The 57671-nt window shown below is 43.2% G+C and carries 51 protein-coding genes and 5 pseudogenes; 22 read left to right on the top strand and 34 right to left on the bottom strand.

What is annotated here, in order from left to right:
• Positions 1-94: 94 nt before the first annotated feature.
• Positions 95-3295: a carbamoyl-phosphate synthase large subunit gene (gene carB / locus HF974_12970; protein MBC2699215.1), complete on the bottom strand. Its 3201-nt coding sequence runs from the start codon at positions 3293-3295 to the stop codon at positions 95-97.
• Positions 3296-3386: 91 nt separating this feature from the next.
• Here carB and HF974_12965 point away from each other — a divergent pair, with 91 nt between their 5' ends.
• Complete coding sequence (locus HF974_12965) at positions 3387-3899, top strand: hypothetical protein (GenBank protein ID MBC2699214.1); 513 nt, start codon at positions 3387-3389, stop codon at positions 3897-3899.
• A 59-nt stretch (positions 3900-3958) separates the two neighbouring features.
• Here HF974_12965 and HF974_12960 read toward each other — a convergent pair whose 3' ends face one another.
• Positions 3959-5464, bottom strand: coding sequence for a hypothetical protein (locus tag HF974_12960; protein MBC2699213.1), 1506 nt, complete (start codon positions 5462-5464; stop codon positions 3959-3961).
• A gap of 148 nt (positions 5465-5612) precedes the next feature.
• On the opposite strand from HF974_12960, the gene HF974_12955 reads away from it, so the two are divergent.
• Entirely contained in the window at positions 5613-6524 is a 912-nt protein-coding gene (locus HF974_12955; protein ID MBC2699212.1) for a hypothetical protein, read from the top strand.
• Between the two features lie 297 nt (positions 6525-6821).
• Here HF974_12955 and HF974_12950 read toward each other — a convergent pair whose 3' ends face one another.
• Both HF974_12950 and HF974_12945 read right to left on the bottom strand, forming a co-directional pair.
• Positions 6822-7208 (bottom strand): DUF5402 family protein, encoded by a 387-nt coding sequence (locus HF974_12950; protein ID MBC2699211.1) that lies wholly within the window; start codon positions 7206-7208, stop codon positions 6822-6824.
• On the bottom strand, positions 7208-8260 hold the full coding sequence (locus HF974_12945) for a U32 family peptidase (protein MBC2699210.1): 1053 nt from the start codon (positions 8258-8260) through the stop codon (positions 7208-7210). Before HF974_12945 ends, HF974_12950 begins: the two co-directional genes overlap by 1 nt.
• 134 nt (positions 8261-8394) lie before the next feature.
• On the opposite strand from HF974_12945, the gene HF974_12940 reads away from it, so the two are divergent.
• From HF974_12940 to HF974_12900, 9 genes are all read left to right on the top strand, one after another.
• Positions 8395-9330: an asparagine synthase gene (locus HF974_12940; protein ID MBC2699209.1), complete on the top strand. Its 936-nt coding sequence runs from the start codon at positions 8395-8397 to the stop codon at positions 9328-9330.
• Positions 9327-9608, top strand: coding sequence for an Asp-tRNA(Asn)/Glu-tRNA(Gln) amidotransferase subunit GatC (gene gatC / locus HF974_12935; protein MBC2699208.1), 282 nt, complete (start codon positions 9327-9329; stop codon positions 9606-9608). The genes HF974_12940 and gatC overlap by 4 nt, the downstream gene beginning before the upstream one ends.
• A 9-nt stretch (positions 9609-9617) precedes the next feature.
• Positions 9618-11033 (top strand): Asp-tRNA(Asn)/Glu-tRNA(Gln) amidotransferase subunit GatA, encoded by a 1416-nt coding sequence (gene gatA, locus HF974_12930; protein MBC2699207.1) that lies wholly within the window; start codon positions 9618-9620, stop codon positions 11031-11033.
• Entirely contained in the window at positions 11034-12476 is a 1443-nt protein-coding gene (gene gatB / locus HF974_12925) for an Asp-tRNA(Asn)/Glu-tRNA(Gln) amidotransferase subunit GatB (protein MBC2699206.1), read from the top strand.
• A gap of 38 nt (positions 12477-12514) precedes the next feature.
• Entirely contained in the window at positions 12515-13405 is an 891-nt protein-coding gene (locus HF974_12920; protein MBC2699205.1) for a radical SAM protein, read from the top strand.
• A gap of 299 nt (positions 13406-13704) precedes the next feature.
• Positions 13705-14145 (top strand): hypothetical protein, encoded by a 441-nt coding sequence (locus HF974_12915; GenBank protein ID MBC2699204.1) that lies wholly within the window; start codon positions 13705-13707, stop codon positions 14143-14145.
• 93 nt (positions 14146-14238) lie between these two features.
• Entirely contained in the window at positions 14239-15321 is a 1083-nt protein-coding gene (locus HF974_12910; GenBank protein ID MBC2699203.1) for a hypothetical protein, read from the top strand.
• On the top strand, positions 15296-16150 hold the full coding sequence (locus HF974_12905; GenBank protein ID MBC2699202.1) for a hypothetical protein: 855 nt from the start codon (positions 15296-15298) through the stop codon (positions 16148-16150). Before HF974_12910 ends, HF974_12905 begins: the two co-directional genes overlap by 26 nt.
• A gap of 146 nt (positions 16151-16296) precedes the next feature.
• Positions 16297-17721 (top strand): ATP-binding protein, encoded by a 1425-nt coding sequence (locus HF974_12900; protein MBC2699201.1) that lies wholly within the window; start codon positions 16297-16299, stop codon positions 17719-17721.
• Positions 17722-17934: 213 nt separating this feature from the next.
• Here the strand turns inward: HF974_12900 and HF974_12895 are convergent, their stop codons facing one another.
• The 5 genes and pseudogenes from HF974_12895 to HF974_12875 form a co-directional block, all read right to left on the bottom strand.
• A complete protein-coding gene (locus tag HF974_12895; GenBank protein ID MBC2699200.1) occupies positions 17935-18495 on the bottom strand; it encodes a hypothetical protein in 561 nt (186 codons plus the stop codon).
• Positions 18496-18500: 5 nt separating this feature from the next.
• On the bottom strand, positions 18501-19889 hold the full coding sequence (locus tag HF974_12890; protein ID MBC2699199.1) for an AAA family ATPase: 1389 nt from the start codon (positions 19887-19889) through the stop codon (positions 18501-18503).
• Between the two features lie 498 nt (positions 19890-20387).
• Positions 20388-21674, bottom strand: coding sequence for an ATP-binding protein (locus tag HF974_12885; protein MBC2699198.1), 1287 nt, complete (start codon positions 21672-21674; stop codon positions 20388-20390).
• A gap of 122 nt (positions 21675-21796) precedes the next feature.
• A pseudogene (locus HF974_12880) lies at positions 21797-23107 on the bottom strand (transposase).
• 84 nt (positions 23108-23191) lie between these two features.
• Positions 23192-23440: a helix-turn-helix domain-containing protein gene (locus tag HF974_12875; GenBank protein MBC2699197.1), complete on the bottom strand. Its 249-nt coding sequence runs from the start codon at positions 23438-23440 to the stop codon at positions 23192-23194.
• Between the two features lie 305 nt (positions 23441-23745).
• Between HF974_12875 and HF974_12870 the strand changes: the two are divergent.
• Positions 23746-23871, top strand: a pseudogene (locus HF974_12870) (transposase).
• Positions 23872-24070: 199 nt separating this feature from the next.
• On the opposite strand, the gene amrS reads toward HF974_12870, so the two are convergent.
• Together amrS and HF974_12860 are read right to left on the bottom strand one after the other, a co-directional pair.
• A complete protein-coding gene (amrS, locus tag HF974_12865) occupies positions 24071-25084 on the bottom strand; it encodes an AmmeMemoRadiSam system radical SAM enzyme (GenBank protein MBC2699196.1) in 1014 nt (337 codons plus the stop codon).
• Positions 25085-25218: 134 nt separating this feature from the next.
• On the bottom strand, positions 25219-26490 hold the full coding sequence (locus HF974_12860; protein ID MBC2699195.1) for an adenylosuccinate synthase: 1272 nt from the start codon (positions 26488-26490) through the stop codon (positions 25219-25221).
• Positions 26491-26610: 120 nt separating this feature from the next.
• Between HF974_12860 and HF974_12855 the strand changes: the two genes are divergently transcribed.
• Both HF974_12855 and HF974_12850 read left to right on the top strand, forming a co-directional pair.
• Positions 26611-27570, top strand: a complete 960-nt coding sequence (locus tag HF974_12855) for an inositol phosphorylceramide synthase (protein MBC2699194.1) — start codon at positions 26611-26613, stop codon at positions 27568-27570.
• Complete coding sequence (locus tag HF974_12850) at positions 27571-28197, top strand: hypothetical protein (GenBank protein ID MBC2699193.1); 627 nt, start codon at positions 27571-27573, stop codon at positions 28195-28197. It abuts the gene before it with no gap.
• A gap of 106 nt (positions 28198-28303) precedes the next feature.
• On the opposite strand, the gene rsgA is transcribed toward HF974_12850, so the two are convergent.
• From rsgA to HF974_12835, 3 genes are all read right to left on the bottom strand, one after another.
• The gene (gene rsgA / locus HF974_12845) at positions 28304-29068 is read right to left on the bottom strand and encodes a GTPase RsgA (GenBank protein MBC2699192.1); all 765 of its coding nucleotides are present in this window, start codon (positions 29066-29068) and stop codon (positions 28304-28306) included.
• 471 nt (positions 29069-29539) lie between these two features.
• Positions 29540-30475 carry a group II intron reverse transcriptase/maturase gene (locus HF974_12840; GenBank protein ID MBC2699191.1) on the bottom strand — a complete coding sequence of 312 codons (936 nt, stop codon included), beginning with the start codon at positions 30473-30475 and terminating at the stop codon, positions 29540-29542.
• 72 nt (positions 30476-30547) lie between these two features.
• A complete protein-coding gene (locus HF974_12835; protein MBC2699190.1) occupies positions 30548-30907 on the bottom strand; it encodes a ferritin in 360 nt (119 codons plus the stop codon).
• Between the two features lie 113 nt (positions 30908-31020).
• On the opposite strand from HF974_12835, the gene HF974_12830 reads away from it, so the two are divergent.
• The 5 genes from HF974_12830 (at position 31021) to HF974_12810 (ending at position 34921) form a co-directional block, all read left to right on the top strand.
• A complete protein-coding gene (locus HF974_12830) occupies positions 31021-31182 on the top strand; it encodes a rubredoxin (GenBank protein MBC2699189.1) in 162 nt (53 codons plus the stop codon).
• 15 nt (positions 31183-31197) lie between these two features.
• Positions 31198-31854, top strand: a complete 657-nt coding sequence (locus tag HF974_12825) for a peroxiredoxin (protein ID MBC2699188.1) — start codon at positions 31198-31200, stop codon at positions 31852-31854.
• Positions 31855-31860: 6 nt separating this feature from the next.
• Entirely contained in the window at positions 31861-32622 is a 762-nt protein-coding gene (locus HF974_12820; protein ID MBC2699187.1) for an ABC transporter ATP-binding protein, read from the top strand.
• Entirely contained in the window at positions 32583-33761 is a 1179-nt protein-coding gene (locus HF974_12815) for a SufD family Fe-S cluster assembly protein (protein MBC2699186.1), read from the top strand. The genes HF974_12820 and HF974_12815 overlap by 40 nt, the downstream gene beginning before the upstream one ends.
• Positions 33762-33901: 140 nt before the next feature.
• The gene (locus HF974_12810) at positions 33902-34921 is read left to right on the top strand and encodes a hypothetical protein (protein ID MBC2699185.1); all 1020 of its coding nucleotides are present in this window, start codon (positions 33902-33904) and stop codon (positions 34919-34921) included.
• A 282-nt stretch (positions 34922-35203) separates the two neighbouring features.
• Here the strand turns inward: HF974_12810 and HF974_12805 are convergent.
• Positions 35204-35938: pseudogene (locus HF974_12805) on the bottom strand (IS630 family transposase).
• On the opposite strand from HF974_12805, the gene HF974_12800 reads away from it, so the two are divergent.
• On the top strand, positions 35866-36393 hold the full coding sequence (locus tag HF974_12800; GenBank protein ID MBC2699184.1) for a catalase: 528 nt from the start codon (positions 35866-35868) through the stop codon (positions 36391-36393). The pseudogene HF974_12805 and the gene HF974_12800 sit on opposite strands and share 73 nt — an antisense overlap.
• 77 nt (positions 36394-36470) lie before the next feature.
• Here the strand turns inward: HF974_12800 and afpA are convergent, their stop codons facing one another.
• The 7 genes and pseudogenes from afpA to HF974_12765 all read right to left on the bottom strand — a co-directional run bounded on the left by afpA (position 36471) and on the right by HF974_12765 (position 40170).
• Positions 36471-37034, bottom strand: coding sequence for an archaeoflavoprotein AfpA (afpA, locus tag HF974_12795; protein MBC2699183.1), 564 nt, complete (start codon positions 37032-37034; stop codon positions 36471-36473).
• Between the two features lie 4 nt (positions 37035-37038).
• Positions 37039-37443: pseudogene (locus tag HF974_12790) on the bottom strand (hypothetical protein).
• A 9-nt stretch (positions 37444-37452) separates the two neighbouring features.
• Positions 37453-37884 carry an FprA family A-type flavoprotein gene (locus HF974_12785; protein ID MBC2699182.1) on the bottom strand — a complete coding sequence of 144 codons (432 nt, stop codon included), beginning with the start codon at positions 37882-37884 and terminating at the stop codon, positions 37453-37455.
• Between the two features lie 23 nt (positions 37885-37907).
• A complete protein-coding gene (locus HF974_12780; protein ID MBC2699181.1) occupies positions 37908-38339 on the bottom strand; it encodes an FprA family A-type flavoprotein in 432 nt (143 codons plus the stop codon).
• A 10-nt stretch (positions 38340-38349) separates the two neighbouring features.
• Positions 38350-38844 carry a rubrerythrin family protein gene (locus HF974_12775; protein MBC2699180.1) on the bottom strand — a complete coding sequence of 165 codons (495 nt, stop codon included), beginning with the start codon at positions 38842-38844 and terminating at the stop codon, positions 38350-38352.
• A gap of 18 nt (positions 38845-38862) precedes the next feature.
• On the bottom strand, positions 38863-39210 hold the full coding sequence (locus tag HF974_12770; GenBank protein ID MBC2699179.1) for a desulfoferrodoxin: 348 nt from the start codon (positions 39208-39210) through the stop codon (positions 38863-38865).
• A 171-nt stretch (positions 39211-39381) separates the two neighbouring features.
• A complete protein-coding gene (locus HF974_12765; protein ID MBC2699178.1) occupies positions 39382-40170 on the bottom strand; it encodes a GNAT family N-acetyltransferase in 789 nt (262 codons plus the stop codon).
• 381 nt (positions 40171-40551) lie between these two features.
• Between HF974_12765 and HF974_12760 the strand changes: the two genes are divergently transcribed.
• On the top strand, positions 40552-42777 hold the full coding sequence (locus HF974_12760; protein MBC2699177.1) for a transposase: 2226 nt from the start codon (positions 40552-40554) through the stop codon (positions 42775-42777).
• Between the two features lies 1 nt (position 42778).
• On the opposite strand, the gene HF974_12755 is transcribed toward HF974_12760, so the two are convergent.
• From HF974_12755 to HF974_12700, 12 genes and pseudogenes are all read right to left on the bottom strand, one after another.
• Complete coding sequence (locus tag HF974_12755; GenBank protein ID MBC2699176.1) at positions 42779-44347, bottom strand: toll/interleukin-1 receptor domain-containing protein; 1569 nt, start codon at positions 44345-44347, stop codon at positions 42779-42781.
• A 231-nt stretch (positions 44348-44578) separates the two neighbouring features.
• Positions 44579-44857 carry a hypothetical protein gene (locus tag HF974_12750; protein MBC2699175.1) on the bottom strand — a complete coding sequence of 93 codons (279 nt, stop codon included), beginning with the start codon at positions 44855-44857 and terminating at the stop codon, positions 44579-44581.
• A 140-nt stretch (positions 44858-44997) separates the two neighbouring features.
• Entirely contained in the window at positions 44998-45189 is a 192-nt protein-coding gene (locus HF974_12745) for a hypothetical protein (GenBank protein MBC2699174.1), read from the bottom strand.
• The gene (locus HF974_12740; GenBank protein ID MBC2699173.1) at positions 45190-46644 is read right to left on the bottom strand and encodes a hypothetical protein; all 1455 of its coding nucleotides are present in this window, start codon (positions 46642-46644) and stop codon (positions 45190-45192) included.
• Positions 46641-47795: a 4Fe-4S binding protein gene (locus tag HF974_12735; protein MBC2699172.1), complete on the bottom strand. Its 1155-nt coding sequence runs from the start codon at positions 47793-47795 to the stop codon at positions 46641-46643. Before HF974_12735 ends, HF974_12740 begins: the two co-directional genes overlap by 4 nt.
• A gap of 1 nt (position 47796) precedes the next feature.
• Positions 47797-48225, bottom strand: a complete 429-nt coding sequence (locus HF974_12730) for a hydrogenase iron-sulfur subunit (protein MBC2699171.1) — start codon at positions 48223-48225, stop codon at positions 47797-47799.
• A 2-nt stretch (positions 48226-48227) separates the two neighbouring features.
• Positions 48228-50210, bottom strand: a complete 1983-nt coding sequence (locus tag HF974_12725; protein ID MBC2699170.1) for a CoB--CoM heterodisulfide reductase iron-sulfur subunit A family protein — start codon at positions 50208-50210, stop codon at positions 48228-48230.
• 1 nt (position 50211) lies between these two features.
• Positions 50212-50634: a hydrogenase iron-sulfur subunit gene (locus tag HF974_12720; protein ID MBC2699169.1), complete on the bottom strand. Its 423-nt coding sequence runs from the start codon at positions 50632-50634 to the stop codon at positions 50212-50214.
• Positions 50635-53664, bottom strand: a pseudogene (locus HF974_12715) (CoB--CoM heterodisulfide reductase iron-sulfur subunit A family protein).
• The gene (gene hdrB, locus HF974_12710) at positions 53657-54562 is read right to left on the bottom strand and encodes a CoB--CoM heterodisulfide reductase subunit B (protein MBC2699168.1); all 906 of its coding nucleotides are present in this window, start codon (positions 54560-54562) and stop codon (positions 53657-53659) included. Before hdrB ends, HF974_12715 begins: the two are co-directional and overlap by 8 nt.
• Positions 54559-55095 carry a CoB--CoM heterodisulfide reductase subunit C gene (hdrC, locus tag HF974_12705; GenBank protein MBC2699167.1) on the bottom strand — a complete coding sequence of 179 codons (537 nt, stop codon included), beginning with the start codon at positions 55093-55095 and terminating at the stop codon, positions 54559-54561. The genes hdrB and hdrC overlap by 4 nt, the downstream gene beginning before the upstream one ends.
• A gap of 1 nt (position 55096) precedes the next feature.
• Positions 55097-56149 carry a (Fe-S)-binding protein gene (locus tag HF974_12700; GenBank protein ID MBC2699166.1) on the bottom strand — a complete coding sequence of 351 codons (1053 nt, stop codon included), beginning with the start codon at positions 56147-56149 and terminating at the stop codon, positions 55097-55099.
• Positions 56150-56285: 136 nt separating this feature from the next.
• On the opposite strand from HF974_12700, the gene HF974_12695 reads away from it, so the two are divergent.
• On the top strand, positions 56286-57461 hold the full coding sequence (locus tag HF974_12695; GenBank protein ID MBC2699165.1) for a redox-regulated ATPase YchF: 1176 nt from the start codon (positions 56286-56288) through the stop codon (positions 57459-57461).
• The last annotated feature ends 210 nt before the right edge of the window (positions 57462-57671 follow it).

Raw genomic sequence — 57671 nt, 5'->3', positions numbered from 1 at the left:
TTGACAACGCTTCTTTACTATCTACTGGTTTATAGTACTATTGCTCAACCTTTTACTTTAGTACTATTGCCCAACATTGTAGAACCGCCAGACCTTAATCAACATCACGATGATAGGACTGTACCGACCTTACATCGATCAGGTTCTCCCGTGCCGCTCTAATACCCCTTGCAGCAGCCATGGCGGCAGCAGTGGTAGTATGGTACGGAATATTGTACTTAATAGCAGATTTTCGGATATAGCTGTCCTCGTAAACACCCTCCTTACCAATAGGGGTGTTCAGTACGAACTGTATTTCCTGGTTATGCATTGCATCAACAATATTTGGCCGCCCCTCATGCATTTTCTTGATAACTTCACATTCTATCCCGTTTTCCTTAAAGAAACCGGCTGTGCCTTTCGTGGCAAGTATCGTAAATCCCATTGAAAACAGTTCCCTGCCAACAAGAAGCGCACGCTGCCTGTCGCCTGCCGCTACTGTGATAAGTGCGGTACCTTCAAGAGGCAATGAAGACCCGGCAGCAACCTGGGACTTGAAAAAAGCAGTCTCAAATGAATCTGCCATGCCCAGCACCTCACCTGTAGAGCGCATCTCAGGCCCGAGCACGGGGTCAACCTCAGGGAACATATTGAACGGGAATACAGTCTCTTTGACACCGAAATGCGGGTAAGTACGCAGGTGGGTGTCCATATCTGACAGTTTTGCACCAAGCATGACCTGAGTCGCAATTTGTGCCATTGATACGCCTGTAACCTTTGACACTAATGGCACAGTACGTGAAGCCCTCGGGTTCGCTTCCAGGATATAAACAATATCATCCTTGATGGCATACTGGATATTCATAAGTCCCACAACCTTCAATTTAATGGCAATACGGCGCGTGTATTCTTTAAGGGTCTCCATTTGTTCCTCTGGGATACCTACGGGAGGCAATACACATGCACTATCACCCGAGTGGATTCCGGCAAGTTCGATGTGTTCCATGATCGATGGGATAAAAACATCAGTACCGTCAGATATCGCATCCACTTCACATTCCAGTGCATCCTCAAGGAACTTGTCTATAAGCATTGGTTTTTCTGGTGTTATCTCAATAGCTCCGGTAACGTATTTTTCAAGCATTTCATCGTCATATACGATCTCCATACCCCGCCCGCCAAGCACATACGAGGGACGAACGATCAGTGGATAGCCTATTCGCCCGGCAACATCCAGTGCTTCTTTTAGTGATCTGGCAGTACCGGGTTCCGGCATGGGTATCTTTAGATTCCTGATAATGTCTGCAAACCGCTCTCGGTCTTCTGCCAGGTCAATGCTCTTGACCGACGTTCCCAGGATGTTCACGCCTGCCACTTCAAGTTCTGCGGCAATGTTCAATGGTGTCTGGCCGCCGAACTGCACGATTGCCCCGATTGGTTTTTCCTTGTCATAGATGCTCAGCACATCTTCTACGGTAACAGGTTCAAAGTACAGTTTATCCGAAGTGTCGTAGTCGGTAGACACTGTTTCAGGATTGCAGTTGACCATGATAGACTCATAACCAAGTTCGCGCAGTGTGAAAGCGGCATGCACACAGGTATAGTCGAACTCGATACCCTGTCCTATTCGGTTGGGCCCGCCGCCGATAATCATGATCTTCTTCCTGTCAGATACTGGAACCTCATCGTCTGCATTGTAGGTAGAGTAGTAATAGGCTGCATCCTCTGCTCCACTCACAGGCACTATGTTCCATGACTGTTGCAGGCCAAGGGATAAGCGCTGCTCGCGTATCTGTTGTTCAGGTACACCCAGTATCTGGCCCAGGTACTTATCAGAAAAACCATCTTTCTTGGCATGGATAAGCAGGTCATCCGGCAGCTTGCTGCCTTTGTACTTCAGGACCATTTCTTCCAGTTCCACCAGTTCCTTCATTTGCTCTAAGAACCAGTGCTTGATATGCGTTATCCTGAACAATTCATCCACAGACATCCATTTTCGAAGTGCTTCGTAAATGATGAACTGACGTTCGGATGAAGGCTCTACCAGTAGTTTTTGCAACTCATCCAGTGATAGGTCGTTGAAGTTTTTGGCAAATCCCAGGCCGTAGCGCCCGGTCTCAAGGGAGCGGATGGCTTTCTGGAATGCTTCCTTGTAATTCTTGCCGATGCTCATGGCCTCGCCAACAGCACGCATTTGTGTACCAAGCTGGTCAATGGAGCCAGGGAATTTCTCAAAGGCCCAGCGTGCGAACTTTATAACCACATATTCACCGGACGGTGTGTACCTGTCCAGTGTGCCGTCGCGCCAGTATGGAATATCTTCCAGCAGCAAGCCGCCTGCCAGTTTTGCAGACACCAGTGCGATCGGGAACCCTGTGGCTTTGGAAGCCAGGGCAGATGAACGTGATGTACGTGGATTGATCTCGATCACGACTATGCGGCCGGTCTCGGGGTCGTGGGCGAACTGGACATTGGTGCCGCCTGTCACTCCGATTGCATCCACAATGCGGTACGAATAGTCCTGCAGCCGCTCCTGTAGTGCTTCATCGATGGTGAGCATGGGTGCAGAGCAGAAGCTGTCGCCTGTATGCACGCCCATGGCATCGATGTTCTCAATAAAACAGACAGTTATTTTGTTACCTTTTGCATCCCTTACTACTTCAAGTTCAAGTTCCTCCCAGCCCAGTACAGATTCTTCCACAAGTATCTGCCCGATGAGGCTGGCCGATATACCCCTGGCACCAATGGTGCGCAGTTCATCCACGTTATAGGCGAACCCCCCACCTGTCCCGCCCATGGTGTAAGCAGGCCGGATGACCACAGGATAGCCGATATCTTTCGCTATCTTTTCAGCTCCTTCTATGCTGAAGGTAGTCTCACTGCGAGCAGTCTCCACACCAACACTGTCCATGGTCTCCTTGAAAATGGTGCGGTCCTCGCCACGCCTGATGGCGTCGGCTTGTACCCCTATGATCTCTACGCCATATTTTTCAAGGATGCCTTCTTCATGAAGTTCAAAGGACAGGTTCAGCCCTTTCTGCCCGCCCAGGTTAGGTAGCAGGGCATCAGGGCGCTCCTTGTCTATGATCTTCTCCAGGGTTTCAATGTTCAGCGGCTCGATATAAGTAATATCAGCCATGCCGGGATCGGTCATGATAGTGGCAGGGTTAGAATTGACGAGCACGATCTCATAACCAAGCTGGCGCAGTGCTTTACAGGCCTGTGTGCCAGAATAGTCAAATTCAGCGGCCTGGCCGATAACGATCGGGCCGGACCCAATAATTAGTACTTTGTGGATGTCCTCTCTTTTGGGCATATCTTCACCTTCTCCAGAAGGGACATTATGGCTTAATACTCTTTTGTATTACACCGATATTCTTTTTATTTCAAAGGTTAGTATCTACACAATGAATATCCAGATAATAGGCGGGTTGGTCAATATTACAGACCTGGGTAGATTTCTCAAACAACTCTCAGACATCGAAAGCACTCAAAATGTAACGGTGCAGGCATTGAACGCTGAGTTGGTATCAGGTAGCAGGCACTTGATGTTCGCTGTAGGGAAGGCCATAAGGTCATTTGGATCGGGCAGGAATACTGCAAATAACCTTGGAATGGAGATAATGCTGTATGCTTCGGGTAACCTGCAGATTGGCCGGGCACTGGGCATGGGTGTAAAAACAGGGGATAACCGTGTAGCTGTGGTAGTGGCAGGTTACAACGGTGTGGATGATGCTATTAGTGCAGTAAATGAAGTGCTGGATACCGTTGACCCTGCAGTACTTAAATATTCAAAGGCCAAGCAGGACGGCTTACTGGAATTTTTCAATATAACTTACGATGAACTGGATGCTGTAGGTGAGAGCAAGATACCTGAACTGGTGCTGGAGAGGGTGGCCCTGGTTGATGTGATCAAATAGGGTAGGTATCGTTTTACAGCCTCTAGAGTTATAATTCTAATTATGATTACAATTATATTTTACAGGTCATACGATCTGCTGGAAGGCATAGTTAATTTTGTCTGGAGTACAATGTAGAACTCACAAAGATCATCTCCTCTCCCGATTGTCCTTTTGGATTTTATCACTGCATCGCCCTTGAATACGTAGTCAGTGGCACCTTTTAGTAAACCATGAGTAATATTACATAGGTGAATATTGAATTTTCCATGAGGGTGTACGAACTGACATTTGGTGACTACATAATGCATCACATTAGGGTCGATCAGTTCCAGGTCTGATTCACGGCCAAGTTTTAAATCAATATCAGAGAATGCCGTTTTAAACGTCTCCAGATTCCAGTCACTAATATTAAATTCCCTTTCATATTCCTTAATTATCTGTTCACCCATTCGTATTCCCAGTTTTTCAACTGTAGTATATATCTCCTTTTTATCCTTTATTCCGTCAAGGAAAATTAAAAAGGCCATCAGTTCATTGCTAAAACCGCCTCTTGAACTCATAAGGCTGTCTACCAGTTCAGAAATTCTTCCTTCAATCTCCCGCTTATGCTGCAGGACTATTAAACTTGAGACTTCAACAGGTTCATAATGATAACCATTCATCTTCAGTATGTTCACCAGTGTTTCGGTTATGGATTCGATGACCTCCTTATTTGAGTATGAATGGAATATCGTGAGCTGGTCCTGGTCAATATCGATCCTGTCAACAATCCGTGAGGTTTCAAATACGGATTTTATCATTGGCAGGAGTGCCTGCAGGTTAATGTCCCGCCTGGGCAGTCCAGTATAGATCAAGAACAGGTCAGTATCATCAGTCGCCTGGCCGGACATCATCTTCTCGTAATTCTTCCTGTGGATCGTTACCATCTGGTAGTTAGTATTAATGTGAGTGCCGACAAGGGTTTTCCAGAATTCTTGTTTTGTTCGGATCTCTTGGATGGTTGTGCCCAGGTCACCAAGATGTACCAGACAGTCCCTGTAAGCCTCACTTGCGTTGTTTCTTTCAATGAACCTGATGCTGGTCTCAGAATACCGGTTGGAAATATGTTCAATACCGATATTATAATCTGCTATGAACAGGCAGATCAATTTCAAGATGAGCGCTCGCTGCCCCTCGCTCCCACCTGAAAGGATATATGTTGAAGATGGCTCGAACCTTGTTTTAGTCCTCCATCCCATCCTGATACACAACTCATTGACCTGCTCCACGAGATTATCAATATATGGGTAAGGTACTGGCTCAAAAAGCCCCTTAACAACGCCTTTTTCCGGAAGAATGCCCTGGCTGTTACCAAGTAACCACTGCCAGATAAGTTTGTCAACTAAAACCCGCTGGTTCTCTATCTTTTCACTTGATACTGCATCATCTATGGCGTTCTCAAGGCTGCCATGGCTTTTGATCATCATGTCCGCGAACTCGATAATCTCCCTGATGCTTGCACTTATGTTCCCCTCGTTCTTTTCAAGGAGTGAAGATAGAATATCCAGATGCTTTTTTTCAAGTGTAATATTGCGTCGTTCCATTTCTACCAGAATAACTTATATGAGCTTCTTCTTTATTAATGCTACGAATGTAAACATCAATGTTCACTCGGGTTTTTTATAATGACATTAGATTAATTTATCTTAATGTATTATTATTAGTGATAAATTCCAGATAGGTGAAAGTGATATGAATAGTGAAAAAACCGCATCAGAGATTGCAGAGGCTGTAATAGATGGAAGTTCGGCTAATGCCCCTGGTTACCTGAATGGCAATCCAAGGCGAAAAGAAGCTGAAAAAGAGCGTCAGGAACTAAAAAAGAAAAAATTAGAGCATGAGGCAGCATTTTTCGATGACCTCATTGACAATTTGCTAATCCCAAAAGGATTTGTGACTGAAAAGGAGAAAAGTTTCATATTCATACAAGAAAATGCTGCCGCTTCAAAAAAGTTCTGGGAAGTATGGCTTGCAAACTATAACAAGTTGCAAGACATGGATGGTAAAATCCCATTAAAATCATATATAGATTATGAATTTGATGTGAAACCATCAAGTCTATTAAATGAAAAGATGTGCACTGTACCTGATAATATCTTTGAAATGGATTTTTACTTTGAACGGCTTGCACGGTTTGCTGCTGATTTCCAGACCGAATGGAAAACACCTCATTTCTATCTGAAAAAGAATCAGTCAGGGGCAAATGTCCTGAAAGAAGAATACGAAACCCCGAGAAATATTGAAGCTGAACAGATCGTCTTAAAGATCTGGGATTTGATAAATGACTTCGACACTGTTAACACTTTGGTTATGGATTATTATAGTAAGGTGCTTAATGAATTGCCTGGAAAAACCATTGATGCAGAAAATTCCAAACAAATATATATGGATATTTTCGGGAATGCCAGACAGGCAAAAGTATTTGAACAAAATAGGTTCGGGTTGTTGAAAGAATATGGCAAGGTACTATTCCTGGTAAAGGATAACTGGGAAAAGCGACTGGAAAGGAAGTACGACAATTTCACTTGTATCGAAGACGTTAGCGATACTATTGATACAATTCTGAATAATAAACTGGAACAGATAGATACGATGTTTTCATAGGAAAACTACTTATCAGTAAAGCAATCCACAGGATTCGTATTTCGGGATGATCGCAAGATTAATCAGAGGTTGGTATGAATAACCTGCATGCATTTTCATTTTGGTCAATCCGGGGCCAAAATGAATAACCCGCATACACTTTCATAGGGGTCGATCCAGTAATGGATTTCACACATATCCTCAGCAGGATCGTAGCGTAAGCATTCCACACATTTGTATTCCATAAGCTCATCCATTATAATCACCAATGGCTAATCTATAATGAATAATACTTATATTATATTAGGTTTTCGAATGTTACTTCTTACGCTTGTTCATGCGCAGAATAAAAATATCCGGTCTCGGCCGTTTGCCTGATGTTGATGCAAAATCAGAATAGCAGCGCGGGCACAGGTTGCGCACATTCACAGAAGCAATTTCCTGCGTGCCTGGGATTATCCTGGCAAATATAAAATTTGAAGGAGAACCTACGGCTTCAGATGTACTTTCCAGCAGTTTCAGGATATGTTCTTCGAATACTTCAAGGTCGTCCACCTGGAATCCCCTCAAATTAGCAGTATATCCAAAACAACCGCACGGCAGGGCAAAAATGTCAAGTTCGATCACCATTACTGCGCGGCCAATTAGCCGCTTTATGCCGTCCTCCAGGTCGGCACGTGTCTTTAAAAGTTCTTCCGGTTTCATCAGGTCTCAATTCCTTTTTTTGTTATAGTGTTCCACTGTACCAGTTTCTCATCAGAAGTGCCTTTATGGTCATACACTTGCGCAATCTCTGATATCTTGCGCTGGCAGTACCCGCATGTATGGCAGACCGTGCTGTGCTTTTTCCATTGCTCGATGACCCCGTCCAGTGCTTTATTCGGGATATTGAACAGATCTACCAGGTCTTTGGGGCAGTCCATCAGGTCCATCAGGTTTCCGTCGTAGCTCTCAGCGGCATAAGCGTTGACACAGTTCAGTATCCAGTTAATGAAATGCGAGCGTCCGCCTATCTTGAATACATCTGTGATGTGGGCATATTCCTTTAGATCCTCTGGTCTGATGAAAGGTGATTTCAGGATCAGCGATGGGTCATTGATGCGCAGGGTCAGGCATTTGTGGTAATAATAGTCGTCCTGCACATTAGGTCGGGGTGGCGGGCCGTTGACATGGGAGAAGAAGTTGAAATGGGCATACCTAAACGGGCACCGGTACAGGCAGCCTTCGTTCACAAGGAGTTTTAGTTCACAGTCCACTGCATCCCTGATGGCTTCAAGCACATCGAAATGACGGTTCACGTTGGAGTCCACCACAATGGACGAGGCTCCCAGTTGCTCGAAGAATTCAGCCTTCTGTGGGCTGTCAACAAATGCCAGTACGCTGACCACCACAGGGATGTTGAACTCGCTGGCGATCATCTCTATCAGGTACGGATCTGCTACTACTACGGTATCCACACCTATGTTCTCAAGGTTTGCGATGTACCAGTGTATGAGGTTATATCCTTCTGTAGTAAGCTGCTGGCCGCCCATGCATGAACTGTTCAGAACCATCTCGATCTTTACATCTTTACTGTGGCAGTATTCGGTATGCCTGGCGACTTCTTCCAGTCCGGCATGGCCCAGGTTGACCCTGCCCGTGCCTATGTAGTCGGGCGAACCTGCCATATAGATGGAATAGATATCATCTGAGCTTTCCAGCATTTGCTTAAGGCCGTCGAAGTGTCCGGGGTGGGGAACATAGAGTTTTTTGTTCATGGTTGGTCAGAGGATTTATGTGGGGTGTGTGTGATAAAGGTTTTTGTCGGGTCATAGATTGATTCAAAGTTCAAAATGCTCAGATCATATCCTGCAAAAACATATTTTAATTACTCATGACATAGGAGGTTCCAATGCACACAAGGTCAGACATTACCAAAGACGATACCAATGACGATACCAATGACGATACCAATGACGATACCAACGACGAGACTGTAGTGCCGGAGATGATCATTACAACTTTGTCGAAGAGTGTAAAAAAATATCTTGCACCTGATTGTGCTGTATTATTTTCAGGAGGAGTGGATAGTTCACTGATAACAGCACTGGCTGTCAGGCATGTACCTGATATAACACTTATTACAGTTGGCTTTTCAGGGTCAAATGATGTGAAATGGGCATCCACTGCTGCACAATTATTGGGTCTAAAGAACAGTCTCATTCTTAAGATAATTGACCTTGATGATCTTGAATCGACAATTCCCTGTGTTATCGAAGCCCTGGAGACTGCAGATCCCATGGCTATCTCACTGGGTGTGCCACTGTACATTGCAAGCACAGAGGCAAAGAGTAGAAATATCAACATGCTGTTGACCGGGCAGGGGGCTGACGAACTGTTCGGAGGGTATCACAGGTATAAGGAGATTATTAAAAAGAGCACAGCTTCCCTGCATGAAGCCATTGTCGCAGATGTGGCACGACTGCCCCGGAGGGATATCCTGCGGGATAATACCGTGGCAGAGGCAGCGGGAATAAAACTGGCAGCCCCATTTCTTGACCCTGATGTGGTTGAGCTGGCCCTTTCCATTCCGGCTGTATTAAAGGTCAGGGAGTTTGATGGCGAACTGGTCGGCAAATACATCCTGCGCAGGGCTGCAGAAAGTGTAGTACCGGCCGAGATTGCATGGCGGGACAAAAAGGCCATGCAGTATGGCAGCGGGGTATGGGCAGGCCTTGGCAGACTTGCCAGACAGGCAGGGTTCAAAAAGCAAGACAAAGGCTATATAAGAAAATATCTTTATTCGGTTGCAGGGAAAAACAGGATTAAACTGGATGTAACATCATGATAACAACCAAGGACGTGGAACATATTGGCTGGCTTGCCAGGTTGAAAATGGAAGAGGAGCAGCTTGAGGGATATGCGGACCAGTTGAACTCCGTACTTGATTATTTCGGGCAGCTGGATGAGGTGGATACCAGGGACGTTGAGCCCACGTACCATGTACTGGAAATGAACAATGTTTTCAGGGATGACAAGGTAACTGATTGCCTCACCCAGGACGAGGCCATCGGCAATGCACCCAAAACACAGGACGGCTACTTCAAGGCCCCAAGGATACTCTGAGGTAATGTAATGATCACAGTATCACAAACCCTGGCAACAATACAGGATTCGTCAGCAGAAGAAGTTGTAAGCCAGTGCATTGACAGGATCGAGACCAGTAAGTTCAATACATTCATCACCGTGGCAAAGGAGTCTGCCCTTGAGGCGGCCAAGAAGGCGGAGGGACATACCGGACCGCTGGCAGGCGTACCAATTGCCATCAAGGATAATATTTCAACCAAAGGTATTCAGACCACATGCGCATCCAGGATCCTGGGTGGCTATATACCCCCCTATGATGCCCATGTAATTGAGCGCCTGAAAGAGGCGGGGGCTGTTATCGTTGGCAAGGTGAATATGGACGAATTCGCCATGGGGACATCCACAGAGACCAGTCATTACGGGCCTACACTTAATCCCTGGAACACAGAAACGGTGCCTGGCGGCTCATCAGGCGCCAGTGCGGCCACTGTAGCAGCAGGTGAAGTGCCGCTGGCCCTTGGTTCTGATACGGGCGGGTCTGTCAGGTGTCCGGCATCATTTTGTGGCGTGGTGGGGCTAAAACCCACTTATGGTGTGATATCCAGGTACGGCTTGATCTCATATGCCAACAGCCTGGAACAGATAGGACCCATTGCTTCTAATGTGGCAGATATGACACTGCTGTTCAATGTGATAGCCGGACATGACCCGCGGGATTCCACTTCCGTACCTGGTGAGAAGGAGTATACAAAAGCTCTGGTTGACGATGTGAAGGGACTTACCATTGGCGTACCAAAGGAATACTTTGGCGAGGGTATAGACCAGGCTGTGGAAAAGTCGGTCTGGGACGGCGTGCACAGGCTGGAAGACCTGGGAGCATCGTGGCAGGAAGTGGAGATGCCGCACACAAAGTATGCACTGGCTGCTTATTATGTCATTGCCATGAGCGAGGCATCTTCAAACCTGGCCCGGTTCGACGGTATGCGCTATGGGCTGCGCCTGGAAAAGGACCACGATTGGCATACTACATACAGCGAGATACGGGCACTAGGGTTTGGCGAGGAAGTGAAACGGCGCATACTCCTGGGTACATATGCGCTGTCGGCAGGGTATATGGACAAGTATTATCTGAAGGCCCTAAAGGTCAGAACACTTATCAAGCAGGACTTCGAGCGGGCGCTGAAAAGTACGGATGTACTTATCGCACCTACTATGCCCACACCCGCATTTAAACTGGGCGAGAAGATCAGCGACCCCTTAACCCTTTATATGGCAGACGTGAACACTGTGCCTGTGAACCTCTCAGGCGTGCCGTCAATCTCATTGCCGTGTGGTTTCTCAAACGGGCTGCCGATCGGGTTGCAGATAATGGGGAAGCATTTTGATGAGGAGACCATAATCAGGACCGCCTATACTTTTGAGCAGAACACTGAGCTTCACACAAAAGCACCGGAGGTGGTATAGATGCGGGAGGAAAGTCTGAAATTGCGTCCATACCTGGACGAGGTCGGTGTGATGATAGGACTTGAGATACATGTGCAGTTGAACAAGCTCAATACCAAGATATTCTGCGGCTGCCCACTTGACTACCACGACGACGGGCCCAACACACATACCTGTCCCGTATGCCTGGGACTGCCAGGGTCGCTGCCTGTAATAAACCGTAAGTCTGTGGAATATTCCATCAAGGTGGGGCTGGCACTGAACTGTTCCATTGAGGAGCATACCCAGTTCTACAGGAAGAACTACTACTATCCTGACCTGCCAAAGGGGTTCCAGATAACACAGTACGATTACCCGATTGCCTCAAGCGGCTACATAAATATCGAGGGAGAGGATGGCGAGGTCCGTGTCCGCATCAACCGGGCTCATATGGAAGAGGACCCGGGCCGGCTGGTGCATGAGGGCGGCAGTATCGAGCGCTCAAAGTACACACTTATCGATTATAACCGCAGTGGTGTGGCACTGCTTGAGATTGTGACCGAGCCCGACATAAGGAGCCCGAAAGAGGCGCGCCGGTTTTTGGATAAGCTGCGCAATATCCTGGAATACCTGGATGTGGTAGATACCACACTTGAAGGCTCTATGAGGGTGGATGCCAATATCTCACTGTCCGGCGGCAGCAGGTCAGAGGTGAAGAATATCAGCAGCCACAAGGGTGCGGAGCGGGCGCTGCTGTTCGAGATAGTGCGGCAGAAGAACCTGCTGCGCCGGGGCGGTAAGGTGGTGCAGGAGACCAGGCACTTTGATGAGGCCAGGGGTGTAACTGTTAGCCTGAGGACCAAGGAGGAGGCGCATGATTATCGCTATTTCCCTGAGGCTGACCTGGTGTCGTTGAGGGTGGCTGACTGGGCGCCCGGGATTGCTAAGACCCTGCCTGAACTGCCTGATGCCAGGCGGGAGAGGTTTGTGTCCCAATATGATATTACTGATGACCATGCAAAGAGCCTGACCTCTGAGAAGAAGGTGGCAGATTTCTATGAGCAAGTGGCGGCTGAGGTTGACTCGAAACTGGCTGCCGTGTGGATTGCTGATGTACTAAAGGGTGAACTCAATTACAGGGACCTTGGCATAGATGCATTTGCCAGCGCAAATATGGTGCAAATGGTGAAACTGCTGGCCGGGGATAAGATCACAGAGCAAAGTGGTGTGGAGGTTATCCGTACGATACTGGATGAGGGCGGCACTCCTGATGAGGTCGTGGCTGCAAAGGGACTGCTGAAGGCTGGTGGCGATCTTGTGACTGCGGCGGTGGAAGAGGTCATATCCGAGAATCCAGGCGCAGTGGCTGATTACCAGAATGGCAAGCAGGAAGCTGTTAATTTCCTGATGGGTCAGGTAATGAAGAAGACCAAAGGCCGTGCCGATGCCAAAGAAGTGCGCAAGATGATAATCCAGAGGGTTTAAGGTAAATCATTTCAATAAAAACCGACGAGGCTGAAAATATGAAAGAAGAACGCTGGGGCAATATAGGCTCCAAATATTCACACTTAACAAGCGTACATCCCTGTTACAATGAGAAGATGCACTTCAAGACCGCACGCATCCACCTGCCTGTGGCACCCAAATGCAATATCCAGTGCGGATACTGTGTCCGCTCCATTGATAAATGCGAGCACAGGCCTGGAGTAAGCAGTAGTATCATGACGCCCAAGGAGGCGCTGGAGCAGGTGGATAAGTATGTAAAGGAGATGGATAACCTGAAGGTGGTTGGTATTGCAGGCCCTGCCGAGTCCCTGGCCAATGATGCTACCTTTGAGACCCTGCGCATGGTGAATGAGAAACATCCTGACCTTATCAAGTGTATTGCATCCAACGGGCTGCTGCTCAGCGAGAAGATCGATGAGTTGAAGGCTGTGGGTCTTAATAGTGTGACAGTGACTGTGAACGCTGTCAATCCCGAGACTGCTGCTAAGATATACAAATGGGTGAGGTACCACGATAAGACCTACAAGGGCCTGGAAGCTGCCGAACTTTTGCTTGAGAAACAGTGGGAAGGTGTCAAGGCTGCTGTCGAGGCAGGGTTTGTGGTCAAGATCAATACGGTGCTGCTGCCTGATATTAATATGGATGAGATCGAAGATATTGCTAAAAAGGCTGCTGAGTACGGGGCTTATATTATGAACATTATCCCGCTGATACCTTTATATGATTTCGAGAACTCTGAGCCTCCGACCTGTGATGACCTGAAGCAGGTACGCGATGTGGCCGGGAAGTACCTGCCGCAGTTCAGGCTGTGCCAGCAGTGCCGGGCTGATGCTGTAGGTGTGCCTGGGGCTGAGCCTTGTGGGTCGCCTGTGCAGAAGCGGGCGCAGGGTGAGTATTTCCATGGGTGAGATGTCAGGGCAGTTTCACATTTTTTCACTTATTAGGTTAAATTTTTCTTTGCGCTCTTTGCGAACTTTGCGGTTTTAAAAATTGAAATGTAAAGTTTGAAACACAACAGCATGAGGATAGTCTTTAACAATAATTCACCGCAAAGATTCGGTTAAATCGTCTGGTTGTTTACTGCGGAAACTCAGTAAGTTTATTTAATGATTAAACCATAATTATGGTTTAAGTTTCTTGGTAATAAACAATATAGAAAATTTATTATCCGCATATTTTTATTACTTTCAAATAAGGTCTGATAAAAATGTCATCCGAATATACCGAACCTGACCCGGAATTCACAGTCCAGGAAGAACGGCTACAATTCCGCAGTGAGAAAAAGTGCCAGAAAGATACTGCCCGCCTTATCTGGGCATCTAAGCCGCGCCGTGAACCCTTGCCCAAAGACCTTGAGTTCCAGACTGCAGAGGAAGTGTATCCGAAGAAGGCGACCGGCAACCTGATAAGTTTCTTTGATTTTGGTGAGGATGAGATTTCCAGCCAACCAAACCGGCTGATATGGGGCGATAATCTGCTGGTGATGCAGGCGCTGCTTGCGCAGGGGTATGGGGGGCAGATTGATCTGATTTATATCGACCCGCCGTTCAATACGGGGGAGAATTTTAATTTCCCTAATAATGTGAAGATTTGGGATAAGAATTATGAACGAGAAGTGAAACATATATGTTATGTACAATATGCATGATGAAAGAAGAGAGAGCTCATGACACATAAAATCTTAAACATAAAGCATATTCATCTTTCAAATGTTATTTTAGTTTAATAGGTGGTCAAGAAGATGATAAAATCCAGGGGTGAACTTCATAAGCAAATGGAAAGGACCATTGACGCAAATCTCCGATCATTGGAAGAACATGAAGAATGTTCAGAGTATAATGTAAAAACTAATATTATTGAATCAAACTGCAACATTGACAAAATACCCCTAACATTCGATGGATATCATATAGAGATAAAACCAACTGACGATAAATTCTTATTTGGCCTAATTGTGCGCAACAACAGCCAAAGATTTGTCTTATATATAGACACGTTTTTTGATAGATTCTGGAAATTGTACAATATGGAGAACAGTGAAACGATTGATAAATTCATGGATAAATTCACAAACCTGCTTTTACTTGATAGTTTATGGATGCCTCATCAAATGCTAGATAACATTGAAAGTACGTTAGTCAATGTTGGTTTCTCAATAAAATTCAAACAAGAAATATTCAACGAAGATGAATTAGGGGAAGATGATATTTCCCAACTGACCATGAGATTGTGGTCAAGAGGAACAAAACCATCAAAAAATCTTTTTAAGTTATTACAAGAGAACAATTATCCTTTAACAAAAACTTCTACTAGAGTGCTTAATATAGATAATCACAAAGTAAAATTTTTAGATGAGGTTTTTTTCGATGGTAAAATCACGGTGAATAAAGGAACCGATATCGAAGAACATATTCGTTTTGTTGACAAAATCATAGATGATTATAGTACCAAAATGAAAGAGATTGAAAATAACAGGATGTCTTTAACAAAATCAGCATGTGGTCAAGTTGTGAGTGGAAGCCCATTTGAAATAAAATTCACTAAAAATTATGATATCCACCATCTCTCCGAAAAAATTATCAATTCGACGCACCCCTTCAAATTATGGGGTGTTATCCATGATCAGACTGATGATTTCTTAAGAATTGCTGGAGTGGACGTTCATACAGGTGATAAATTTAGCATGGATTTGATGCAAAAATATGGTCGGTTATATTTGCCAGAAAATGCTTGTGGAAATATGGTCTTTAGATTATATACAAATATTCAACATTATTTAGATCCAGGAGTGATGATTTTTGACGAACACGGATCAGTCTTTTGATCATCTTGATATTATAAATGCAGTATTAGGACTTGCTTACAATTTCGAATCATATCCAAACCATCTTTTTAAAGCAGGGTATAAACTTTCAAGAATCGAACCAATAATTGGTGTTCCTGACTCTATTAATCCAGATATTCTTTTCATGTCTGAGAATATGGGATTATTCGCAGAATGCAAAGGTGGAAAGTTTAAAATTGGGAGTAATTTAAGCAGGTATGACTCAATCCAAGTGCGTCACTTAATTGAGAAAGGTATAGATATTCCTTCAGAAAATTTAGAATTGGATGTTGGTATATTTGGACGAGATAATCTAATACATTTAAAAGAGAAATTGACTAGGAAGGGGATAGATTACCCACAAGTAATTTTGGATAAAACTGTTGAACAAATCCACGGGCGGTCGTTCAAAGACCCTAAATTAAATGATTTATTTTCAGAATCGGTTGAAATTAAATCTAAAGCTCCTTTGATACTAAAATTCACAGATAGCAGTCCAGTTAAAAGAATTGCTCCGTTTATTTTCACTACACTGATGTCACGTTCAATAACTGGAAGAAATAAATTTAAGGTTAGGAATTTGACGGAAGAAGTTATGGATGATATTTGGGATAATCTGGATAAGAATGTACAAAATACACTGGTTGAAAAAGTAAGAGCAATCCTTCGTCAATGTAAAAGAAAACAATTAAGTAATTATCTGAAAAATAGTGAAGATGTGTGGAGTATTTCCATTACTGACCATTGGAAAAGCCGTAAAAAATTCAGTGATGATTGCAATCGTTTTATCCATGAACTTGACCAAAAAGAATTATTTGATTTTATCTGAATCTTTACCTCATTTATCCCAACCAAGAACTGATAAAAATGTCATCTGAATATACCGAAACCTCCCTACCAACAACATTCGGATTACCATCATAAGAATTAACATCCGATAACTATATAATAATACGAAACTAAATCATAATAAACATGCTCCGTAAATTTATCAACCGCACAGAAGAACTCTCATCCTTAAACCGTGATTACCAAAACAAAGCCTTCTCATTCACAGTCATCTACGGCCGCCGCCGGGTCGGTAAGACCGAACTTATACACAATTTTCAGCAAGATAAGCCCCACATCTACTTTCTGGCAGACAGAAGGGGCACCAGGTCAAACCTCTACAGGTTCAGGAAAAAAGCCGCAGACTTTTTCGAGGACTTCGAACCCAGCCTGGAAACATTTGACGAAGTGTTCAATTACATAAAGACAAAATGGACCCGCAAAGAAAAACTTGTAATAATTATCGATGAATTTTCCTACCTGGTCCAGCAGGATGATTCAATCCCCTCAGTTTTCCAGTTGATAGTCGATGAAATCCTAAAAGACGGACCATTCCACCTCATACTGTGCGGTTCGTCAGTGTCCATGATTGAGAAAAGCACACTCGCATATTCAAGTCCGCTGTATGGCAGAAGGACAGGCCAGATAAAAGTACAGCCAATCCTGTTTCGGCATATCCACGAATTCTTCCCTGGATTATCCCAGGATGAACTGGTGAAAATATTCGGTGCCACCGGAGGCGTTCCGTTTTACCTGCAGTTCTTTGATCCGAATAACACATTCCTAGACAATCTCAAGCACAACCTGTTCGCAAAGGACACCGTACTCTATGCAGAGGGCGAATTCCTGCTGCGCGAAGAACTGCGGGAGCCTGCCACTTTTATGAACATCCTCTTTGCCATATCAAAGGGCGCAACCAGGCCCGGGGATATTGCTGCCAGGTCGTTCATGGAGGCAAAGGACCTGCCATATTATCTGGAAACCCTTATACGCCTGGGTTTTGTAAGAAAAGAGCATCCTGTTACAGAGAAAACCACAACAAAAAAGACCATCTATCGTATCCAGGACAATTTCCTGCGCTTCTGGTTCAGGTATGTGCTGCTGCATAAGGACTCATTGGAGCAGGGAGATTATATGCAGGCAATTGATGATGTTGGGAAAAATTACAACACCTTTCTTGGCGAAACATTTGAGCAAATAAGCATAGAGATGTTGACACATCTTAATTCAACTGGTGAAATGCCATTTAGTTTTCATAAGATTGGCAGGCAATGGGGAAAAATCCCGCTGGCAGCTAAGGGGCAGAATGACTATGAGATTGACATAGTGGCAGTGAACAACGATACATTGCAGATCCTGTGTTGTGAATGTAAATGGCAGGACAAGAAGGCCAGCATTGATGTTTACCATAAACTCAAGGAAAAAGCCGGTTATGTAAAGTGGCTACCAGGTCGAAAGGAGTATTTCTGCCTTATAAGTAAATCCGGATTTACTGAAAATCTGAAAAAGACAGCAAAAAAGGATGGGGTTTTACTGCTTACTCTTGACGATTATATGGGTGTGGATGTGTAATGTTGTGCCAGCAATACCGGGCCTATGTTGTGGGTCGCCTGTGCAGAAGCGGGCGCAGGGTGAGTATTACCATGGGTGATGAGTCTTTCTGTCTACCAGGCCATTGGCCACTGTCAAATGTTTGTTTATTAGTATTGGAAGCATACATAGGAACACAATCTTGTCCAGTCTGTTCGGTAGATGGGGATGTTTTCACACTTGGCTTGTAGGAATTCATGCTCCTACCAATCGGTTGAATTGTGGTTTATGTGGATAACTTAACTTCATCATATGTTCGGGAGTATCATTATCTTCCCATTTCTTCTCTGTTCGAGTCTTCCTTTTTGGAATGCTGCCTGTGCGGGTAATACTCACATATCGATGATTGAATTCGGATAAAAAATCGTTTTCATACCAGAATTGTTTTGCAATTTCTTTGCAATAACCAACGAAACAGACTGAACCTTTCAATTGTTTAATGATATTTTTCTCACTATCTTTAGTAGTCTTTATCTCAATGTGTAATATATTCTTTTTTCCATTCTTATTAGCTACGATGATATAATCAGCACGTTTACGCTGGCCTCTTGTTTCAGTTAGAATCGTATCTGGTGATTTGAATGCATCCACCCTTATCACAATGGCATTATGGGGCAAGCCAAAAATTACAACTTTGGAAGCAGGGGATTGTGGTTCTTTTAAAGTAACAGACGCCTTGTCTGAACCGCTTTTAGGTTCAATATCTACTTTTGCAGAATCCATTATCATATCGTTCAAAATATCTAAATCAGTCATAACCATCATTCATCTCCCCAGATAATTGCTTCCTGAATACGATTCATATCTTCAATTGTAGTGTCAAAACTGCGTGCTTCAATGCCAAGTTCTGGGTCGATGTCGGCAGCAACTAGTGTTTGAACTTGAGTTTTCCGTTTATTTTTATTCAGCATCAATAGAGATTTTTCTGCAATGTAAACCCGTATTTTATCCGCGGAGATCAGTTCTTCTTCTCTGTATCCTTCGTCCTTAGATATTTTCTTCAAATATGGTTTGTCCTGGTTGAGCATAATCAGAGTATTCAGTTCCTTTATAATATAATCGCTATGGGTAGTGAGAAATACTTTGATCCCAATATTGACCAGACGAGAAAACAACCTTGCTATACGGCGCTGATTTTCTGGATGGAGATTTAGCTCTGGTTCGTCAATCATAAGAATGTCGCCAGGTTGAGCAACATGACGTAGATAAAAACCAATATCTAGAAGTGAGCGCACTGAACTGGAGCTTTCATCCATTGTTAGTTTCAGACTTTGATTAGACCTGGGCGTGTAATAAAGCTCATCGTTTTTCGTTACAGCGTATTTGCCGCCAATGATATCGGAAAACTCTTCAAGCAACGCTGGATGGTCTTTTAAAATAAAACTCTCCTCTTTTGCTATCTCTTCAAGATGTCGTGTAAATTCAACGTTTTTATTTACTGGTAATGCGTAATCAGAGTATGCTTTATTGATATATTCAAATGGATTTACATCCTTTTCCATGCTACCCACCTGTTCCAATAGTCGATTTCTGGCAAAGTTAAGTTCCTTACGAAATATTGCAGCCCCTGTGCGTTCGGCACTTGCAATAAATGGGTTTGGAAAAAGATGACCAAAAATTATATCTTTCAATGCATCACTTATCACATGGTTGATGATTTCATTTGGAATACGTACATTCTCTTTTTCTACTAGTAAAGAAATTGTGATTTTGGACTGATTTTGTTTCTTGGATATAGAAAACAACTGAGATTTCGTTGCGCTAATTGTTCTTTCGAATTTTGAAATTGGCTGAATATCATTGGTATTAAGATGCGCCCGAAAATCACATTCGATAAATTTTTGCGGAGAAGATGCAAATATAGTTGGAAGTCGTTCCGTATAAGATTTACACCCCTTCTTTAGAATATTTTGAGCATCAATTACAAATTCCTGAATGTCTAATTCAGTTACACCTTCTGTAAGAAGCTGTTGAATATTATTTTTAGGTACGTGTATTGAAAAAACCTTTCTCCATTCAGAAAGAAAACCGAAAACGGCATAAGTGGCATATGTTTTACCTGTATTATTTTGTCCACAAATAATAGTCAGTTCGCCAAGTTCAAATTCAGCTTGTTTTAATGGGCCGAGATTTTTAATTGATAGTTTCATATTCAAGCTCCTGTCTATTTTAATACTTTCAAACTTTACCCAATTATGTCAACACAAAGTTAAGCAGAATTTCCTTCTACAATCCCACTGGTGTCATTATATTCAGAGACATTCTCATTTTTTTAAAAATACAATACAACATAAGTTTTTGTCTATCTTCTGTGAGTATCTTATTTATTGCCTTGTTCCATCTTTTTAATTTCAAACATTCTTATTAATTGATTATAGTATTTTCTTTTATAAATTTGAACTAATACTGTATTAGTCTTATATGAAATAATTGATTGATAAATAATGAATATAAACTTGTATTAAGACGTATTAAACTATTGGAATAATTTATCGTAAAATGTTTAGCTTTTCAGTCTATGTTATACCATCAGTGCCGGGCCGATGCTGTGGGTGTGCCTGGGGCTGAACCGTGTGGGTCGCCTGTGCAGAAGGCGGCGCAGGGTGAGTATTTCCATGGGTGATGGGTCTTTCTACCCATTTGAACAGCTAACCCAGCAGCCATTTCCACAAAGGCACAAACCTGATGCTCTTATCACCATACATCTCAACAGTCTCCACATCATCCGTGATTATCGTACCCTCGCTTAACTCGAATTCATCCATAGCTTCAAGCAGACCTGCAATCTCACGCTCCCTGTTTTGCTTAGTCAGGGAATAGCAGACCTGGAATGCCTGTGTAATGTTCTGTCCTCTCATTACCACAAAGTCGCATTCATGCCTGCCCTGATAATAATAAACCTCTTCCCCCATCCTGTACAGTTCCAGAAATACCGTATTTTCATAAAGTTTCCCCACATCTTCACTGAACTTGAAGCTCACAATATTGCGCAGTCCGGGGTCGATGGCATAGACCTTGCGCGGATTTATTTCCTGCTCCTTGAGTGAATATGAAAATTTTTTCACGAAAAAGATCAGGTAAGCATCACTGAGGTGGTAGGAATACCTCTCTACACTGTCCAGGCTTATACCAATAAAATTCGCAATCTTTCTGAAAGATGACGGAGCTCCGATGTTGGTCAAATAATATTTTGCAAGACTTCGTAACTTATCCACTTTGAGGACCCTGTACCGCTCAGCTATGTCCCGTAAAATAATATCGTTAAAATAATCACGCAGTATATCATTATTCCCGTCAAGCAGTACAACAAGGGGAAATCCACCGGATGAGAGATATTTCCGCATCATCTGCCTGATCTTCAATTTATTTGTTGCAATATCCAGCTTTGTCTCCAGCTTAAGATCGTTGAATTCCAGAAACCCCCTAAAGGTCAGCGGATATACATGGATATCAATATGCCTGCCTGTAAGTGCAGTACCAAGTTCTTTACTTAGTAACTTGGCAGATGAACCTGAAACAAAGATATTTGCACTCCTCTTTTCATGTAGTGCACGTACAAACCGCTCCCAGCCTTTAACATTCTGGATCTCATCAAGGAAAAGATCAGGGGTTGAAGTCGGCTGTACTATCTCCAGGTATGCATCAAATGCGTCAATTAAAAACTGGACTGACAATTCATCAATGAATTTTGGTTCTTCAAAATTAATGTGAAGGAAATTCCTTTTGTCGTCGCCTTTATCGATCATTTTCTTGATGTGCTGTTTCATCAAGGTGGATTTTCCAGAGCGCCGGACTCCGGTTATGAATACGACCTGTTGTGTTGCTTTCATGTTTTCAAATAGCTGGAGATATCCGTCCCGTAGAATTCCACAATCCGGAGTCTTTGACCAGAAATTCCATTCGTCCAGTATTTCGATTATTTTTTCTTTTTCCATATTGTGTATTATTATCCTATTGATTTAAAAATTCATCGGTCACTATTAACCAAAAGTGACCGATATAATCTTATACCATAATAATTAACATCATATAACAATACCTTCGCCATTAATCAGTACTAACCACTATTAATACTTCCAATTTTCGTTATTCGGCTAAATATCTGCTGAATTAAAATTCGGTCTGGTTTTTGTGGTAGTAATTTTAATGTTTCATTGACATATTTGCCACCTCTGAAGTATACTTTAAGGTCTTGGATGCCAAAGTGGGGATCATCCTTGTGAACATTGTGAATTAATGCCTGAGAAACATTCACCATGAAAAAAGCTAAGTTGGCAGTGTTAGTTACAGGAACCTCCTTGACATTCATAAAATCTTCCAGACCCCAATATTGTTTTGCATTTCGGAAGTTAAACTCAATCTGAAAACGTAGTTTGTAATAATCGACTAACTTGTCATAGGCCAACTTTAGATCACTGCTGAACAATATCACATGCCCCCGTGCATGTGTTTTGAGATTGGTTTTAACAATAATAACCACATTTAGCTTTTGAGCAAATCGCTTGTGCAGCATATCCATTTGATAAATCTCAATTTGAACTGACTTTTCAATAATGGTTTCTTTCAAATATTTGGATGGGATGCAGCTGTAGTCAATTTTATCACCATATTTTCTACGTGCACCACACCCATGATATGTGCCTTTATACGGGAAATAGAGTGCAGAATTATATTGTAATTTTGAAATAATGTGCAATTTGCATTGTCTGACCATTTGTAAAGCATTATTGTGCCCAAATGCACCATCAAGTGCAATATATGTGATAGGAATGGTGGAACCAATTAGCTTCAACATTCCCTTAAGAATACTCTGAATGATGTATAGATAAGATGATAGTTCGACATCTACTTTGTTTTTATTTTTACTGCCTTTTGGCCTACCTCTTTCTCTTTTTGTAGGGCAATCGCTTTTATTTTGCTTATTTTTACGATCTTCTGCAGTAATTGCGTTTTTTGTCGTTTTTTTTATCTTCAGAATGAGTCATCTGCTAGGTTATCAATGGGTAAGAGGTTCGCTGCTTTGTACTTATCAATTATAATGTGAAAAAATCTAAACCTGGCACCGTTTTTCCATAGATGGATGAAAAAAATCGATTGAGGCCATACGTCATCTTTCCGGCTTTTGTTACAACCGTTTCATCACCGACAAAGATAAATGGGTCATCGTCATCCAAAAAATATTGACGAATCAAGCACCAATGAATTTTTTCCCTCTGATCTTGGTATTGAAAAAACGTTGAATTGTGCGGTAACTGCCACCATCATCAGTCCAACGTGATATTCCAAGCATGGTTACTCGCCCGGCCATGGTTAACATGGTGGTTACGATTGTTGTCAATCGGTTCAATGTCGTTATTAAACATGGCATCCCCTTAACACAACATATTTAAATTATATTCCCAAATAATTTATTAGTATAGATCTCGTTAAAACTGATTATCCATTAAGCATATTATGGTACTTGCTTCAGCTTTACCACAATCCTCCCGGCGTGCATTTCAGAATGTTCAACACCAAATTGCTCTTTGATTAGCTTGCGAACTTCTTTTAATTTCCAGTCATCTTTGTGTTTAAGTAGGTTCTTTAATATCTCAATTTCCTCTTCGCTAAGTTTTGGTTTTGGACCTCCGTTGAAGTTTGGAACAAGTCCGTCATACCCTGCTTTATTCCACCGTTTGAGCCATTCATAAGCATTCGGCATGGTTATCCCAAGCTTTTCACTTGCTTCTTCTATGACGTATCCTTGATAAAGAAAACGTATGAAGTAAAGCCTGTTCAGTACTCGAAGTTCCTTTTCTTTTCCTTTGATTGTTTTTTCTAAATCACCAAACTTATTTTTTTGGCGACATAATATGCCCTATTCCGGCCCATAAAATACTGTATGCACACATATATTAAATAAGTTTGGTTATTAAATGGAAAAAAATCACTGGATTTTGGGTAGTGTTGGAATGACTATGTAACAAAAAATATATTGTATCACAACGAATGTGGCGAAGGTATTGATTAGAGGGAACTAATAGCGTGATACAGTTATTAAAAAGAAGTGCTCGTGGTTATCGAAATGTTCAGAATTTCATTACTGTGATCTACCTTCGATTGGGACAATTGAATTTCCAGTTAGTCACATGAATTAGCGAAGAGCCAACTTTCGCATCTCCAGTGTTTGTTCTGCTTTATCAGTATTTCTTCATATACCATTGTCCTATATTATAGTGTGTGAATAATATTCAATTTTTTCCCAATATATTATGAATATTTATTCATATATTCGCACTATATTATGAACAGCATAAACAATCACGCAAGCATCTTCAAATATTCCCCCGGATCAGTCCAATACCACGGCAATCCCATACCCGCAATCGGGACACTTCTTATCCCCTGTAATAACATTCTTCGCAATCTGAAAACCGCTCCTGTCTATCAGCAGCGTCCCGCACCCGGGACAGTACGTGTTCTCATACTTATGCCCAGCCACATTACCCACATACGGATACTCCATCCCCGCATCCTTTGCCATCTGCCACGCCCTCTCCAGTGTAGCCACAGGTGTAGGGCTGACATCCTTCATTTTATACATGGGATAGAACCTCGTGAAATGTACGGGCGTCTGAGATCCAAGGTTGTCATGCACCCATTCAATGAGATTCCGCGTCTCTTTTGGGTCATCGTTCTTGCCAGGTATGACCAGATTGATCACCTCGATATGCATGCCCAGTTCCCTTGCCACCACACTTGAATCCAGCACCGGCTGCAAGTGTGCCCGGCACGTATCCCTATAGAACTCATCCCCGAATGCCTTGATATCAACCCTGAAAGCGTCGAGGTACGGGGAAATATCCCGCAGTGCATCCTCTGTGATATAGCCGTTGGTCACATACACAGTTTTCAGCCCTGCTTCATGGGCCAGCCTGGCAGAGTCGTAAGTGAATTCGTGCCAAATAGTTGGCTCGTTATATGTCCAGGAGATGCTGGCACAATCAGAAGCCAATGCCTGGGCCACAGACTCTTCAGGCGTAATCTCCCTGATATGTGCCTGCTCAAGTTTAACCTGGGAAATGGTCCAGTTCTGGCAGTGACTGCACCTGAAATTACAGCCGATAGTGCCCTGGGAATAACTTAAAGTACCGGGGAGAAAATGGTACAGGGGTTTTTTCTCAATAGGGTCAACGGCTTCACTGGATACAGTATTGTAAATAAGAGTGAACAGTGTGCCGTTCCTGTTTACCCGTACACCGCAAATGCCTATTTTACCATTTGCTATTGTGCACTCATGGGCACACAAATGGCACTTGACCTTTCTTTTTTCCAGCTTTTCAAACAACGATGCTTCATGGATCATATATATCCCTCACACATCCCCGATTCACTCTCACACAATTATATTTTAACCACAGAGGACACAGAGAGCACAGAGCTTGCTTCTGATTTTACCCTCTGTGTCCTCTGTGCTCTCTGTGGTTTATTAATTATCAATTATTTTATGAATGTTTGTTCCCGTCCGGGTCCGACTGAGATATATTTGAAAGGAACACCTACAAGCGACTCAAGTCTGGATAAATATTCAATTGCACCATCCGGCAGGGCATCCATACTGCGAATACCTGTGAGGTCCCCGTCCCACCCTGGCAGGTCTTCAAGAACCGGCACACACCTGGCAAGGTCTGCGGTGGATTCTGGCGGGTAATCCAGTCTTACGCCATCCAGCTCATATGCCACACATACTTTCAACGGATGCATGTCTGACAGTACGTCCAGTTTGGTCAGTGCTATATGTGTATAACCGTTCAGTGCCACTGATTTCTTTACAAGGGGCAGGTCGAACCAGCCGCAGCGTCTGGGCCTGCCGGTAGTGGTGCCAAACTCGCCGCCCGCTTCCCTGATATGATCTCCTGTACTGTCTTTAAGTTCGGTAGGCAGCGGTCCTTCGCCCACACGGGTAATATAGGCTTTCAATATTCCCAACACCTCGTCCACCCTGGTAGGTCCCACTCCCAGGTTTGCACAGGCCGAACCTGCGATGCATGATGAAGATGTCACGAATTTCTGGGTGCCGTGTATCACGTCAAGGTGTGCTCCCTGTGCACCTTCTGCCAGTACCTTCTTGCCTTGGTCAAGGGCAGTGTTTATTTCATGAGAAACATCGGCAATGAAGGGAGCGAACCTTCGCCCCAGTTCAACATATGTCCTGATCCAGGTCTCATCTTCCATTATAGATGGGTCGCCGCCCATGCTCTGTATCTGGGCAGCCTTTATCGGAGTAAGCTCTTCAAGCCGTCTGCGCAGTTGCTGCTCATCTGCCAGGTCTGCCATCTGTACTTCGTCCCGGGCCACTTTGTCGATATATGCATAGCCGATGCCGCGTTTGGTTGTACCTATCTTAACGCTCCGCGCCGACTCCCCCAATCCGTCCAGTTCCACATGGTACGGCATGATAATGCTTGTCTTTGCATCTATTCCAAGCTTTTTTTCATCCACAACTGTACCGTCATCGGCCAGGGTGTCAAGTTCCCTTGCAAGAGTCTGTGGGTTCATCACAGTACCTGGACCGATAAGCAGCCTGACATCGAACAACACACCGGAAGGAGTAAGATGGAGTTTATACTTCTTGCCGTCAACAACAACGGTATGGCCTGCATTATCGCCACCCTGGAAACGGACGATAATGTCATATTCCCTGGCCATCAGATCAACAATCTTTCCCTTTCCTTCATCACCGAACTGAGTGCCTGTAATAATCGTAAACATAGTACCACATAGAATGAGATTATTGAATAATAAGATTTTGTTGGAATTTCGCATAAACCTTTATATTTACTGGATTTATTATACTCCACCCAGGTTAGTGGAATGACTTCGACATACTTAATGACAATAATTATGCTGCCCCTTCTTGCATTGATGACAGTGGTCGGTATTTATACCCTTATACCGGGAGAAGTTAAAGAACAGACGTATAATATATCCAGGCGCAGGTTCTTGATGGGGTTCTGGCCGTTTTTTGTATCTGCTTCTCTTGTTTATATGCTTGTACAGTCCCAGTCGTCCATTGTCAATATGCTGGGTATCAGTGTGAATGCTGATTATACCGGATATCTATTAATGATAGAAGGCGACCTTGTAAGTAATTTCCAGGGTTTTGCTACGCCCATGCTAACATACCTCAACGGATTCATCTACCTGATGATTTTCTCATTTTTGATGATATTCACATTCGTGATATTGATATACACCCACAACCTCAAAGCACTTGAAGAGTTCACCATAGCTTTTATCATCATCTACCTGGCGGCATTCCCGTTCTATATCTTCGTACCAGTTACGGTTACAGGATACGCCCTGCCCAATGTTTTACCTCTGCTGTATGAATTAAGTCCGATCATCGACCAGGGTGTGAGAGTGGTGGACCCGTTCCTGGATAATGATTTTCCCAGCCTGCATGCAGCACTGTCAGTATTGGCTTTAATGGTAGTGGTGTACAGGACAAATCTTTATCGATACAAAGTGTTTGCTGCGTTGTCCACTGCTGCGATCCTGTTTTCTACGGTGTACCTGGGCATACACTGGATCACTGACCTGGTTGCCGGGGCGGTACTGGCACTGGTTAGTTATTATTTTGCTATTAAGTACAGGGAAGTTATTTTCAGGAAAGTGCACAGGATATTGGTAGTGCTGGAGGTGCGGTTGGGGATAAGGGATCTGATCTATTGCGCAGGTTGTTCAAAAGAGATATCTGTAATTCCCCACATAGGTAGTGTGGAGTGCCCCTCTTGTGGGGAGAAAATGGATTATCATCCGTTGACATTTGTATTAAATGAAGGGGTTTGAATGAGGGAAGTAGTACTTAAAATCACAATGCCAGATAACTGGGTGAAGGATATTACTGCAAAATATCCTGTTCCAATCAAGTTCAAAGAATGTATGCCGCATGGAGACTCAGGTGGTCGCGGCCTTATTGAGATTGATAACACTCTTGGGATAACCGACGACATCATAAAAGAAATCGAGGAGCATGCTGAAGTATGCAGTGTCGATATAACCTCCCTTAGTGATGGTAGTGTTCTGGGTTCCGTCATCTCAGACAAATGCGCCGCATGCAGGGCATTAACAGGTTCGGAGTGTTTCCTGACATCGGCTTTGAGTCTTGGGGATGGAAGTGTGGAATGGAAACTGATAACAGGTGGTGAAGGTTCCCTGATCCACTTGATCGACAACCTTGAAGGGAATGGGTGCAAGGTTGAATTAAAGAGCACTATTAATTTAACTAAACCGAATATGCTTACTAAAAGACAGGAAGAGATCATCCATGCAGCTTTTCAAAAAGGATATTACGATTGTCCAAAGAGGATTACGATCAAAAAACTTGCAAAAATCTTTGATGTCTCCCAATCCACAATGGGTGAGATCCTCCAGAGGGGGGAGAGGAAAATAATTTCAGATCATTTTAGAAAATGAGCATGGTCATTACCCGTGAAACGATCCAAGAAGATATGTTGCCGTAAAAAAATGAGTTTTGTGGATTGCTGTGAAATTTGGTTTTGATGGGATTGTTGGACAGCTTCTAAACCATAAGCAGCCCTTTTTGCCAGTCATTGATTATCTTGACTGCCGCCCTTGTTTCATCCACCTCAGCTTTTTTCTTCAGGAAGTTGCTCTGTCTGCCAATGAGTTCAAGCACTTCATAGGAATCCTGTTCCTCTATTGCAACATTGTAGAAAGATTCCAGGGCTGTTTTGTTTTCAGCGCATATTTTCTCTATTATCGTCATGGCCACGCCAATGGTGTCCTGCAGGTGTGTTGAATCTTTCACTGCAAGCAGGCCCTGTATATGCTCATCGTTCTCGCCAAAGGGAATCACCCCTGGCGTATCAATGAACTTGATACGTGAACCTGCATTCACAAGTTGCACTCCTTTTGTGTAGCCTGATATTGAGGACGTTCGAGCTCTGTGTCTCCCGGTCACGGCATTGATAACTGATGATTTGCCTGTGTTGGGATAGCCAAGTGAACCGACCAGTATTTCGTGCCCTCTCATGTTTGCGATTTCAAGTATCTTGTGTCTTAGGATCGTGGTTCCGGACCGATCCTTACTGGACACAAAGACCGTGGGTGCAATTTTTGACAGGCGGGATTTTGTTCTCTCAAGATTTTCTTTTGATACAAGGTCGCATTTGTTGAGGACTATTATGAACGGCTTCTTTGCACGCGCTATATCTCGCTCTATCTCGCTGTTTCGTGTCTCATCGGGAAACCGGGCATCTATGACCTCAAGAAGGACATCGGCTTTTTTTATTACATCCTTTGTCATCCTCTTGTAACTTGCCATGCTGGGTGCTATGGTGTATGAGGATATAAGGATGTATTGTAAGTGGGGGAATTTTGTGATAGAATACCACGGCACCAGCTTTAATGCCTCGTTTTTCAAAACATGGTCTGTGACTTCATAAGACTAATATGATGGACGCAGAGGTCGGATTGGTCGTGTAGGTGCAATGGTTTTATTGGGTGGGTTGATAACTTAAATCCTCCTATTTAGCTCATCTTAATCTCTGCAAAAAACGTACATGAAATTCTTCGAATGACATGCTCAAAAAATGAAAGAACCCAAGGGTACTTTCATGCTAAATAGGGGCTGAAATAGCCCCAGTTATGTATCCACTTCAAATCTAAGGGTAATTTAAAAATTATTAGACAGGATCTACTAGATATACAGGATATACCGCAACGTCAACATCCTGTAAATCGTCGAGTAGAGCCCATAGCGCACCTCTTTTGTTGGGGTAATAGCCCCCGGTTACTATGGCCCCCCCTCAGAACCGGACATGAAGATTGTCCTCATCCGGCTCTTCAGAAGCACATCCTTTACGGTTTCAGGTTGTATAGCGAATGATATCTTCGGCTTCGGGAGTGGATTAAATAGGATGAAACGGAGAAACTGAGCCCAGTTATAGCTTTTCCTCTGACTACGCCTGTTTATCCATTTGAAAGCAAGTCTCACAGTCTGATAGTAAAAGTTCTGTAGCCACCGTATGTTACCGCTCATACCGTAATACCGGTAATGTCCAAGCAAATTTAGCCCCAGCACCTTCCACCATATTTTCAATTCAACAAGATTTCGGATACTCTTCAACCATATATTCATATCCTTCATCTTCTGTGTGAACTTCTTGCGTGACGTCTTCCGCCCAAGCTTGAATTTGCCTCTTCGGGTTTCATCGCAGAAGTGCGTAAAACCTAAAAAATCAAAGGTTTCACATTTCCAGCCATATTTCCTTTCTCTATGGCATGCGCATTGTCCGAACTCGATAATCTTACTCTTTTCTTCGGATATCGTAAGTCCGAACTTGCTCATTCGCTGCCTCAGCGCAACTCCAAATGCTCTGGCTTCTTCCTCTTTTTCGAAACAGACAACGAAGTCATCTGCATATCGAACTAGCTGGGCATAACCAGTTAGCTGTGGAATCACATCAGTCTCAAACCACAAGTCCAGCGCATAGTGGAGGTATACATTGGCGAGTACGGGGCTCAGTACACCACCCTGTAGCGTACCTTTATCCGTCTCACAGTAAACTCCCTCTTCCATTATGCCAGACTTTAGGAATCGAACAATCAGCTGCAATAAAGTCGGGTCTATGATTCTCTGCTTCAGACATTCCACCAGTCGCTTGTGATACACAGTGTCAAAGAACTTTGAGATGTCCACATCCACCACAAAGTTGACCGGACCGGTCATGATGATATTGTCTATTTAGCATGAAAGTACCCTTGGGTTCTTTCATTTTTTGAGCATGTCATTCGAAGAATTTCATGTACGTTTTCTTAAGAGCATCGTGGCAGCTCCGATTGGGACGAAAACCATAAGATCAACAAGATCATTGATGGATTTTGTGACAAATTGCTCATGTTTTAATGTCTTCTCAAACATATCAAGAGGCGATTCGAATTCAGTAGGTGGTTGGTTGATTGCAATAAGTTTTATCTGTTGGCCTTGACTGTAAAAGTAGTCATAGATCTTCATTGCATGGGTCATCTCCTCCTGATACTGAACCATGAACCAGTTGACAAAAACCTTAAGCCTGCTATATGAACTATAAGCAGACATGGACATGTATAGGTATACTGAATAGATCTCTTTGTTCAACTGATTATTCAGCGCATCCGTCATCTTCTAATTTAGGATAGTATTACTTCATTTGCATTTTAATTAATCACCCCAAGACTTTTTAATATCCTGCATCATATGACTTATTATCCAATGGAAATATAGGAGGATATATTATGCAGTCGTATGAATGCACAGCATGTGATTATATATATGATCCGGAAAAAGGAGATCCGGATAATGGAGTTGCTCCAGGAACAGCATTTGAGGATATACCAGATGACTGGGTTTGCCCATCCTGCGGCATGGACAAGGATTTCTTCGAACCAGTAGCTTAAAGTAGGTACATAAAAATGGATGGAGAAATTACAGTCGAACAGGCACGTCCTATGCTTCAATTGGGTGATAAAGCACCGGATTTCAAAGCAATAACAACTCATGGACCCATTAGTTTATCTGATTATAATGGACAGTGGCTCATACTTTTCTCACATCCGGCAGACTTCACACCTGTGTGTACCACTGAGTTCATTGGTTTTGCAAAGTTATACCCTGAACTCGAAAAGCGTGGTGTCAAACTGCTGGGTTTAAGCATTGATAGCGTTCATTCGCATATCGCATGGGTCCGCAACATTAAGGAGAAGATGGATGTCGATATACCGTTTCCTGTAATAGCAGACATCGGTATGAATGTTGGGAAACTATACAGTATGATCCATCCGGGACAGAGCGCTACTGCTGCAGTGCGGTGTGTCTTTGTGATCGATCCTGAACAGATCCTGCGGGCTATGATCTATTATCCGCTATCAACAGGACGGAATATGGATGAGATCCTAAGGCTCATTGATGCCTTGCAGGCTGCAGATACACACGGGATCGCAACGCCGGCAGACTGGAGACCGGGGGATGCAGCCATTGTACCGCCACCTGCAACACAACAAGAAGCCCAGGAACGCTTAAGCGAGGGTTATGACTGCAAGGACTGGTATTTCTGTAAAAAGAACATATAAGTGGACATGCTCGAAATAAGATCATTAGATTTAGAGGTCGATGGAAGACCTGTACTAAAAGACCTCAACCTTACGATCAAAGAAGGAGAATCCCACGTACTTCTCGGTCCGAATGGATCAGGAAAGACATCCCTCTTACTTGGCATACTTGGTTTTCCAAAATACAAGGTGACAGGCGGCAGTATTATATTTAAGGGTGATGACATCACCGGCCTTTCAACTGCTGAACGGGTAAAACTTGGAATGGGCATTGCATTCCAGCACCCACCTGTAATACGCGGCATCAAACTGGGCGAAATGGTAAATCTTTGCAAAGGTGATACATCCCAACAGATAACCCAGCAAACCCGATCTCTTGCAAAAAAGCTGCATTTCTCAGATGAATTCCTGGAAAGGGATGTGAATGCTGGTTTTTCAGGAGGCGAGATCAAACGGTCTGAAATAATGCAGTTAATGGCACAAGACCCGGATTTTGTAATGCTCGATGAACCTGATTCAGGAGTGGACATTGAAAATATGGAACTGATCGGAGATATGATCGGTGAACTGCTGCATAGACGGATCCGTCCGAGCAAACGAACCGCATCCGGGCTGATCATCACACATCTTGCAACCATCACTAACTATATAGAGGTTGACTGGGCGCATGTTATGCTCAATGGTATGATCGCGTGTTCCGGAAACCCGAACCGGATCATTAGCGATATTATGAAAGGAGGTTACAAGAAATGCGTAAGGGAATGTCAGAAGACAATGGACCGGATATAGGGAAATATACCCTGAAGGCAGAAAAACATAACGCAAAAGACCTACCTGAGATTGAAGATAAGTATAAACAAGCCTTTTTAGATGTTGGGTATGATCCGCAAGGGGAAGAACGCTCAGGGTCATTCCTGCAAGTTGATCATTCTGTTCTGTGCTCAAAGGTGATGCAGGAAGGTGTCGAGATCATGAGCACTACTGATGCCCTTGAGAAATATTCGTGGCTCTCAGATTACTGGTGGCATGCGGTTGCTCCTGATAAGGATGTCTATACGCAGCAGGTTGATAAAAAACAGACACAGGGATACTTCCTGCGAACACTTCCTGGTGTTAAAACCACTTATCCATTGCAGTCATGCCTGTTCATCGGACAGGAAGGATTATCGCAGAATGTGCACAACATCGTCATTGCCGAAGAGGGGTCTGAGCTGCATATCATCACTGGCTGCTCGGTTGCAGAAATGGTTCAATCTGCGCTGCACCTCGGTGTCTCTGAATTTTATGTAAAGAAAAATGCCAAGATCACATTCACTATGATCCATAACTGGGCGCCTGAGGTAGAGGTACGTCCGAGAAGCGGCATCATTGTTGAAGAGAATGGTGTGTTTATCGGCAATTATGTTTGCCTGGATCCGGTTAAGGATCTGCAGATGTATCCGGTCACATATTGTGGAAAAAATGCAAGAGCAACTTCCCAGAGTATTATCTATGCATCAAAAGATTCAAAGATCGACATTGGCTCAAAAATGGTGCTAAGTGGCGAGAACAGCAGGGCGGAGATCATTTCACGCACGGTTGCAACAGACCATGCTGATGTTACAGCCCGTGGTATTCTTAGCGGGTCTGCGCCAAATGTGAAGGCTCACCTTGAATGCATCGGCCTGATGCTCTCTGATAATGCACGGATCTATTCTGTGCCTGAACTTGAAGCGACCGTTAAGGATGCTGAACTCTCGCACGAAGCAGCGGTCGGGCGCATATCAGAGGAAGAGATTGCATACCTTACAGCACGGGGTCTGTCAGAAGAGGAAGCTGCGGGTGCGATCGTACGCGGATTCTTAAATGTGGATATTGAAGGATTACCGGCAGCTCTTGGTGCGCAGGTACGTCAGATGATCAGGATGAGCGCTGAGGCGCTGGAATGAGATCACTAATACACTTTACTTACATTTTATGAGACTTTTTAAATTCGTCTGAAAATGTGTATGATCACATATATATTCTGTGAAATACTTAAATTGTGTCCTGAAAATAATAAAAAGTCTCTCAATGAGGGGGGGAGTGCATGAATATCAACACCACACTTAGAAAATTTATTGAAAATAGTAATTATTTCAATAATAGATTGAATCGTGAAGTCATCGAGTTCATTGATGAATCAAATATTGATTGTAAATATAAAAAAGCTCAAAAACTAATCGAACAACTTGTTGAACCACATCGTAAGAATCAATTGTATAGGCATATTACTGAATTATATGAAGTTGAAGTAGCTACAATGAGTTTAACTGGAAAAAGAGACCATGTTCTTCATTCAGTAAACACATTTTTACTTGGGCTTTTTATTAATGATAAATATCTTGACAAAAAAGTGGATATGTTCCAGTGGAACATATCTGCCTTATTTCATGATATTGCATATCCATTAGAAATTTCTCAAAAAATTATCGAAAGATACTTTAACAAATTGAACTCAATAAAATGTGAATTAGATGTTGAAAATTTCACTCCAAATTTGAATATAGTTCCTAAAGATTTCGAAAAACTAACCAACAATAAAAATTCTTTTGAATATATACAAAAAAGAGTTTATAAATGGGGATTAGATATAAATGTTCAAAAAAGATATGCTGACATGATTTTTTCCAATCAAATTTGTCATGGCATTATAAGTGCCTTAACTGTTCTGTATTTGATTGATCTAATGTATCAGAGTAATAATCCAGAACGCAATAATAATAATAATAATCACAGTGGATGGGAACAGAGATATTTTGAAAATGATGTTGTTTCTGCATGTTCTGCAATTTTTTTACATAATCTGTCAGATGACGCGTTTAAAAATATTAAGAAAAATAAAGCACCATTGCCTTATTTATTAAAACTTTGTGATGAACTTCAGAATTGGGATAGACCAAAGACTGATATGCTTAATGGAGACTCTCCTGAAAATTATGATGTATTCATTCATGATAATAAACTTATTTACAAAGTCGGAAGTGAATCTATTAAATACGAGATTTTACACAAAATAGAATGTTTAAATGATAGAAATGTTGTAATTAAAAATGAAACTCAACAATAATGAGTCATTCAGGCTGTCCCAAAACAAAAAGCATGTGTACAAATCAAATAAAATCTATCTGATTTGGGATAATAAAATTAAATCATACTCAATGATTGCCCAATTATGATAAAATATAGTCGAATTGTATAATGTAAATTAGTTTTGGGACATCTTTCATTAATTGTGTTCAAGGATAAAAAATCTGACGAACATGGCATGATAATGAATGGTACTATTATGTTTCGGATATTGTCGCAATACTCACAGACAGCAAAGATGAACTTGCTTATTGGAGAAATCTCAAGCAGAGGGAACCGGAACTCTTGACAATTTGTCACGGTTTGAAACTTGACAATGAGCGCTTGCGTGCCCATGTCTGATATATTCGAATTCACGACGCTGTACATTCCCAGGAGCAAGTGGTAAGTCATGGGATTTGCGTTCCAGAGCTTGAACCCCGGTCATTTCATCGGTACTCAGTGTTCGTTCACCTTGTCTGGCGCGTTCTGGGGCGGTGATGTACAGTTCTGAGATGTCCCTTACTTTTTCGTAAAAATCCTTATCGTTTGACGGTGTTAACCAGTAACGGATTTGGTGGGGTTTTAAGTCTGCTTCGTCCAGCAAACGTCCAACATGTCGAAGAGAAATGCTCTCTACGATATTTCGCTTTACAAGTTCATCAGCTAACTCTCGGCTTGTCCAATGGCTAATTGGACGATCAAACTCTCTTGGGTCTTCACAGGCAATGGCAAACAGATGGGTCACTTGTTCTGCTGTAAACGTAGGCGGCGACCCAGGTCGAGGAGCATCTTACAAACGTTCCGGAACTGACTTTTCATAATCAGCCAGATCTAACCAACGCCGTCGCCAATGACGGGCTGTATCGCGGCTGATTTTGAGTATGAGAGCGATTTGCTGATGGTTTTTACCTTCATCAGCAAGTAAAATGATTCGTGCTCTCAGTGCAATTTGCTGAGGTTGAGCAGGCTGCTTTCTGTCCCGCCGCAATCGTTCCCGGAATTGAGTTTTCTGCAGATAAGTTACTCCAGGGGCGGACCTTCTCCTACACTGATACGCAGCGCTACCGGCTGGTAACAAACTACCTGCAGCTGCCCATCAACCGACCCAGAGTGCCGGTCAATAACAATCAGCGCGATGGAGCCATGTGGACAGGGGAATTCAGCGGGCATGTCAATTATGAGCCAAATAGTTTAGACCCGGATGCCCCAGGGGAAGCTCTGGCAGGCAAGCCATATATGCACAGCATAGAAGGAGAAGTGATGCGACAGAAGATCAGACTCACCAATGATTTCATTCAGGCTGGAGAGAGATATCGGTCTTTGAACAAGATGGACCAGGAACATCTGGTGGATAACCTCACCGCAGATCTATTGAGCATTAACAGACCGATCCAGCAGCGGGTAGTTGATAACCTGACCAATGCTGATTCTGAGTTTGGCAGATTAGTAGCCGAGGGTCTGAAACTCTGAGAGATTATGGGAAATAATCGAACGCATGAGAAGCCCGGAATATATTCTGCCTGACTATCCGGTGCATACCAAAAATATCAATTATTTCCTTTTGTCTTCAGATCATGCCTCTTTACAACATTCTCAATCTCATTGATCTGCTCAAGCACAGTAACACCCTGCATCCGCTTTAATCGATTTGCATTCTCAATATCCACATTCCTCGTATACAAAGTCAATTCCTTACCATCCGGAAGTATTGTCGAGATACTTCCCACATATTGATCAGCAGGATATAAATATATAGGTAATCTTGCTTTTGCTGCCTGAGATACAGCATTTGTCAGCAGAGAGTCTGCAATTCCATATGCGATCTTTGCTGTGGTATTTGCACTCATCGGGCATAGAAGGAACAGATCGAACTTACCCATCTGCATCTCCCCTGCAATGAATGGAGAGTTGGCTCCAACCTCAACCTTTGGTTTTGGAAACATCTTATTCAGATCCTGCCATAACTTGTACCATTTCATCACAAGTTCCCCATTCTTTGAGAGATATACCTTAATATCCAGATCATATCGACCAGAGAGATCCTTCATGATCGCAAAGGTCTCTTCTATCTGGTCGCCACATCCTGTGATTCCCCATGCGATCCTTAGCATTTTATTACCTCCTAACCATCTCTGCAACTGCAATTAAACGATCGATCGTCTGGTGCATGTTCCTGATACCATCAGCATCCTCGCTGACACCTTTATCCTTTGACCGGAATATACATGCAAGATTTGCACTGAACGAACCTTTACCCACAGGTATCATCTCGCTGATCATATAGAAATTCTCAATTGATCTGACCGCAAGCTTCTACCCGCCTAAGCGATATTCGCCGAAGGCTACTGCTGCTCCTACTTTATTGCTGAGTGCAACCGGATTACTTGCCACCGGTGCACGGCAACGGTCAGGCATTGTTTTGGTCTGACCGTTTTTTTAAGCGGCATGATCAAGTGCATCACGTACTACATGATCAGTGGATGCACATCCCGGGCTTCCGGAGATGCCCGGTACTATGATTCATATTATTTACTTTTTGATCTTTTCTGCCAGATCCTTACCCAGCCGGTTACATTCCTTGAGATCCTTTTCATTTGGCTTATACTGAACTCTCAATACAGGATCTAGTACATTCATGCCACCAATTCGCATCTTCTCAGCGATCATTATGGGAGCTTCACCGCTCCATCCATACGAACCAAAAGCAGCTCCGTCTTTTCCTTTTGCTCCGGCCCCTACCATCGCATCTACGAATTTTTCTATAGGTGGAAGCATGGTATAATGAAATGTGGATGATCCAATGGCTATGGCATCGGCAGCCGCGGCCTCTTCGGGTTCCCAATCATAGAAACTCTTTATATCCACATCCACATTCCTTGATCTGGCACCATCTGCTATGGCATCAGCCATTGACTTAGTATTGCCTGTTGTACTTAGATATACTACTGCAAGTTTTGACATTTTATTCACCTCTAATTCATACTTTATTTATTGATCATATCTGCAATTTGATTTCCTAATTTCTTACATTCTTCAATACCATCATCGGAAGGCTGGCGTTTAATTCTCAGGTTGGGCTTAATAACATCCATCTCATAGCCTTCCAGCATTTTACTTATAACATTAGCTGCTTCTCCGCTCCAGCCATATGATCCGAAAGCAACCCCGACCTTTCCCTTAATTGGTTGGTCTGCCATTGCCTTAACATAATTGATAACGGTGGGCATGGCTGCCCCCTTATATGTAGCAGAACCTATTGCTATAGCATCTGCATTTTCAATATCAACCAGAGTATCTTTATCTATTTTGTTAATAGTTACTTCCACTCCTGCACCCTTTGCTCCTTCTTCAATAGCCTTTGCCATCCTGCCGGTATTACCGGTGCCGGTCCCGTATATTATTGTCAGTTTAGACATTTGCTGTACCTCAGTCGATCTTCTTGAACATTTCTTTTGGTGCATTACAGATAGGACACTTATCGGGCGGGTTGTTCTTTACTGTATTGCCACATATCTGGCAAACATAATATTCAACTTCCTTGTTCTTTCCGAGATTATCCAAAGCTTCATTATAGAGACCGGAATGGATCTCTTCAACCTTATTAGCTACATCAAAACTCACGATTATTGCATCTGATGCCTTTTCTTCTTCTGCCTCTTTAATAAAGTCGGGATACATCTTCTGGAACTCATCATCCTCACCAGCGATCGCAGTTTTCAGGTTATCGGCAGTACTGCCTATTGCATCCATCACCCGCAAGTGGTTCATTGCATGGACGGTCTCGGCTTCTGCAACTGCCCTGAACAGTTTTGCCACTTGGGAATATCCTTCCTGCTCAGCTTTTTCTGCAAAAGCAAGGTATTTTCTATTCGCCTGGGATTCTCCTGCAAAAGCTTCTTTTAAGTTATTTTGTGTTGTCATTTAATCACCTTGACCAGACTACAACTCCACACAGTTTTGCCATACGCCGTGGACATTGCAATAAGAAAGTGCACAGAATGCCTTGAATTCTTCAACAGGTACCTGGAACCTGGCATTCGGATTTGTTAATGCAGGTGCAAATTCTGCCCTGCCAAGATCAACTACCTGTCCATCTTGCTTTACTCCGAATAATTCTATCCATGCGATGTGATGCTCTACTGTATTTGGATGCGGCACTTCCTTACCTACAAATACCCGTACAACATCTACATCGCTTTTTCCACGTCCTTTGCCTACTTCAATAACAGGGAGGTGTTTCTCCTTACCTTCAGCTTCGATGTCTTTTAGTATTTCTTCAAATTTCATATTTACACCAGATTTATATTATTAATCATTATAGACTATTCCATAGAATATAAGTTTTACCATAATCCTATTTACAGCACCGATAGGCATTAATTATCCGAATATCGTCATACTCTCCTGCGTAGACCGCATATTATAATAAATTCCCCTGCCGATATATTTCTATTTTGGTTAAAGGTTGAGTTTCCTTACCCTTTTTGAAATGAGTTTGTATATCTTTTCATAAGATGGCGGCGGACCTGTCCGGACATCCTTATCATCAATATACAGAGCATCCGAGATGCCCCATTCCATCAATACATCCCTGTTCGACGTATCTATCTCCCTGAATACGACCTCATCCCCGAACTCTGCCGCCGCCCGCTTTGCCCTCTCATAAACCATGTTCTGGACCTGGCACCAGCCGTTCACAAATGCCGTCACAGTCACCTTTCCCTGTACAGTTTCAGGATTCTTTTTTTGCTTGATCCATTGTGGGGGTTTTACAGTATCTGTAAATGGTTTCCATAATAACACAGAAAGACCCTGCCTGTCCACTTTGGAGTACCCCTGTTTCTTAAACCACGACGCCTTCATCCAGAAAGGCAAAAACATACCCCAGGCTGCCATGCCCTGTGCACCCCTGTCTCTTGCATCATCTTCTGCCGCCCTGAGCAGTGCCTTGCCCATCCCTTTTTTCTGGAAATTACCCCTGCCCTGCTTATGTCCATGTACCCAGATGCAGTATATAAAATAAAGGCCGTTCCCGGCTGCGAACGAGTGCTCAATGGGGCCGTACTGGATCATCCCCCCCACTTGCCCCCCATCATCCAGGGCAAGTTTAACCCTTAACCCTTTTTCAACCATTCCTTTGTACCAAAGTTCCTTACGGGTGCCGGCCTCTTTTATTTCTTCAGACCAATCTTCAAGGCACATGAAATATAATTGCTGGTGTTCATCGGCAAGGTCAATAACATTCATATTTTATCTCCCCCTGAATGATTTCACTTCAATTTAAGTGAAATAAATTCTGATCCTTATGTCTAATCTCCATAAAAATCTGGTAATGTTATTCAAGCCTTTTGTTTATGTATAGGAAATAAGGCCATATAACACATACTCAACTTATCTTTTAAATATTCCCAATCTTTAATTAAGATTTTCTTTCTCATTCCCAGCATCCAGTTCTTCGATCAATTCTGCAATTAAGAATCCAGCTTATGGATTCGATTTAGATTATCCACTTTGTCAAAATCAGAATCAAATGACACAATCTCGCTAATCTTCATATTACATGACTTTCGGCTTAGCAACGGGTTAAATTAGAGAACATTTAAATAATGTAACTTCCTTTATATATTCATGACTGAGATAAATCAGGAGGGTAGAGTATCTACGATTCTGAAAGTTATGAAAAATGTAAAAGAATCCGATTTATCAGTCAATCAATACTTCAAGGAAAAAGACTTGCCTTTCGGACAAGCGCAATATTATCTTTACAGGAAATCGATAGAAAAATTTGGAATAGAAGGCTTGTATGATCAGAGAAGCAAAGGGAATAATCTAAAATTTTCTGACGAAATGAAGAGTTTTGTAAAAGGTTTACTCAAGCATAATCAGTCTTTGACTTCCACTGAAGTTCAAAACGCAATCAAAAACGAATTTACGACCAAAATCTCCAACACAGTGATTAATGATTTTCGTAGGGAGCATGATTTGATTTGGACCGAGTACGCTTCAGTAAAAGAATCAGGAGCCTCTGAGATGATTGTTACCCTCGCCCTGAACAGCGGTTTAATCGATGCGATCACAGATTCAATATGCTTGTGTGCGCAAAATAAGAAGGAATCCGATGCATTCAGGGAAAGTAAATTAATGCAGAAAGATCATCAGGATCTACGGTCAAAAGGCAGATTCACATCAGAATATAACAGGCAGTCTCAAGTGAGGGAATCGAGATTTAAGCCATTGGAAGAAAAAATCGAAAATAAAAGGTTTACTTCAATGAATATATTCTCACTTTCCAGAGAATCCATTATGCGATATGTACTTGCTCTTTTTTCACTGCCCATTGCAACAGCTAATGGGAGAATTAGAAGCGTGGACAATCCAAGAGGTAATGCACTAAAATACCTTTGTGGATTCAATTACAAAGCAGCTACCCTGGATAAGCACATCAGGGAATTGAAATACCTTCAAATATCCAATGAGCTGATAGAAGCAACAGCAAAGTTCTGGATCGATTTCTGGAGCAGTAGAAACATGTCCGATACCATTTTTGCATGTTATTACATCGATGGTAACACCAAAGCATTGTGGTCTTCAAAACCGTGTTATAAAGGTAAAGTAACAATGCTTGGTAGGGTAATGAACTGCCTGGAACAGGTGTTCATTCATGATGGACAAGGACATCCCATATATTTCCAGACATTTAGTGGCAATGCCGATCTTGGAAAGAACGCATTAAGGATGATGGACAGAATAAATAAATATCTCATTGATACTACAACTTTAGACGATGAATTCACAGTTAATAGAATTTTGATCATGGATGGTGGTGGAAATGGTGTTGAGACATTGCGAAATATTTCTGATTCTGATTACCATTTCATAACAATACTGGATCCTAATCAGGTTAATGATAGAAAAATCAAATCTGTATCAAAGGAAAAGCGATATGACTATGGCACTGCTCATCTGATAGATTGTACCATAGAACTCGAGGATTCGAATAACAAGGGTTATATTTTCGAGACGAGAGCTGTGCAAGTTCATTGGGACAATGATAAAAGATCTGTTCTCATAACAAGCTTGTCTGAGGAGATATTCTCAACAGATAACGTGGTAAAGTCCTATTTCGACAGATGGCCTGCGCAGGAATTGAATTTCAGGGATTTGAAGAGTGGGGTCAATATTCATCGTGTGGTGGGTTATGGCAAAAAATTAGTGGATAATACTAAGGTTCTGGAGAAAATTGAAAGACTCCAAAGGGAGATAAACGGACTTGAGAGTAAGTTAGAAAACTCTTTGAATGCGATAAAGGATTTGGAAAACGCACTTCAAATGCGAATTGATGAGGAGCTGATATATCGAGAGAAGTCCATCGTGGTGAAGGGGACGCGAATGCTGTCTAATCAAGATGCGCAAAAATTGGAGGATATTCAGAGGGAAATAAACAGTCTCAAGAGAGGAGTCAAGAAGATAGAAAAGGATTATGAGAAGCCATTTAAGTTGTTGAAGAAGAAAAAGAGTGAGCTTGCAAGAATCATCGATAAGAAGAAGATTTACAGAGTAGATGTGGAGTCAGACCAGATAATGACTTGTTTCAAGATTTCATTTGCGAATATTTGTTGTTATCTGCTAGATGAATGTTTCAATGGTGAAAAAATGACCTTACAACGGCTTTTTGAGGTGGTATTTGATCTTCGTGGCAAGGTAAAAATCGATGGGGATCAACGGAATGTACTTATTGAGAGAAATCCAAAACAGCAAGATGTTATGAAGAAGTTGGAATCTGCATTCGATGTTGTTAATTCGATGGGAGTCAAAGATTTGAATGGGTACAGATATAAATTTAAACTTCTCTGATTTAATCCGTTGCACTATACCCATATAGCCGAAACTCATGTATTATTGAATTTTCTTTGCATCTTTCCTTGGCGAGATTTAAAAAATTACTTCTAACATAAGTTTCATTTTGATGATAATTTAACCATTCAAGTGTATAATTTATTTCTTCTAATACCTGATTATCTGTACCTCTATTTTTAATTAAATTTATTAAACCAGCTCGAACATTATGTTGGCTTTTGACATTTATTATTCCTTTGAGCCATAGTCTGTTTTCTTTAATAACTTCTTCTACTTGTTCTGGATTTCCAAATTTTCCAATACATTTAATAAACTTTTCTCGTACATTAATAGAAATAGATATATCTTCAAAAGGAAATGAAAGCCATTCTTGAATAAAATTAAAAGCACGATCAATAGAGTTTTTATCTTTAAGTCTTTCAATTAAGGATAAATAGGGAGGCAATACGAAATTGTCTTTAGGATGCTTTCGGGACCAATTTTCACAAATTTCAATAGCATCTTTTTTTTGAATATTATTACCACTATCACTTATATATTTTATATACTCTGTTAGTAATTTATCTAGATTATCACCTCTATCAGATATAATCCTATCGACAGTTTCTTTAAGCATGCTTTCTTTTTCAATACGAGAGCCTTTTCCTACAACTAATCTAAATAATGCACAACGTATTTGAATATCTTCTTCTTCTATTAACCACTTTTTACCTTCTTCTATAGCTCTTTTTATTTGTATAGGATTTCCTTTTTCTACAATAGTTAAGTAATCCTTTTTTATATTTATGTTGTGATGGTTTTCTAACCATGCACTTGTATCATCAATAATTATCAGTCGAAATGTATTTTTTGTTTTTAACTGTGTTAAGTAACTTATGAAATTTTCTCTCACACTTATATTGTTTGGATTGTTTTTAAGGTAATCAAAAACTTTAAAAAAAGCTATCTCAACTGTATATTTATCCTCGGTGTTTTTAGCAATGTTAAAATACAGTATTATTATATTTGGGTCGTTTGGAAAATAAGATAAATATTCTAATGCAATTTGTGACGCTTCATTCATTCTCCCAGCACTTTTATAGGTTTGAATAAAAGCGGCAGCATGTAGCTGATTTTGTGGAATCGGTATGTTTTTTAATCTAATATCGTTGTAAACAAATTCTGGGAGCAGGTCGGGGCGAATTTTTCTAATTATTTTTTCGATCACATTTTCTATCCCATCCTTCCAATCAATCCACAATAAATTTTTTAGGAATGAATATTTTTCATCGATTAAATATGGGTTTATAAATCCACAGCGGATTGGTATAATTTCCTTTTGTTTTTCTACAAAAATATCTAATTCTGATAATGTAGTATTTTTAGAAAAATATTTTTCTGATAGTAAAGCTATACAATATTTTGATTCTTCAATACCTTTATCAATATCTTCTTGAAAATTTTTACCAGCGAACAATTCTTTTATATCAATCCAAAGAAAAAAATCTAAATCCGACAAAGCCATCGCTAAAGGAATAGCATAGTCCTTCTCTTCTTCTCTTGCATAGCTAATGAAAATATCTTTCATATTCTTCCAATCTCTATTCATATCGTAAGTTTAATGCCTTAAATAATTGATTGGTATGGTTCTTTGAAATTGCACCATTGTGCAGTGGTGGAATCATTAGCACTAAAAATTTCAGAATATTTTTGAGATCGTTCTAAAGTCTTTAATTTTCAACTTCATCCAAACAGGATCACACAGAATAACTTAATGTGAGATGTTGACATAATTGGTTTGGTACAATATTTTTTTATCTTAATCGTTATACTCCGCAGCTCTGCTGTGGTTGGGACAAGCTATGGTCAATGCAACCTCAGTAGCCTGGAACATGAGATACCCCACCACTCTGCTGTGGGGAGCTTCATCACCATAGTAAAAATCCATCATATCCAGAAAATCCTTGGCAAGATAGCGACATACTGCAGGAGGAAATCCGTAATCTTCTTGCAAGTCGTTGAATAGTTGTTCAGAGATCGTATTGCTTCTTGTACTCCTTAATTTTTCTTCATTATCGTTGTATTGGGACATGGTCATTACCACTATGTGATTGCAATTGTGGTATAAGACATGTGTCCCTTTAGTAAAATTATGCTTCAAATGATAAAGTCCTGCACTCTCCCCCAAAAAAAACAACCAGGGGCTCCCCCACAAGCCCCTTACAAAAAATCCAGTCTTTAATGACTTGCCGCCGCATACCGCTCAGCAATAAGCGCTCGGGTCAGCCTGAACTGGACCCTATGCTTGTCCCAGTCATACTTAGCACCCAAAAACTTAATGAGCCGCTTCTTGGAAGCACCTTTCAGTTCATTTGCCTCCATCAACTCATTCACAAACGCCTTTTCCTGTTCCTTATCAAGCTCAACCATTTACACCGCCTCCGTGGAAACAATAGTGGTCCATCCGGTCGCTACAGGTAATTTCTTAGCAGTCAGGATCAGCCCATCAGGCATATCCTCAACCCTGTAACGTATATTCATAGTACCCGCATCCGAGGTCAGTGCGATCATACTGCCCTTGCCCAGGCCCAGCTTATTGACCATGTTCATATTGACCATCACAAAGTCGTTATCATCAGGCTCGTCGAACCACATGAACGGATTGAAAAGATAGATCAGGTTGCCCTTTTCCTCCACAGGCCCAATATCCAGGACTTCACAGGCAAGCTCCTTGTATTTGGGCTTTGTATATTTCTGGACTATGCTTTCAAGCACGTTATTATGGAGATTCGGATAATCCATAGCCTCACCGCCCAGATCCTGGCTCAGAGTAGACATCGCATCAATACCAGTAGTGCTCTCACCGGAATTGTTCAGCAACAGTCCTTCCACATTCATGAAACTACCCGCCTTTGCACACAAGGGTTCAGTAGCTATCACGATGTCAGCCATTTTGTTCACAGGACTATCCCTGGAAGAAATCACCACCAGGTTGTCCAGCTTCTTTAAGGTCTCAGCCGCAGCATCGCTATTTGGCATCAGTTCGATAGGATCGCTGTTAAGAGTTACCAGTGTCTTTATACTGCCTTCATTGATACCGTCCATTATCTCAGAGATACCTTTCTGTCCGGTACCTTTGCATAGCAGGTCAACACCCGTAGCATTCACAAAAGGTTTCATGAACAGTATCTTGGCCTGGGTCTTCAATGCCAGGTTCAGCATCCGCTTAACCCACCCCGGATCAGTATTGGGATGCACATCTGCTATAATGACAGACTCGCTGTCCAGTCCCAGCTCACTCTCGTACAGATCCGGATCGATATACCTGTTCTCATCTGCAAGATGCAGGTCTTTCCAGCCCACTGATACCACAGATGCCCCGTTCTTCTTTGCAGCCAGAATCCGCCTGACCAACAAAGGATACTGGACATAAGGGTCAACGAACAGTGCGATCCTGTTCGCACTCTCAATATCATCGAGTGTAATACCCACACCAACGGTAGGATGGCATTCCGTAGGAAGTTCAGAATATACGCCCATTCCGGTATTAACCGCAGTCCCAAGCGTATCAGCGATCTTGCTGAAAGCTAGAGATTCCTCATTTGTAGTATTCCCGACACCAAGCATGGTAACATCAGTGCCCTTAAGCTTATCAGATGCAGCCTTTATGGCATCCTCGATACTCACTTCCTTTCCATCCACCATACTGGTAGCTTTTAAGTAATGGTGGGCCAGCTTCATCCCGAACCTGCACAATTTGCCCAGGTTCGCAGGACTACTCTTCATGAAATCAACAGCAAGTGCGCCCTCATCATCTTCCCTGATATACAGGCCGCAACCCATATTACATCCAGGGCACACGGTCTGGTAAACATTTCCTATCATTTTAATATCACCTCGAAGAACGGAGGAACATCATCAACATTCATACCCGGCGTATACTCACGCCTGCGCTGTGCAGGAATAGCAAACCTGCTTTGCAGCAAAGTAATTGGAATATCAGACGGACACACATCACTGCACTGCCCGCATGCAATGCAGCTATCAGTCAGGTGCAGCAGCCGTACCATGTGATACATGCTCATCTTGTAATTGTCAACAAGGGAATGGAACATAGTACACTTGGAATCCTCGCCGCAGGCACAGACCGGACATACCTCCTTACACGCACCGCAATCGATACAATCTGCCATCTGTTCCATGTAATATTGCACACGCTCTTCATCAGGAATATCCGGGAATATCTCCTTTTCCAGGGTGCTGCCAAGATTCACCATGACATCGTTCACTTTCGCCCTTATTGCAATCGCCTTATCACTGGCTGGTTCCACTTTGATCTGGCCCGCTTCAAGTGCGTTTTCCAGAAGTTTTACACCTTTATCGTTCATCACCTGGCAAAATGTTGCACTGCCTGCCAAATCCCCTATCACACCCCAGTTACCACATGCAAGATCTGCATTCACAGGTATCTTAAGCGTACAGAACCGACAGCTTTCACGCCTTCCGAATCCGGCTTCTTCCAGTTCATCGATGGCTATGGCCTTTTCTTCACCGTTCTTTGTCTTAAATATCAATTTACCCTTTTCGATATCTTCGCCAATCACATCTTCAGGGTCAATATCATACATCGCAACAAGCATCTTCTTGGTAGTCACCGGATGCATGCTGCCACCGCAATTCAATCCCACGATATAGGTATTATCCAGGTCGATCATATCACGCTTAGCCTGTTCAATAACAGCCTGTGCATCACATGGTTTGGCAGGCATTGCAACCTTACGACCCATCGCATACTTTGCCAGGTTCACAGGCACTGAATGCAGACTGCCCGTAGATGCTAAGACCTCATCCACATCATCAGTGATGATCGGCACAGCTTCAAACTCATTGACATGTTTCATTACCACCACATTCTCGACCAGTCCCTTCTCAAGGGCTGCGGCCAGTACGGCAGTTACCAGTCCACCGGAAGCACCGCGCTTGCGAACATCTTCGTCAGTGGCATATCCTACCAGCATATCTCCTACGTTAACCATCTTACTTCACCCCTGCAGGTTTAAGAGGACTTGGTCCCAGTTCCTTTACCTTTGCCGTAACCTCATTTATGAAATTGGCAAACCTTTCACCTTCACTGGCAGATATCCAGTTCAGGTGCAACCTATCTGGCTCCAGGCCCAGTTGCTGTAACATCTCTTCCAAAAACTTATACTTCACTTCAGTCTTCTCATTGCCGTTAACATAATGGCAGTCACCAATGTGGCATCCTGTGACCAGCACCGCATCCGCACCCTCAAGGAAAGCATTGTATACATGTAGGGGATCTATCCTGCCCGAGCACATGACCCTGATAACCCTGGTAGATGCAGGCTGCTGGAACCTGCCCATACCTGCCGTATCAGCTCCGCCGTAACTACACCAGTTGCAGCAAAACGCCACGATCTTGGGTTCCCATCCTTCTTCGGCCATGATCACACCTCCCCGTAAGCAAACACATTCTTAACCTGTGCCAGCAGCTGTTCATTCTTGAAATGACTCTGATTCAAAGCACCTGTGGGACAGGCTGCCATGCAGGTACCGCAACCCTTGCACAGGGCTGTGATGATCTTCAACTTATCATCTTCAACTGACAGCGCCTGGAATGGACACATAGGTACGCACACACCGCAACCCACACAGATATCCTCATCCACTTTCGCAGTAATACCCTCGGTCAGTGCCTTACCCTGTGCTAAAAACCGTGTTGCACGGGCCGCACACGCACTGCCCTGGGAAATGGAATATGGAATATCCTTTGGTCCCTGGGTCATACCACCTATAAAGATACCGTCCAGTGTAGTGTCAACAGGTTTCAACTTCGGATGTGCTTCCATCATGAACCCGTCCGCAGCCTTACTTACCTTCAGGATCTGCCGCACAGTCTCAGTACTCTCTGACGCCACCGCACCTACACTAAGTACCATCAGGTCAAGTTCCAGGTTTACGATCTCATTGGTCAGGGTATCCTCTATCCTGGCAATAATATTATGATCCTCATTCTCGGTAACCTCTGCAGGTCTGCCTCTTATGAACCTGATACCCATATCCCTTGCCCTGTTATAGAACTCCTCATACATCCTGAAAGGTGTTCTCATATCCATATACATAATATATACTTCTGTTTCAGGATATTTTTCCTTGAGCAACTGGGCATTCTTTAGGGATGCCATACAACAGAAACTGGAACAATATATGTTAGAGTTCGTGTCCCTGCTTCCAACGCACTGTACAAACCCTATCCGCTTGGGTGGCTGCACATCGCTGGGTCGTACTACTTTACCCATGGTAGGTCCACTGGCATTGATAAGCCGCTCAAACTCCATGGTAGTGATCACATTATCATACAAACCGAAACCAAAATCGTGGTTCGGTTCAGGATCGTACACATCATAACCCGCAGTTACTATAATAACACCCACATCTAGTTCAGAGAAGGTTTCCTGCTGGTCCATATCAATAGCACCGCGCTCGCATGCTTTTATGCACGCACCACAGTCAATACAAATTGATTTATCCACCAGTGCCCGCAATGGCACTGCCTGAGGGAATGGGGTATAGATGGCTTTTCTGGTACCTATCCCTTCATTGAACTCAGTATATGGCACTTCAACAGGGCACTTTTCCGTACACAGGCCGCATCCGGTACACTCATCTATATTGAGATACCTCGGTTTATGCTTCACCTTTACCTTGAAGTTACCCACATAACCATCCACTTCCTCCACTTCGGAGTAACTCATTATTTCGATATTTTCATTCCTGGCAACTTCCACCATCTTGGGACCAAGAATACAGATACTGCAATTATTTGTCGGGAACGTCTTGTCAAGCTGGGCCATCTTGCCGCCGATCGAAGGTCCCTGTTCCACCAGATATACCTGGAATCCCATATCGCCAATATCCATGGCTGCCTGCATACCTGTGACACCAGCGCCTATAACCAGCGCTTTATTCGTCACCGGCACTTCGCTTGACTCTAAAGGCTCCAGTAATGCAGCCCTTGCCACACCCATGCGGACAAGCTCTTTTGCCTTCCTGGTAGCGTCTTCTTTCTCCCACATGTGTATCCAACTGCAGTGTTCCCTGATGTTCACGAACTCGAACAGGTATTGATTCAGCCCTGCTTCTTCTACACAGGCCCTGAAAATGGGTTCGTGGGTCTTAGGCGTACATGACGCCACAAGCACACGGTTCAGGTTCAGATCCTTGATGGCATTCTTTATCTCTGCCTGTCCCGCATCACTGCATGTATATTTATTAACCACGGATGTGACCACATTTGGAAGAGTGGAAATATAATCTGCCTCCCCATAACAGTCCACTGCACCTGCGATGTTCACACCACATTCACAGATGAAAGCTCCAATTCTCAATTCCTCTGGTTCTTCATTTGTTATTGCTTCTTGTTCAGTCATGTTATTCCTCCTTTACTTTTTCCTTTAGAGGATTGGGGCCCAGTGCCCTTATCTTTTCTACAAAATCAGTAATGGTCTCCTGGAATTTCTTACCCTCGGCTGCTGAGACCCACTCCAGATGGAGCCTGTCCTTCAGACCGAGGTGTTCTAATGCATCTACGATCTCCTTCATCCTCTCATCAGTATGAATATTACCTTCGATATAGTGGCAGTCGCCTATATGGCAGCCTGTTACCAATATACCGTCAGTGCCTTCCTTTAACGCTTCAAGGATATGTATCGGTTCAATTCTGCTGCTGCACATCACCCTTATGATACGGTTGTTTGTGGGATACTGCAATCGTGATACACCTGCCAGGTCGGCCCCGGCGTAACTGCACCAGTTGCAGCAGAATGTTAAGATATCAGGTTCGAAATCGCTCATTTATATCCCCTCCCCATAGGCTTTTATTACAGCCATTATCTGGGGTGTTGTGAAATGTCTTGCAGTTATTGCACCGGTCGGGCACTCAGCAGCGCAACATCCGCATCCTTTGCACACAGCCGGGTTGATCTCACTTTTCTTAGTGATATATACGATCTCCTCGGTCTCAACTGTGACCTCTTTAAGCTCAGGTGCCTTGTACGGACATACCAGGGTACATCGGCCGCAGCCAATGCACAGCTCGGAATCAACCACTGAAACATTTCCTATAGTTTCAAGGAAATCCCTTGAAAGGATAGTACATGCACGAGACGCTGCCGCAGATGCCTGGCTGACAGATTCGTCGACCAGTTTAGGTGCCTGTGATGTCCCGGCTAAGAACACACCATCGGTCGCACATTCTACTGGCCGCAGTTTAATATGCGCCTCCAGGAAGAACCTGTTAGCATCCAGCGTTACCTTGAACATCGGTGCAAGCAGTTCATTTGTTTCAGGAGTGACCATAGGTGCACTTAGAACCATCAGGTCGTAATTAATCTCGAAATCCATATTCATCAGGTGATCAAATACACGCACTGATTTTTCGCTAACTTCGGGTTCCTTATCCTCGGTATAGCGCATGAATACCACACCAAGTTCCCTGGCTTTGGTATACAGCTCTTCCCAGACCCCGAAGGTCCTGATATCCCTATATAACACAGTAATATTCCTATCGGGATCAGATTCTTTTAACCTGAGTGCATTCTTCATAGCAACAGTGCAGCATGCCCTGGAACAGTAAGGCCGGTTATCATTTCGCCCGCCGGCACACTGTATGAATACTACGTTTTTGGCATCCACACCCTCTTCCATCATCTGCTCAAGCTGGCTTTCTGTTATGATATTAGAATACTCGCCATATGAGAAGTAACCCTCAGGCTCAAATTCATTTGCGCCGGTAGCAATAATTGCTACTCCGAACTCAATATCCTCATCAATATTCGCACCTTTGATGTGACCCTTGAAATTACCCATAGAACCTTCCTGCTCAGTCAGTTCAGTTTCTTTGTGCACAGTAATATTCGGGTTGGATTCCACTTTCTGTATTATGGGTTCCAGTACTTCCTTAGTAGTGCGTCCGTCCTGGAGATGTGTGAACTTGAGTAACATTCCTCCCAGCTCGGACTCTTTCTCAAGAAGCGTCACTTTGAATCCTTTTTCGCCAATATCGAGTGCAGCATTCATTCCTGCGATACCTCCGCCGATCACAAGAGCATCCTTATTGAACTCAATTTTCTCCTGGTACAAAGGCTGAAGCAGATTGGCTCTTGATACACTCATCCTGATAATATCCTTGGCCTTTTTAGTTGCTTCTTCTTTATTGTTCTGGTGGACCCAGCTACAATGTATCCTGATAATAGCCAGTTCGAATAAATACGGGTTAAGACCAGCTTCCATCAGTGTTTCCCTGAATAACGGCTCATGGGTTCTTGGCGTGCATGATGCAACCACCATATGGTTCAGGTTATGCTCTTTTACCAGATTAGCAATACCTTCCAGACTATCCGTACTGCAGGCATATACTTCCTCTTTTGCAAGCACAACATGCGGCAGTGTCTTAGCATACTCTACTACATCAGGTACATCTACTATATTGCCAATGTTTGTTTATTCCGCAGCGGCATACTACCACACCGGTCCTGATCTCATCCCCCATATCCTTCTCAGGCGCTCTTTCTCAGTTACCAGAGTCCCTCTTTCACTGGATAACATAGATGATGCTTTACTGGCAGCTCCGCTGGCATCTGCAACAGTGTCTGGGATATCCTTTGGAGCCTGCATGGCACCGCAAACAAAAATACCTGGTTTTGACGTCTCCAGTGGACTATCGATCTTTGTCTTGACAAAATCGTTATCATCCATTTCCACGCCTGCTATTTTTGCCAGGTTTTTACTGCTCTCGGATGGTGTAAGTCCTATAGACAATACGACCATATCAAACTCTTCCCGTTTGATCCCGCTGCCGTCCTCTGCCTCATATTTTAATGAGATATTATCTGTCACAGGGTCTACTTCCACACCAGACGGGCGGCTGTTGATAAAGCGTATTCCCTTCTCATTCTTGGCCTTCTGGTAGAATTCCTCGAATCCTTTACCAAAAGCCCGCACATCAATATTGAAAATTGTCGTCTTAAGATCAAGATCGTGTTCCATAGCCACCATAGCTTCCTTGGTAGCATACATACAGCAAACACTGCTGCAGGTATTGCGACCGATCTCCGGACTCCGCGAACCTATACACTGTATCCAGGCTATATTCTTGGGATGCGACCCGTCAGCAAGGGTCACATGACCTTCGAATGGTCCTGATGAGCTCAGTTGCCTCTCAAATTCCAGGGATGAGACCACATTTGGATGGTCGATCCTGTACTGCTCCAGGTTTGAAGCATCGTAGGGTTCGAATCCTGTATTTAAGATAACACTTCCCACATTAATGTCTACTTCTTTGTCAGTATCCTCAAAATTAATAGCATCGTTCTCGCATGCTTTCTGGCAATTGCCGCATTTACCCTTGGTCAGGTATAAGCAGTGATTAGCATCAATGGTAAATACTCTCGGTACCGCCTGTGGGAATGCCAGGTAGATGGCTTTTCTGTTATTCTGGCCCTCATTGTATTCATCAGGCACTTTAACAGGACATTTGGAAACGCACAACTCGCAGGCAGTACACTTATCATAATCCACGTATGTAGCCTTTTTCTTCACAGTTACTGTGAAATCACCCGGTTCACCTGTAATTCCTGTGATCTCACTGTAGGTCATGAGTTCAATATTAGGATGGCGGGCCACTTCAGCCAGTTTGGGAGACAGCGTACACATCGAACAGTCCAGTGTTGGGAATGTCTTATCCAGCTGGGCCATCTTGCCACCAATGGTTGTGCTGCTCTCGATCAAATAAACCTTCAATCCGCTACTTGCCAGATCAATGGCACTCTGGATACCAGCTATTCCTCCGCCGGCAATAGCCACAGCACCAACTAATTTACTCATTTGCACCACCTCTGATCTTCTCGATCTTTTTATTAAATTCTTCATTTACTATCAGGTTCTGGTTAATACCCAGTTCACTAAGTGGAAGACCCATAGCAAGTCCCAGAAGCTGTGAATAATGCACAACAGGTATATCATACACTTTATTGAATTTCTTCTTGACCTCTGTCTGGCCGACATCAAACTGCAGGTGACAGAAAGGACATGCATCAATGATACAATCCACACCGGCTGCTTTCATGTGCTCCAGTTTATTCATGACCATCTGGAGTGAAGTGTCAAGTACTGCCGTACGTGCACCGCCGCCTGCTCCGCAGCATGCCATTTTATCCTCATAGTCCACGCTGGTAGCTCCTGTTGCTTCCACAAGTTCATCAAAGAACGTGGGGTTCTCTGTGCTTCCGAGATGCCTCTCTTTACTTGGTTTGACCAGATGGCATCCGTAGTGAAGGGCAACGTTGAGGTCCATAGGAATGGTAACTGCTTCTTTGATCTTTTCAGCTCCGACTTCCTGGGAAAGGTACTCGATAATGTGGCGCACTTCGATCGTACCTTTAAATTCATGCCCGATCTCCTTAAGTACCTTATTAACTTCTTCTCTGAGTTTCGGATCTTCTTTCATGATACTGTTGGCATCGACCAACGATCCGAAACACCCGTTACAGACAGTAAGGATATCCAGCCCCATCTCTTCCGACAGCGTTACATTCCTGGATGCCAGCGCTAGCCATGTGATCTTGTCAAATGACCTGAACACACCGGGAGCCGGACAGCAGGAAGCACCTTCAAGGTCTACAAGTTCAATGCCCAGTTTTTCAAGTGTCTTTATAGTAGCAGCTTCAATGCCAGGATATCGATTGGGTGCAATACAACCCAGGAAGAATGATAATTTACTCATGATGTTTCCTCCTTATCAGCAACAAGTTCATCAAAACCGGTAATCTTTAACAGTTTTTGAACTTCGCCCAGTGCGTTCTCGAACTTATGCACAGTAGGCGGAGTATCGTCCAGTCCTACGTCCTTACGCTTCTCTTTTGCGTCGTCATTAATTGGAACTGCATGTCCTAACTTGATCACCAACTGGCTTACTTTCCTGTGATTATCAAGCATGATACCATTTTGGATCGCAATGGTCCTGATCTTTAGCAGGGTATCCACATTCTTCACACCCTGGGGACACCTTTCCTGGCACTTGTAACATGTAGTGCAGTACCAGAGATATGGACTGTTCAACAGGGCGTCCTTCATGCCAAGGTTTGCCATACGCAGGAACTTACGGATATTGTACTCGGGTTCCTGTTCGGCCATGGGACATCCGGAAGTACATCCTGTACAGTTAAAGCACAGGGTAATTTTATCGGCATCCGGTTCCTTGAACACCTCATCCCTGAACTCCATATCAAAATCAGATGTTTTAATAATATCACTCATATTACTTACCTCCCATCTGCTCGGCAAGGAACACTGTAAGGTCCTTAATATCGTAATCATACTGCTCAACTGATTCCTGTTCATCCTTCATGCAGTTCAGGTGGGCCAGGCACTTGGGACAGGTAGTAATAAGTACCTGTGCATCCACGTCCCTTGCCTCGTCAAGCCGGGCCTTTCTCAAGGCTTTACTCTTGTCATCGCAATTCATTAATGAACTTACACCGCAGCACCAGGCATCGTTCTTGTTGTGTTTCATTTCCACTACTTCACTGCCTGCATTGGCAAGTGCGTCCCTGGGTGCATCGTATTCACCCATATGCCTGCCCAGCCTGCACGCATCGTGGTATGTCACCTTTATTCCTGAATCGATTCCCAGATCGGCATCTTTCAGGAGCTGGCTGATATGAACAACCTCGATAGGCAGGTCATAGTCCTGGCTTAATGTGCGGTAACATTCTGCACATGATGTGACCAGCTTTTCGATACCACTCTCTTTTATGATCCTGGTATTCTGTTCTTTTAGTTTTTCGAATGTTCCTTTGTCCCCCTGCCAGAGCTGGTCATGCCCACAGCATTTCATCTGCATAAGCTTGGGGTCCTGGTCTATACTTTTTAGTAATTTCACTGATGAATCTGCAATTGATTTGAAATCCACATCCAGCTCGAAGAACATATCATGAAAATCGAGACAACCGGGATAGTAACCAATTTTTGAATCATTGTTTCCAACCTCTTCGAGGCTGGTCTTACTCTCGTCCAAGTCTACCATCAGGTCGGTTATTAGGTTAAACACTCCCTTGTGAGCTATATCACCATTTTCATTACTATCCCTTACTTCTTTGATAAATTCAGGATAGTCAACACCTTGCGGACAGCCGTCATAACAGAGGCCGCAGGTCAGGCAGTTCCAGATATCATCTGAAGTCGTCCTGTATACGTTGTTCATGTAAATAGTGTTTCTCGGTGAGGTTTTAACAACCCTCCTGACCGGACAGATGGCAGTACATTTTCCGCATTGATAGCAAAGTTGAATATTTGAAGACGTAATAGTCACCTACCATATACACATATCCTTGTCAAGTGAGCAATGTAGGTGTTAAATATTTCGCTTTGTTCCAGTTATGCAGTATGCGTATAGTCTGGATACTGCACCAAAACTATAAAATCAAACAAAACAGAAGATATGGATAATGTCAATTTCTATCGGACTGGCCGGAAAACCAAATTCAGGTAAGAGCACTTTCTTCAATGCTGCCACACTTGCCAATGTTGAGATGGCAAACCATCCATTCACAACCATAGATGCCAATCACGGGGTCACTCATGTAAGAGTTGAGTGCCCATGTAAGAGCCTGGGCAAACAATGCGGTCAATGCCAGGACGGTACCAGATTCGTGCCTGTAGAGATCATAGACATTGCCGGGCTTGTCCCTGATGCCCATAAAGGAAAGGGGCTGGGCAATGCATTCCTGGATAACCTGGGGCAAGCCAATGCCATCATACACGTGATAGATGCATCGGGCGGCACTGACATTGAAGGTAATCCGGTAGGCATTGGCCAGCATGACCCTGTTGATGATATTGAATTCCTTGAACACGAGATCACTATGTGGATGTCCGGTATCCTTAAACGTAACTGGGACAGGCTCTCCCGCAGGATAAAAGCCGAGAACCTGAAATTGGAGCGGGTTATCTCTGACCAGTTGCAGGGTGCAGGCGTGAACGAACACCAGGCAAGGGTAGTGCTGTTAAAGATAAAAATGCCTGACGACCCTACCAAATGGACTGACGAGGAGATGATCGCACTGGCAGATGCCCTGCGCAAAGAAAGCAAACCCCTGATAATCGCTGCCAATAAGATGGATATTGCACCACCTGAACTGATAGAGCGTCTTATGTCAGCGGACCGTGTGGTGGTACCCACGTCTGCAGCTGCCGAATATGCCCTGCGTATGGCTGCTAAAAGTGGTGTGATCGAGTACCTGCCCGGTGATAAGGAGTTCAAGATCAAAGCAGAACTAAGCGATGCCCAGAAGGTGGGGCTTGATAAGATCAAGATGCTCCTTGACGAAAAAGGCAGTACCAAAATCCAGGAGTGTATCAATACCGCGGTCCTGGAACTGCTGGACCAGATAGTGGTCTATCCGGTCGAGGATGAGAATAAATATACAGATAAAAAGGACAGGATGCTGCCGGATGCATTTTTATTGCAGCGCGGCTCAACGCCTCATGACCTGGCATATATGGTCCATACCGATATCGGTGATGGCTTCCTGCATGCAGTGAATGCCAAAACCAAGATGCGGATGGGTGAAAAACATGAACTTGAAGATAGTGATGTAGTAAAGATCATATCTACTAAATAAAATATGACCCTATTGCAGATGAATTTTTCCTTCAATGATGATAAAACGAGATGCTAAGAATTAGAGATTATTTACTATTTACTAGGACTATTCAGAAAACCGCAGAGAGCGCAGGCGTGCCGAGATAAATTCATACTCGCCAGTTGGTGCAAATCCAACCTGAGGAAAGGCTAGCCACCACCTCAGAACTGAACCCCACACCCAGGCTGG

The sequence above is a fragment of the ANME-2 cluster archaeon genome, assembly GCA_014237145.1.
Lineage (GTDB): Archaea > Halobacteriota > Methanosarcinia > Methanosarcinales > Methanocomedenaceae > Methanocomedens_A.
Note: the sequence above shows the minus strand (reverse complement) of the source record. Positions and strands in the feature narration are given on the sequence as shown.

Bases quoted from the DNA above. Each gene is read 5' to 3' on its own strand.
- carB (MBC2699215.1), bottom strand. From the start codon at position 3,295: ATGCCCAAAAGAGAGGACATCCACAAAGTACTAATTATTGGGTCCGGC.
- HF974_12965 (MBC2699214.1), top strand. From the start codon at position 3,387: ATGAATATCCAGATAATAGGCGGGTTGGTCAATATTACAGACCTGGGT.
- HF974_12960 (MBC2699213.1), bottom strand. From the start codon at position 5,464: ATGGAACGACGCAATATTACACTTGAAAAAAAGCATCTGGATATTCTA.
- HF974_12955 (MBC2699212.1), top strand. From the start codon at position 5,613: ATGAATAGTGAAAAAACCGCATCAGAGATTGCAGAGGCTGTAATAGAT.
- HF974_12950 (MBC2699211.1), bottom strand. From the start codon at position 7,208: ATGAAACCGGAAGAACTTTTAAAGACACGTGCCGACCTGGAGGACGGC.
- HF974_12945 (MBC2699210.1), bottom strand. From the start codon at position 8,260: ATGAACAAAAAACTCTATGTTCCCCACCCCGGACACTTCGACGGCCTT.
- HF974_12940 (MBC2699209.1), top strand. From the start codon at position 8,395: ATGCACACAAGGTCAGACATTACCAAAGACGATACCAATGACGATACC.
- gatC (MBC2699208.1), top strand. From the start codon at position 9,327: ATGATAACAACCAAGGACGTGGAACATATTGGCTGGCTTGCCAGGTTG.
- gatA (MBC2699207.1), top strand. From the start codon at position 9,618: ATGATCACAGTATCACAAACCCTGGCAACAATACAGGATTCGTCAGCA.
- gatB (MBC2699206.1), top strand. From the start codon at position 11,034: ATGCGGGAGGAAAGTCTGAAATTGCGTCCATACCTGGACGAGGTCGGT.
- HF974_12920 (MBC2699205.1), top strand. From the start codon at position 12,515: ATGAAAGAAGAACGCTGGGGCAATATAGGCTCCAAATATTCACACTTA.
- HF974_12915 (MBC2699204.1), top strand. From the start codon at position 13,705: ATGTCATCCGAATATACCGAACCTGACCCGGAATTCACAGTCCAGGAA.
- HF974_12910 (MBC2699203.1), top strand. From the start codon at position 14,239: ATGATAAAATCCAGGGGTGAACTTCATAAGCAAATGGAAAGGACCATT.
- HF974_12900 (MBC2699201.1), top strand. From the start codon at position 16,297: ATGCTCCGTAAATTTATCAACCGCACAGAAGAACTCTCATCCTTAAAC.
- HF974_12895 (MBC2699200.1), bottom strand. From the start codon at position 18,495: ATGACTGATTTAGATATTTTGAACGATATGATAATGGATTCTGCAAAA.
- HF974_12890 (MBC2699199.1), bottom strand. From the start codon at position 19,889: ATGAAACTATCAATTAAAAATCTCGGCCCATTAAAACAAGCTGAATTT.
- HF974_12885 (MBC2699198.1), bottom strand. From the start codon at position 21,674: ATGGAAAAAGAAAAAATAATCGAAATACTGGACGAATGGAATTTCTGG.
- HF974_12875 (MBC2699197.1), bottom strand. From the start codon at position 23,440: ATGCCGAATGCTTATGAATGGCTCAAACGGTGGAATAAAGCAGGGTAT.
- amrS (MBC2699196.1), bottom strand. From the start codon at position 25,084: ATGATCCATGAAGCATCGTTGTTTGAAAAGCTGGAAAAAAGAAAGGTC.
- HF974_12860 (MBC2699195.1), bottom strand. From the start codon at position 26,490: ATGTTTACGATTATTACAGGCACTCAGTTCGGTGATGAAGGAAAGGGA.
- HF974_12855 (MBC2699194.1), top strand. From the start codon at position 26,611: ATGACAATAATTATGCTGCCCCTTCTTGCATTGATGACAGTGGTCGGT.
- HF974_12850 (MBC2699193.1), top strand. From the start codon at position 27,571: ATGAGGGAAGTAGTACTTAAAATCACAATGCCAGATAACTGGGTGAAG.
- rsgA (MBC2699192.1), bottom strand. From the start codon at position 29,068: ATGGCAAGTTACAAGAGGATGACAAAGGATGTAATAAAAAAAGCCGAT.
- HF974_12840 (MBC2699191.1), bottom strand. From the start codon at position 30,475: ATGACCGGTCCGGTCAACTTTGTGGTGGATGTGGACATCTCAAAGTTC.
- HF974_12835 (MBC2699190.1), bottom strand. From the start codon at position 30,907: ATGACGGATGCGCTGAATAATCAGTTGAACAAAGAGATCTATTCAGTA.
- HF974_12830 (MBC2699189.1), top strand. From the start codon at position 31,021: ATGCAGTCGTATGAATGCACAGCATGTGATTATATATATGATCCGGAA.
- HF974_12825 (MBC2699188.1), top strand. From the start codon at position 31,198: ATGGATGGAGAAATTACAGTCGAACAGGCACGTCCTATGCTTCAATTG.
- HF974_12820 (MBC2699187.1), top strand. From the start codon at position 31,861: ATGCTCGAAATAAGATCATTAGATTTAGAGGTCGATGGAAGACCTGTA.
- HF974_12815 (MBC2699186.1), top strand. From the start codon at position 32,583: ATGCGTAAGGGAATGTCAGAAGACAATGGACCGGATATAGGGAAATAT.
- HF974_12810 (MBC2699185.1), top strand. From the start codon at position 33,902: ATGAATATCAACACCACACTTAGAAAATTTATTGAAAATAGTAATTAT.
- afpA (MBC2699183.1), bottom strand. From the start codon at position 37,034: ATGCTAAGGATCGCATGGGGAATCACAGGATGTGGCGACCAGATAGAA.
- HF974_12785 (MBC2699182.1), bottom strand. From the start codon at position 37,884: ATGTCAAAACTTGCAGTAGTATATCTAAGTACAACAGGCAATACTAAG.
- HF974_12780 (MBC2699181.1), bottom strand. From the start codon at position 38,339: ATGTCTAAACTGACAATAATATACGGGACCGGCACCGGTAATACCGGC.
- HF974_12775 (MBC2699180.1), bottom strand. From the start codon at position 38,844: ATGACAACACAAAATAACTTAAAAGAAGCTTTTGCAGGAGAATCCCAG.
- HF974_12770 (MBC2699179.1), bottom strand. From the start codon at position 39,210: ATGAAATTTGAAGAAATACTAAAAGACATCGAAGCTGAAGGTAAGGAG.
- HF974_12765 (MBC2699178.1), bottom strand. From the start codon at position 40,170: ATGAATGTTATTGACCTTGCCGATGAACACCAGCAATTATATTTCATG.
- HF974_12760 (MBC2699177.1), top strand. From the start codon at position 40,552: ATGACTGAGATAAATCAGGAGGGTAGAGTATCTACGATTCTGAAAGTT.
- HF974_12755 (MBC2699176.1), bottom strand. From the start codon at position 44,347: ATGAAAGATATTTTCATTAGCTATGCAAGAGAAGAAGAGAAGGACTAT.
- HF974_12750 (MBC2699175.1), bottom strand. From the start codon at position 44,857: ATGACCATGTCCCAATACAACGATAATGAAGAAAAATTAAGGAGTACA.
- HF974_12745 (MBC2699174.1), bottom strand. From the start codon at position 45,189: ATGGTTGAGCTTGATAAGGAACAGGAAAAGGCGTTTGTGAATGAGTTG.
- HF974_12740 (MBC2699173.1), bottom strand. From the start codon at position 46,644: ATGATAGGAAATGTTTACCAGACCGTGTGCCCTGGATGTAATATGGGT.
- HF974_12735 (MBC2699172.1), bottom strand. From the start codon at position 47,795: ATGGTTAACGTAGGAGATATGCTGGTAGGATATGCCACTGACGAAGAT.
- HF974_12730 (MBC2699171.1), bottom strand. From the start codon at position 48,225: ATGGCCGAAGAAGGATGGGAACCCAAGATCGTGGCGTTTTGCTGCAAC.
- HF974_12725 (MBC2699170.1), bottom strand. From the start codon at position 50,210: ATGACTGAACAAGAAGCAATAACAAATGAAGAACCAGAGGAATTGAGA.
- HF974_12720 (MBC2699169.1), bottom strand. From the start codon at position 50,634: ATGAGCGATTTCGAACCTGATATCTTAACATTCTGCTGCAACTGGTGC.
- hdrB (MBC2699168.1), bottom strand. From the start codon at position 54,562: ATGAGTAAATTATCATTCTTCCTGGGTTGTATTGCACCCAATCGATAT.
- hdrC (MBC2699167.1), bottom strand. From the start codon at position 55,095: ATGAGTGATATTATTAAAACATCTGATTTTGATATGGAGTTCAGGGAT.
- HF974_12695 (MBC2699165.1), top strand. From the start codon at position 56,286: ATGTCAATTTCTATCGGACTGGCCGGAAAACCAAATTCAGGTAAGAGC.